At 63.1% G+C, this 57,671-nt stretch carries 46 protein-coding genes, 2 tRNA genes and 1 pseudogene (2 of these 49 only partly in view); 37 read left to right on the top strand and 12 right to left on the bottom strand.

What is annotated here, in order from left to right:
• From ACZ9GA_RS25920 to ACZ9GA_RS25890, 7 genes are all read left to right on the top strand, one after another.
• On the top strand, positions 1–209 hold the 3' portion of the coding sequence (locus tag ACZ9GA_RS25920) for a type II toxin-antitoxin system RelE/ParE family toxin (RefSeq protein ID WP_457359787.1). It extends 85 nt beyond the left edge of the window; 209 of the gene's 294 nt are visible here — the last part of the coding sequence; its start codon lies off the left edge, out of view; its stop codon occupies positions 207–209.
• Between the two features lie 112 nt (positions 210–321).
• Positions 322–930 (top strand): YqiA/YcfP family alpha/beta fold hydrolase, encoded by a 609-nt coding sequence (locus tag ACZ9GA_RS25915; protein ID WP_457359788.1) that lies wholly within the window; start codon positions 322–324, stop codon positions 928–930.
• A 39-nt stretch (positions 931–969) separates the two neighbouring features.
• Positions 970–2,874: a DNA topoisomerase IV subunit B gene (gene parE, locus ACZ9GA_RS25910; protein WP_457359790.1), complete on the top strand. Its 1,905-nt coding sequence runs from the start codon at positions 970–972 to the stop codon at positions 2,872–2,874.
• Positions 2,874–3,866, top strand: a complete 993-nt coding sequence (locus ACZ9GA_RS25905; RefSeq protein ID WP_457359792.1) for an esterase-like activity of phytase family protein — start codon at positions 2,874–2,876, stop codon at positions 3,864–3,866. Before parE ends, ACZ9GA_RS25905 begins: the two co-directional genes overlap by 1 nt.
• Positions 3,863–4,384, top strand: a complete 522-nt coding sequence (locus ACZ9GA_RS25900; RefSeq protein ID WP_457359793.1) for a retropepsin-like aspartic protease family protein — start codon at positions 3,863–3,865, stop codon at positions 4,382–4,384. Before ACZ9GA_RS25905 ends, ACZ9GA_RS25900 begins: the two co-directional genes overlap by 4 nt.
• A gap of 10 nt (positions 4,385–4,394) precedes the next feature.
• Positions 4,395–6,653, top strand: coding sequence for a DNA topoisomerase IV subunit A (gene parC, locus ACZ9GA_RS25895; protein ID WP_457359794.1), 2,259 nt, complete (start codon positions 4,395–4,397; stop codon positions 6,651–6,653).
• A 209-nt stretch (positions 6,654–6,862) separates the two neighbouring features.
• Positions 6,863–7,564, top strand: a complete 702-nt coding sequence (locus tag ACZ9GA_RS25890) for a PqiC family protein (protein ID WP_457359796.1) — start codon at positions 6,863–6,865, stop codon at positions 7,562–7,564.
• A 56-nt stretch (positions 7,565–7,620) separates the two neighbouring features.
• Here ACZ9GA_RS25890 and ACZ9GA_RS25885 read toward each other — a convergent pair whose 3' ends face one another.
• The 3 genes from ACZ9GA_RS25885 to ACZ9GA_RS25875 form a co-directional block, all read right to left on the bottom strand.
• Positions 7,621–8,508, bottom strand: coding sequence for a dihydrodipicolinate synthase family protein (locus tag ACZ9GA_RS25885; RefSeq protein ID WP_457359798.1), 888 nt, complete (start codon positions 8,506–8,508; stop codon positions 7,621–7,623).
• A gap of 35 nt (positions 8,509–8,543) precedes the next feature.
• Positions 8,544–9,326, bottom strand: coding sequence for an aldolase (locus tag ACZ9GA_RS25880; protein ID WP_457359800.1), 783 nt, complete (start codon positions 9,324–9,326; stop codon positions 8,544–8,546).
• Between the two features lie 217 nt (positions 9,327–9,543).
• Positions 9,544–11,064, bottom strand: a complete 1,521-nt coding sequence (locus ACZ9GA_RS25875) for a histidine kinase (protein WP_457359801.1) — start codon at positions 11,062–11,064, stop codon at positions 9,544–9,546.
• A 134-nt stretch (positions 11,065–11,198) separates the two neighbouring features.
• On the opposite strand from ACZ9GA_RS25875, the gene serB reads away from it, so the two are divergent.
• Entirely contained in the window at positions 11,199–12,398 is a 1,200-nt protein-coding gene (gene serB / locus ACZ9GA_RS25870) for a phosphoserine phosphatase SerB (protein WP_457359803.1), read from the top strand.
• 101 nt (positions 12,399–12,499) lie between these two features.
• Here the strand turns inward: serB and ACZ9GA_RS25865 are convergent, their stop codons facing one another.
• The 4 genes from ACZ9GA_RS25865 to ACZ9GA_RS25850 form a co-directional block, all read right to left on the bottom strand.
• Positions 12,500–14,266: a molecular chaperone gene (locus ACZ9GA_RS25865; protein WP_457359805.1), complete on the bottom strand. Its 1,767-nt coding sequence runs from the start codon at positions 14,264–14,266 to the stop codon at positions 12,500–12,502.
• Between the two features lie 214 nt (positions 14,267–14,480).
• Positions 14,481–15,350, bottom strand: coding sequence for an archaetidylserine decarboxylase (gene asd / locus ACZ9GA_RS25860; RefSeq protein WP_457359807.1), 870 nt, complete (start codon positions 15,348–15,350; stop codon positions 14,481–14,483).
• A 9-nt stretch (positions 15,351–15,359) separates the two neighbouring features.
• Positions 15,360–16,175: a rhodanese-like domain-containing protein gene (locus ACZ9GA_RS25855; RefSeq protein WP_457359809.1), complete on the bottom strand. Its 816-nt coding sequence runs from the start codon at positions 16,173–16,175 to the stop codon at positions 15,360–15,362.
• Positions 16,176–16,221: 46 nt separating this feature from the next.
• Positions 16,222–17,760, bottom strand: a complete 1,539-nt coding sequence (locus ACZ9GA_RS25850) for an HDOD domain-containing protein (protein ID WP_457359811.1) — start codon at positions 17,758–17,760, stop codon at positions 16,222–16,224.
• 130 nt (positions 17,761–17,890) lie between these two features.
• Here ACZ9GA_RS25850 and motA point away from each other — a divergent pair, with 130 nt between their 5' ends.
• Both motA and motB read left to right on the top strand, forming a co-directional pair.
• Positions 17,891–18,742, top strand: a complete 852-nt coding sequence (gene motA, locus ACZ9GA_RS25845; RefSeq protein ID WP_457359813.1) for a flagellar motor stator protein MotA — start codon at positions 17,891–17,893, stop codon at positions 18,740–18,742.
• A gap of 3 nt (positions 18,743–18,745) precedes the next feature.
• On the top strand, positions 18,746–19,789 hold the full coding sequence (motB, locus tag ACZ9GA_RS25840) for a flagellar motor protein MotB (RefSeq protein ID WP_457359815.1): 1,044 nt from the start codon (positions 18,746–18,748) through the stop codon (positions 19,787–19,789).
• 56 nt (positions 19,790–19,845) lie between these two features.
• Here motB and ACZ9GA_RS25835 read toward each other — a convergent pair whose 3' ends face one another.
• Positions 19,846–20,244, bottom strand: a complete 399-nt coding sequence (locus tag ACZ9GA_RS25835; protein WP_457359816.1) for a TIR domain-containing protein — start codon at positions 20,242–20,244, stop codon at positions 19,846–19,848.
• 822 nt (positions 20,245–21,066) lie between these two features.
• Entirely contained in the window at positions 21,067–22,098 is a 1,032-nt protein-coding gene (gene rsgA / locus ACZ9GA_RS25830) for a small ribosomal subunit biogenesis GTPase RsgA (RefSeq protein ID WP_027979721.1), read from the bottom strand.
• A 92-nt stretch (positions 22,099–22,190) separates the two neighbouring features.
• Between rsgA and orn the strand changes: the two genes are divergently transcribed.
• The 4 genes from orn to ACZ9GA_RS25810 all read left to right on the top strand — a co-directional run bounded on the left by orn (position 22,191) and on the right by ACZ9GA_RS25810 (position 25,869).
• On the top strand, positions 22,191–22,733 hold the full coding sequence (orn, locus tag ACZ9GA_RS25825) for an oligoribonuclease (protein WP_457359818.1): 543 nt from the start codon (positions 22,191–22,193) through the stop codon (positions 22,731–22,733).
• 278 nt (positions 22,734–23,011) lie between these two features.
• On the top strand, positions 23,012–23,704 hold the full coding sequence (locus tag ACZ9GA_RS25820; RefSeq protein ID WP_457359820.1) for a glutamine amidotransferase: 693 nt from the start codon (positions 23,012–23,014) through the stop codon (positions 23,702–23,704).
• Between the two features lie 190 nt (positions 23,705–23,894).
• Positions 23,895–24,848, top strand: coding sequence for a diiron oxygenase (locus ACZ9GA_RS25815; RefSeq protein ID WP_457359822.1), 954 nt, complete (start codon positions 23,895–23,897; stop codon positions 24,846–24,848).
• Positions 24,841–25,869, top strand: coding sequence for a 2Fe-2S iron-sulfur cluster-binding protein (locus ACZ9GA_RS25810; protein WP_457359824.1), 1,029 nt, complete (start codon positions 24,841–24,843; stop codon positions 25,867–25,869). The genes ACZ9GA_RS25815 and ACZ9GA_RS25810 overlap by 8 nt, the downstream gene beginning before the upstream one ends.
• Positions 25,870–25,871: 2 nt before the next feature.
• On the opposite strand, the gene queG is transcribed toward ACZ9GA_RS25810, so the two are convergent.
• The gene (queG, locus tag ACZ9GA_RS25805; RefSeq protein WP_457359825.1) at positions 25,872–26,945 is read right to left on the bottom strand and encodes a tRNA epoxyqueuosine(34) reductase QueG; all 1,074 of its coding nucleotides are present in this window, start codon (positions 26,943–26,945) and stop codon (positions 25,872–25,874) included.
• A 66-nt stretch (positions 26,946–27,011) separates the two neighbouring features.
• Here queG and ACZ9GA_RS25800 point away from each other — a divergent pair, with 66 nt between their 5' ends.
• From ACZ9GA_RS25800 to ACZ9GA_RS25750, 11 genes are all read left to right on the top strand, one after another.
• Positions 27,012–28,511, top strand: coding sequence for an NAD(P)H-hydrate dehydratase (locus tag ACZ9GA_RS25800; RefSeq protein WP_457359827.1), 1,500 nt, complete (start codon positions 27,012–27,014; stop codon positions 28,509–28,511).
• Complete coding sequence (gene tsaE, locus ACZ9GA_RS25795; RefSeq protein ID WP_027979716.1) at positions 28,499–28,969, top strand: tRNA (adenosine(37)-N6)-threonylcarbamoyltransferase complex ATPase subunit type 1 TsaE; 471 nt, start codon at positions 28,499–28,501, stop codon at positions 28,967–28,969. The genes ACZ9GA_RS25800 and tsaE overlap by 13 nt, the downstream gene beginning before the upstream one ends.
• Positions 28,970–28,988: 19 nt before the next feature.
• A complete protein-coding gene (locus ACZ9GA_RS25790) occupies positions 28,989–30,401 on the top strand; it encodes an N-acetylmuramoyl-L-alanine amidase (RefSeq protein ID WP_457359829.1) in 1,413 nt (470 codons plus the stop codon).
• Positions 30,398–32,296, top strand: coding sequence for a DNA mismatch repair endonuclease MutL (mutL, locus tag ACZ9GA_RS25785; protein WP_457359831.1), 1,899 nt, complete (start codon positions 30,398–30,400; stop codon positions 32,294–32,296). The genes ACZ9GA_RS25790 and mutL overlap by 4 nt, the downstream gene beginning before the upstream one ends.
• A gap of 5 nt (positions 32,297–32,301) precedes the next feature.
• Positions 32,302–33,273, top strand: coding sequence for a tRNA (adenosine(37)-N6)-dimethylallyltransferase MiaA (gene miaA, locus ACZ9GA_RS25780; protein ID WP_457359833.1), 972 nt, complete (start codon positions 32,302–32,304; stop codon positions 33,271–33,273).
• Positions 33,274–33,368: 95 nt separating this feature from the next.
• Positions 33,369–33,629 (top strand): RNA chaperone Hfq, encoded by a 261-nt coding sequence (hfq, locus tag ACZ9GA_RS25775; protein WP_027979712.1) that lies wholly within the window; start codon positions 33,369–33,371, stop codon positions 33,627–33,629.
• A 12-nt stretch (positions 33,630–33,641) separates the two neighbouring features.
• The gene (gene hflX / locus ACZ9GA_RS25770; protein WP_457359835.1) at positions 33,642–34,943 is read left to right on the top strand and encodes a ribosome rescue GTPase HflX; all 1,302 of its coding nucleotides are present in this window, start codon (positions 33,642–33,644) and stop codon (positions 34,941–34,943) included.
• Positions 34,944–35,040: 97 nt separating this feature from the next.
• Positions 35,041–36,216: an FtsH protease activity modulator HflK gene (gene hflK, locus ACZ9GA_RS25765; protein ID WP_457359837.1), complete on the top strand. Its 1,176-nt coding sequence runs from the start codon at positions 35,041–35,043 to the stop codon at positions 36,214–36,216.
• Positions 36,216–37,085 carry a protease modulator HflC gene (gene hflC, locus ACZ9GA_RS25760; RefSeq protein ID WP_416422159.1) on the top strand — a complete coding sequence of 290 codons (870 nt, stop codon included), beginning with the start codon at positions 36,216–36,218 and terminating at the stop codon, positions 37,083–37,085. Before hflK ends, hflC begins: the two co-directional genes overlap by 1 nt.
• Positions 37,086–37,384: 299 nt before the next feature.
• Positions 37,385–38,572 (top strand): ATP phosphoribosyltransferase regulatory subunit, encoded by a 1,188-nt coding sequence (locus ACZ9GA_RS25755; RefSeq protein WP_027979708.1) that lies wholly within the window; start codon positions 37,385–37,387, stop codon positions 38,570–38,572.
• A gap of 54 nt (positions 38,573–38,626) precedes the next feature.
• Positions 38,627–39,919, top strand: coding sequence for an adenylosuccinate synthase (locus ACZ9GA_RS25750; protein ID WP_455924679.1), 1,293 nt, complete (start codon positions 38,627–38,629; stop codon positions 39,917–39,919).
• A gap of 277 nt (positions 39,920–40,196) precedes the next feature.
• On the opposite strand, the gene ACZ9GA_RS25745 is transcribed toward ACZ9GA_RS25750, so the two are convergent.
• Both ACZ9GA_RS25745 and ACZ9GA_RS25740 read right to left on the bottom strand, forming a co-directional pair.
• A tRNA-Leu gene (locus ACZ9GA_RS25745) sits at positions 40,197–40,283 on the bottom strand.
• 185 nt (positions 40,284–40,468) lie between these two features.
• A tRNA-Leu gene (locus tag ACZ9GA_RS25740) sits at positions 40,469–40,555 on the bottom strand.
• A 215-nt stretch (positions 40,556–40,770) separates the two neighbouring features.
• Here ACZ9GA_RS25740 and rnr point away from each other — a divergent pair.
• The 12 genes and pseudogenes from rnr to ACZ9GA_RS25680 form a co-directional block, all read left to right on the top strand.
• Positions 40,771–43,413 carry a ribonuclease R gene (rnr, locus tag ACZ9GA_RS25735; protein ID WP_457359840.1) on the top strand — a complete coding sequence of 881 codons (2,643 nt, stop codon included), beginning with the start codon at positions 40,771–40,773 and terminating at the stop codon, positions 43,411–43,413.
• The gene (rlmB, locus tag ACZ9GA_RS25730; protein ID WP_027979705.1) at positions 43,410–44,156 is read left to right on the top strand and encodes a 23S rRNA (guanosine(2251)-2'-O)-methyltransferase RlmB; all 747 of its coding nucleotides are present in this window, start codon (positions 43,410–43,412) and stop codon (positions 44,154–44,156) included. The genes rnr and rlmB overlap by 4 nt, the downstream gene beginning before the upstream one ends.
• Before the next feature lie 383 nt (positions 44,157–44,539).
• Positions 44,540–44,965 (top strand): 30S ribosomal protein S6, encoded by a 426-nt coding sequence (gene rpsF, locus ACZ9GA_RS25725; RefSeq protein WP_027979704.1) that lies wholly within the window; start codon positions 44,540–44,542, stop codon positions 44,963–44,965.
• 28 nt (positions 44,966–44,993) lie between these two features.
• On the top strand, positions 44,994–45,224 hold the full coding sequence (gene rpsR / locus ACZ9GA_RS25720) for a 30S ribosomal protein S18 (protein ID WP_008368574.1): 231 nt from the start codon (positions 44,994–44,996) through the stop codon (positions 45,222–45,224).
• Between the two features lie 36 nt (positions 45,225–45,260).
• A complete protein-coding gene (locus ACZ9GA_RS25715; RefSeq protein ID WP_457359843.1) occupies positions 45,261–46,160 on the top strand; it encodes a YybS family protein in 900 nt (299 codons plus the stop codon).
• 18 nt (positions 46,161–46,178) lie between these two features.
• Positions 46,179–46,625, top strand: coding sequence for a 50S ribosomal protein L9 (rplI, locus tag ACZ9GA_RS25710; RefSeq protein WP_027979702.1), 447 nt, complete (start codon positions 46,179–46,181; stop codon positions 46,623–46,625).
• A 109-nt stretch (positions 46,626–46,734) separates the two neighbouring features.
• On the top strand, positions 46,735–48,132 hold the full coding sequence (dnaB, locus tag ACZ9GA_RS25705; protein ID WP_457359845.1) for a replicative DNA helicase: 1,398 nt from the start codon (positions 46,735–46,737) through the stop codon (positions 48,130–48,132).
• 182 nt (positions 48,133–48,314) lie between these two features.
• On the top strand, positions 48,315–50,618 hold the full coding sequence (locus ACZ9GA_RS25700; protein WP_455926353.1) for a YgiQ family radical SAM protein: 2,304 nt from the start codon (positions 48,315–48,317) through the stop codon (positions 50,616–50,618).
• Positions 50,619–50,909: 291 nt separating this feature from the next.
• Positions 50,910–51,188 (top strand): annotated as a pseudogene (locus tag ACZ9GA_RS25695) (hypothetical protein); the annotation flags it as partial.
• Positions 51,189–51,235: 47 nt separating this feature from the next.
• Positions 51,236–51,676 (top strand): hypothetical protein, encoded by a 441-nt coding sequence (locus ACZ9GA_RS25690; RefSeq protein WP_457359847.1) that lies wholly within the window; start codon positions 51,236–51,238, stop codon positions 51,674–51,676.
• 175 nt (positions 51,677–51,851) lie between these two features.
• Positions 51,852–55,130 (top strand): transglutaminase family protein, encoded by a 3,279-nt coding sequence (locus ACZ9GA_RS25685; protein ID WP_457359849.1) that lies wholly within the window; start codon positions 51,852–51,854, stop codon positions 55,128–55,130.
• Between the two features lie 65 nt (positions 55,131–55,195).
• A protein-coding gene (locus tag ACZ9GA_RS25680) for a circularly permuted type 2 ATP-grasp protein (protein ID WP_457359851.1) crosses the window boundary here: on the top strand, positions 55,196–57,671 show its 5' portion. It continues 8 nt past the right edge of the window; only the first 2,476 of its 2,484 coding nucleotides appear in the window; it begins with the start codon at positions 55,196–55,198; the stop codon falls past the right edge of the window.

Here is a 57,671-nt window from a genome sequence, read left to right as displayed (position 1 = left end):
CGGCGCGCGCCGCATTGGCCATCGACAGACAGTTTTCCCTGGTTCAGCTTACGCCAAATATGGGGCGCCCCTTCTCGTTGAGCCCTGACATGCGCGAACTGCTCATCGAGTTCGGTGATTCGGGCTATGTCGCTTTGTACCGATTTGAGCCGAAAGACGATGCAGTCTTCGTCTTGGCGTTCCGTCATCAGAAAGAGGCGGGGTATTGAGTCTGCCCAAGGTAGGGTTGTTCCGCCCGATAAATCGTTACAGAACCTCTTCCCCTGCCTAAACGTCACCAAGGCGCTGTAAACTGGCGCCTTTTGCACGGGAGGTGTCGGCGTGGCAGGTTCCATTCTTTATATCCATGGTTTGAACAGCGCGCCGGCGTCGAAGAAGGCCAGCACGCTCACCGAGGTGATGCAGCGCCTGGGGCTGGAAGGCCAGTTGCAGGTGCCTGCGCTGCATCACCACCCGCGTCAGGCCATTGGCCAGCTGGAGGCGGCGATTGCCCAGCTGGGCGCGCCCTTGCTGGTGGGAAGCTCGCTGGGCGGCTACTATGCCACTCACTTGGCCGAGCGCCACGGGCTCAAGGCCTTGCTGATCAACCCGGTGGTCAACCCGCACCGTCTGTTCGACGGATTCCTCGGCACTCAGGAAAACCTGTATACCGGTGAACAGTGGGAGCTGACCCTGGACCACGTGCAGGCCCTGGCCGAGCTGGAAGTGGCGGCCCCGCACGACCCCCAGCGCTATCAAGTGTGGCTGCAAACCGCCGATGAAACCCTTGATTACCGCCAGGCAGAGCGCTTCTACCGCGCCTGCGCCCTGCGTATCCAGGCTGGGGGCGACCACGGCTACCAAGGTTTTGCGGCCCAATTGCCCAGCCTGCTGAATTTCGCCGGCATCGAGCCCGGGCTGTACCGCGGCATCGATTTCGACCAGCTTTGAGCCTTTTTATTTTTCACGAACGACTGACGATGAGAACCCATGGCCAATCCCAGCGCTAGCTCTTATAACGCAGACGCCATCGAAGTCCTCTCGGGCCTCGACCCGGTGCGCAAACGCCCGGGCATGTACACCGACACCACGCGGCCAAACCACCTGGCCCAGGAAGTCATCGATAACAGTGTCGACGAAGCGCTGGCCGGCCACGCCAAGTCGATTCAGGTCATCCTGCACGCCGATCACTCGCTGGAAGTGACCGACGATGGCCGCGGCATGCCCGTGGACATCCACCCCGAGGAGGGCGTCAGCGGTGTGGAGCTGATCCTTACCAAGCTGCACGCGGGCGGCAAGTTCTCCAACAAGAACTACCAGTTCTCCGGTGGCCTGCACGGCGTGGGTATCTCCGTGGTCAACGCCCTGTCCAACCAGGTGCGGGTCAAGGTCAAGCGTGACGGCAACGAGTACCAGATGACCTTCGCCGATGGCTTCAAGGCCACCGACCTGGAAATCGTCGGCACCGTGGGCAAGCGCAACACCGGCACCAGCGTGTACTTCGCGCCGGACCCCAAGTATTTCGATTCGCCCAAGTTTTCCGTCAGCCGCCTCAAGCACGTGCTCAAGGCCAAGGCCGTGCTGTGCCCTGGCCTGTCGGTCACCTTTGAAGACAAAGGCACCGGCGAAAAGGTTGAGTGGCATTACGAAGACGGCCTGCGTTCGTACCTGGTAGACGCCGTCACCGAATTTGCCCGCCTGCCCGACGAGCCGTTCTGCGGCAGCCTGGCCGGCAACAAGGAAGCCGTGGACTGGGCGCTGCTGTGGTTGCCCGAAGGCGGCGACAGCGTGCAGGAAAGCTACGTCAACCTGATTCCCACGGCCCAGGGCGGTACCCACGTCAACGGCCTGCGTCAGGGCTTGCTGGATGCGATGCGCGAGTTCTGCGAATTCCGCAACCTGCTGCCGCGCGGCCTGAAGCTGGCGCCCGAAGACATCTGGGAGCGCATTGCCTTCGTCCTGTCGATGAAAATGCAGGACGCCCAGTTCTCCGGCCAGACCAAAGAGCGCCTGTCGTCCCGTGAAGCCGCCGCGTTCGTCTCCGGTGTGGTCAAGGACGCCTTCAGCCTGTGGCTCAACGCCCACCCCGAAATGGGTATGCAGTTGGCCGAACTGGCCATCAGCAACGCCGGCCGTCGCCTCAAGGCCAGCAAAAAGGTCGAGCGCAAGCGCGTCACCCAGGGCCCGGCGCTGCCTGGCAAGTTGGCGGACTGCGCGGGCCAGGACCCGATGCGCGCCGAACTGTTCCTGGTGGAAGGTGATTCCGCCGGCGGTTCCGCCAAGCAGGCCCGCGACAAGGAATTCCAGGCCATCCTGCCGCTGCGCGGCAAGATCCTCAACACCTGGGAAGTGGACGGCAGCGAAGTGCTGGCCAGCCAGGAAGTGCACAACATTGCCGTGGCCATCGGTGTCGATCCGGGCGCAGCGGACATGAGCCAGCTGCGCTACGGCAAGATCTGCATCCTCGCCGACGCCGACTCCGACGGACTGCACATTGCTACCTTGCTGTGCGCGCTGTTCGTGCAGCACTTCCGTCCACTGGTGGATGCGGGGCACGTCTACGTGGCCATGCCGCCGCTGTATCGCATCGACCTGGGCAAGGAAATCTACTACGCCCTGGACGAAGCCGAGCGCGACGGCATCCTCGACCGCCTGGTGGCCGAGAAGAAGCGCGGCAAGCCGCAGGTCACGCGATTCAAAGGCCTAGGTGAAATGAACCCGCCGCAATTGCGCGAAACCACCATGGACCCCAACACCCGCCGCCTGGTGCAGCTGACCCTGGACGACTTCGCCCAGGCGTCGGAAATCATGGACATGCTGCTGGCCAAGAAGCGTGCAGGCGACCGCAAATCGTGGCTTGAATCCAAGGGCAACCTGGCCGAGGTGCTGGCCTGATGCGGCATGCGTTGGCAGCGTTGCTGCTGACTGTTCTGCCGCTGCTGGCCAACGCCGGGCAGGTCGAGCAACTCAAGCTGGTGGCCGAACACCCCGTGGACGGCATGGTCGGCGGCAATCTGTCGGGCATCGCCGCGTGCGGCGATCGCCTGTGGACGGAATCGGACCGCGACGACGGCATCATCTACCGGCTGGATACCACCAGCACCGTGTGGAAAGCCGAGAACGTGCTGATCCAGGCACCGCCTCCGCCTGCCGACACCGGCCTGCCGATGATGCTGCGGGCCACGGCCCATGCGGCGGCGCTGATCCGCGGCGGCATCCTGGATTTCGAAGGCATCACTTGCGATGGCCAGGGTAACCGCTACCTGGTCAGCGAGGGCTTTGCCGCCGTGCTGAAGGTGCCCGTGGAAGGCAAGCCAAGCTGGTTGAACATCAACCCGGCGGTGATCCGCGAGGCCTACGCCAAGGGCATGCTGCGCCGCTTCAACGCCATCTTCGAAGGCCTGGCCATCAATGCGGCTGGCGACCACCTGTGGCTGGCCGCCGAGCGTCAGCATCGTGGGCTGCTGTCGCTGTACAGGCAGCAGGACGGCAGTTGGGATTGCCGGGGCAGTTGCATCCTGCTGAACGAAGGCGGCACTGAAATGCAGCCCGCCAAGCTCAAGGGTGCCCACCCGGTATCCCGGGATTTTGCCGACCTGTCGTTGTACAAGGGCAAGCTGTATACCCTGGAACGCAACATCTACCAGATCTGCCGCCGCGACCTGCAGACCGCCAAAGTCGAGCATTGCTGGTCGTTTGCCGATGAAGCCTTGCTGCCCAATCGTCAGTACACGCAGAACTACGGCCTGACCGAAGCGCTGATCATCGACGACGCGGGCGCCTGGGTAGGTATCGACAACAACGATGGCGCCCGAGCCGACGGCGAGGTACGCCCGATTGTCTGGCGCTTCGCCGCGCCGCAGGGCGGCTGGGACGTGGCGCCGTGAGTCAGCAGCCTGCCGGCAAGCGCGCCGGGCGGATATTCCTGATCCTGGCCTGGGCGGCGCTGCTGTTTTTGGCTACGCGCTTTTTCGGGCATTGGCAGCAGAGCCGCGAAAACCCCAACCCGGTGGTGGCCAGCGAACACGGCCAGGGCTTTATCGAGGTGCGGCTGGCCAGCAATGGCCAGGGGCACTTCGTGGCCAGCGGCAAGATCAACGGTACGCCCGTACAGTTTATGCTGGACACCGGCGCCACCGACGTGGCGCTGGGCAAGTCGCTGGCCGAGCAGTTGAAGTTGCCCTACGGCTACCCGATCACGGTCAACACCGCCAATGGCCAGGCCCAGGGCTATCGTACGCGCCTGGACCGCCTGCAACTGGGCGACATTGTCCTCAAGGACGTGCGCGCCGTGGCCATCCCCGACATGGATGGCGACCAGGTGCTGCTCGGCATGAGCGCCCTGAAACAACTCGAATTTTCCCAGCGCGGCGGCACCATGCTGCTGCGCCAGACTACACAATGATGAGGCCCGCATGAGCGACTCCCTTGATCTCAGCCTGGACGGCGTAGAACGCCGCTCGCTGGCTGACTTCACCGAACAGGCCTACCTCAACTACTCCATGTACGTGATCATGGACCGGGCCCTGCCGCACATCGGCGACGGCCTCAAGCCGGTCCAGCGTCGCATTGTCTACGCCATGAGTGAGTTGGGGCTGGATGCCGATTCCAAGCACAAGAAGTCGGCCCGTACCGTGGGTGACGTGCTGGGTAAGTTCCACCCGCACGGTGACTCGGCCTGTTACGAAGCCATGGTGCTGATGGCGCAGCCGTTCAGCTACCGCTACACCTTGGTAGACGGCCAGGGCAACTGGGGTGCGCCGGACGATCCCAAGTCGTTTGCGGCCATGCGTTATACCGAAGCGCGACTGTCGCGCTATTCCGAAGTGCTGCTCAGCGAGCTGGGGCAGGGCACGGCGGATTGGGTGCCGAACTTTGACGGTACCTTGGACGAACCCGCTGTTTTGCCGGCGCGTTTGCCGAACATTCTGCTCAATGGCACCACCGGTATCGCCGTGGGCATGGCCACCGACGTGCCGCCACACAACCTGCGCGAAGTGGCCACTGCCTGCGTGCGCCTGCTCGACGAGCCCAAGGCCACTGTCGAGCAGCTGTGCGAGCACATCCAGGGCCCGGACTACCCGACCGAGGCGGAAATCATCACGCCGCGTGCCGAACTGCTGAAAATCTACGAAACCGGCCGTGGCTCGGTGCGCATGCGTGCGGTGTACCGCATCGAGGACGGCGATATCGTCGTCACCGCGCTGCCGCACCAGGTATCGGGCGCCAAGGTGATCGAGCAGATCGCCGCGCAGATGCAGGCCAAGAAGCTGCCGATGGTGGCTGACCTGCGTGACGAGTCGGACCACGAGAACCCGTGCCGTATCGTCATCATCGCCCGTTCCAACCGGGTCGACCTCGACGAGCTGATGCAGCACCTGTTCGCCACCACCGAGCTGGAGTCGACCTACCGGGTCAACGTCAACATCATCGGCCTGGACGGTCGCCCGCAGTTGAAAAACCTGCGCGTGCTGCTGCTGGAGTGGCTGGAATTCCGCATCAACACCGTGCGCCGCCGCCTCAAGTTCCGCCTGGACAAAGTGGAGCGTCGCCTGCACCTGTTGGAAGGCTTGCTGGTGGCGTTCCTCAACCTGGATGAAGTGATCCACATCATCCGTACCGAGGAGCACCCCAAGGCTGCATTGATCGCCCGCTTCGAACTGACCGAGATCCAGGCCGAATACATCCTCGAGACCCGCCTGCGGCAGTTGGCGCGTCTGGAAGAGATGAAAATCCGCAACGAGCAGGACGAACTGGCCAAGGAACAAGCCAAGTTGCAGGCCCTGCTGGGCAGCGAAACCAAGCTGCGCAAGCTGGTACGCAGCGAGCTGATCAAGGACGCCGAAACCTACGGCGACGACCGTCGCTCGCCGATCGTGGCCCGCGCGGAAGCCAAGGCACTGTCGGAAAACGAGCTGATGCCGACCGAGCCGGTTACCGTCGTGCTGTCGGAAAAAGGCTGGGTGCGTTGCGCCAAGGGCCACGACATCGATGCCACTGGCCTTTCCTACAAGGCTGGCGATGGCTTCAAGACCGCGGCCATGGGGCGTTCCAACCAGTTCTCGGTGTTCATCGACTCCACGGGGCGCAGTTATTCGGTGGCGTCGCACACGCTGCCGTCCGCCCGCGGCCAGGGCGAACCGCTGACCGGCCGCCTGACCCCGCCGCCGGGGGCATCCTTTGAATGCGTGCTGCTGCCCGAGGATGAGGCGCTTTACGTGATTGCCTCCGACGCCGGCTATGGCTTCGTGGTCAAGGGCGAAGACCTGCAAGCCAAGAACAAGGCCGGCAAGGCACTGCTCAGCCTGCCCAACGGCGCCAAGGTGCTGGCACCGCGGCCGGTGCTGGACCGCGAGAACCATTGGCTGGCGGCCGTCACTACCGAAGGTCGCCTGCTGATTTTCAAAGTCGCCGATCTGCCGCAGCTGGGCAAAGGAAAGGGCAATAAAATCATCGGTATTCCCGGTGAGCGCGTGGCAAGCCGTGAGGAATATGTCACTGATTTGGCGGTGCTCAGTGACGGTGCGACCCTTGTATTGCAGGCCGGCAAGCGTACATTGTCGCTGAAGGGCGACGATTTGGAACATTACAAAGGTGAGCGTGGTCGGCGCGGCAACAAACTGCCTAGAGGCTTCCAGCGAGTGGATGCCTTGTTGGTGGAAAACGCGGGCTGACAAGAAAATGCTGTTTGGGAATTGCTTCCAGACAGCATGCTAGAGCGGTCGGTTTGGGTTTTTAAGCGCAGATCGACGCTTAAACGCTGGAGTCGGGGCGCATATTCGCGGATGATATGCCCCTCTTGAGGTGTCGGCGTGGCCGAGCCCCGGACGAATTCGTTGAGTATCACTGCGGCGTGCCTTGTGGCGGCCGCCTGGATGGAATGATGACTTTTCTGCGCCTTCCTGTTTTATTGCTGACCGGTGTACTGGCCCTGGCGGGCTGCGCCGTTCACCAGCCGGTCGCGCTGTATCAGCTCGACAGCGGCAACCCCGGCCAACCCAAGCAAAGCACCGGCATGTCGGTATTGCTGGGCCCGGTTTCCGTAGCCGACTACCTGCAGCGTGAAACGCTGTTGCAGCGTCAGCCTGATGGCAGCCTGAGCGCGGCGACCGACGGTCGCTGGGCGGGCAGCCTGTCTTCGGACATCGACCAACTGCTGCTGCGCCAACTGGCGTGGCGCCTGGACAGCCAGCGCGTGACTCTGGCACCGGCTACCAATACCGGTACGCCGGATGTGCAGGTGCTGCTGTCGATCACCCGCCTGGACTCCGGTGATTCGCAGCCAGCGATCCTGGACGCCCAATGGCGTCTGCTGGACCGTCGTGGCCAGGTGCGGGATAACCGCATCGTGCACCTTGAAGAGAAGCACGCAGGTGGCACGGCTGCCCAGGTCAAGGCGCAAGGCATTTTGCTGCAGCGCCTGGCCGAGCAGTTGAGCGTCGCGGTCAAGCCGCTGGCCAACCAGCCGGCCTTGGTGGAAGAGAAGAAACCCGCCGCCAAGCCAGTGGCCAAGGAAGAGCCGGACAAGCCGAAGATGCCGATCGCTTCGCCGATCCGCACTGATATGGAAGTGTTCCGCTTCTAACGAAAAAGCCCGCAGCGATGCGGGCTTTTTTGTGGGCGTCTTTGCGGCCAGCCGACTCAGCGCAACTCGCTCAGCAGATCCCACAACTGCCGTTCTGCCTGATCATCCAGCGGTTGCACTGGCAGGCGCGGGTCGCCCACCACCAGCCCGGTCAGGGCCAGGCCGCTTTTGACAGTGGCCGGCAACCCACCCTTGAGGATGAACGAGAGCAGCGGCAGTTGCTGGTCAAACAGTGCCTGGGCCTTGTCCAGCTCGCCCGAGCGCATGGCTTGATACAGCTGGCAGGTCAGCTGGGGTATCAGGTTAGGCGCTGCCGTGCACCACCCGCTGGCCCCGGCCTTGAACGCTTCGAGCGCCAGGGGGTTGCACCCGTTGTAAAACGGTACCTCGCCCTGGCTCAACTCGTGCAGCCGGTGCATGCGCTCGATCTGCCCCGTGCTTTCCTTGACCATGGTGACGTTTGGCACTGTGCGACAAATGTCCAGTATCAGTTCTACCGACATGTCGGTGCCGCTGGTGGCTGGGTTGTTGTAGAGCATGATAGGAATGTCGATGCTGTCGCCTATCGCCTGGTAATGCTGGCGGATTTCGGGCTCGCTCAGCTTCCAGTACGACACTGGCAATACCATGACGGCGTCGGCCCCGTGACCTTGCGCGTAGCGTGCGCGCCGTATAGCGCTGGCGGTGGTGAGGTCGGAGACGCTCACAATGGTAGGGACCCGTTTGGCTACGTGCTGAAGGCTGTGCTCGCACACCAGGTCCCACTCACGGTCATTGAGGTAGGCGCCCTCGCCAGTGCTGCCCAGCGGCGCGATGGCGTGTACGCCGCCCTCGATCATGCGGTCAATGGTCCGCCCCAGAGCGCCCAGGTCAAGCTGGTCGCTGGTGGCCTCGAAGGGGGTCACGGTATAGCCGATGATGCCGTGGATGGTTGCGTTGACCATGTTGAGTCCTTTCATTGGTGTTGAGTAATGCCTAATCAGCCCAGGCAGTCAGCGTGCTTGCGCAGGTGCCGCCGAACCTGGTAGTTGAACGCGGCGGCTTCCCGGCGCGCAGTGGATATCCAGTCATGGGCCTCCTGGCCGAGTTCGGGCAGGATGGGGCGGATGGTGCCCGCAGCACCGGCCAGCAGTTGCAGTTGCGCGGCACGCTCGATCAGCAGCGCGAGCATGCAGGCCTGCTCCACGGTGTTGCCGGTGCAGACATGCCCGTGATGCCCGAGCAGGATGGTGCGCTTGTCGCCCAGGGCACCTGCGATCAGTTCGCCTTCCTCGTTGCCCACCGGAATGCCCGGCCATGTCGGCAGGAAGGCACAGTCGTCGTAGAGGGGCATCAGGTCCATGTGCGAGACCTGCAGGGGTACCTCCAGCATCGACAGCGCTGTGACGTGGGTGGGGTGGGTGTGGATGATGCAGTTCACATCCGGGCGCGCGGCGTAGATCCAACTGTGGAACCGGTTGGCCGGATTGGCCATGCCCTGGCCTTCCAGCACGTCCAGGTCCTCGTTGACCAGCAGCAGATTGCCCGCCGTTATTTCGTCCAGCCCCAGCCCCAGCTGCTGGGTATGGAATGTGCCTGTCTGTTGGCCGCGGGCACTGATTTGCCCGGCAAGGCCGGCATCATGGCCATTCTCGAACAAGATCCGGCAAGTCAGTGCCAGCTTCTGGCGCGGTGTCCATGTGCTGTCGGGCAAGGCGCGGCGCATTTGCGCATGGGCGTTGGCAACCAACTGCTCCTTGGGGGCGCTCATTGAATGGGCCATTGGCAATCCTTTGACGACTGAAGCGTTGATGACGCGGTTGAATCTAAAAGACTCGACGCTTCATCTGACAGCCAAAAGGTTTTGCCTGAGGTTTCAGGCGCCATGCGCCAAGGCGAGAACGTAGCATTTGCCGGGGTTTCAGCCCGTCACCCAGCTTGGTTACTCAATGTGTAGGGGAATGAAAAGGGGCGCCTGTTGGCGCCCCTTTCCGCCGGGATCAGGCCCGGGCTTCGTGCATGCGCGCCAGTTGGCGCTCCAGCAGGGACGGGTAGGGCTCCAGCAGGCGTTCCACACAGCAGGCGCCCTCGGGGCTGGCAATGGGACGGATGCGGGCGCGCTGGCGCACCAGGCTGTCGTCGCTGATGCGACGCTCCACCAGCAGCAGGTTGCGGCTGTGCTGGGACAGGGCCAGGGCGTCCTGGGCCGGTTCGGTCAGCAGCAGGTCGATCTGGCTCATGCCGGCCAGGTCGTCGCCCAATACCAGGCCCAGTTGCAGTTGCAGGGTGATGCCGCTGTCGGCGACTTCGATCTGCAACTGATGCCCTAGGGCACGCAGCAGTTCGCCACAGCAAATGGCGTTGGTCAGGTAGTCTTCGCCGCTGCTGTCGCTGTTGAACAGCATCAGGGTGCTGCCGTCATTGAGCGTGTGCAGTTCGCTTTCGTACAGCGAGGCCGCCTGGTCCAGGCAGGCGCGATAGCGTTCCAGCAGTTCCAGCAGGCGTGCGCGGGGCAGGCGGCGCAGTTGTTCCTGACCGCCCAGCTGCACGGCCAGGACTGCGCTGTGCTGCGGCACGCGTGGCGCCACGGGCGCGGGCACGGCCGCCTTGGCGGCCACTGGCGCGGTGTCGCGCAGGTCGGCGAACGGGTCGTCGCCGTCCTCGTCTTCATCTTCTTCGGCATGAATGACGCGTTTGGGCACAGGCTTCACCGGTACCGGGGCGCTTTCGTCGAAGCTGGGATCACGCAGGTTGCGCACCTCAAAGGTGGGGCCTTCGTCTTCCTCGTCCTCGAACTCCGGTTCCTCGATCTCGGGCTCCGGCGCTGGCTCTGGGGCGTAGCGCTGGTGCAGGTCGCGGGCCAGGTCGCCGATTTCGTCCTGACGCTGGGTAGCCGGGGTGTGTTCGTCGATTTCGCGCAGCCATACCCGCAGTTGCAACAGCGGCGTGGACAGGTTGCGGCCCAGGCGCAGGCTGAGTACCAGGGTGACCAACAGCAGGATGCCGCCCAGGATGGCCATGCTTTCCAGGCTGATGGTCATCGGCTGCTGGAACTGGGTCATGTCCAGGCTGATGCGCAGGTGCCCGGCGGTGACGTCCTGGAAGGTGATCTTGGTTTCATACAATCCGCCCGCTTCCCCCAGCAGCCCGTTTTTGGGGCGGTTGCCGGCTTCGGCGAGGATGCGGTTGTCCACGCTGTAAATGGCGGCGTGGGCCACCAGCGGGTTCTTCACCAGATTGTTGAGCAGCACGTTGAGGCTGAGGATGTCGTTGGACACCAGCAGCTCGGTGGCCGAGGTTGCCGTCTGCGTCGTCAGGCTCTGCCCCAGGGCGTCGGCTTGCTGATGCATGGCCTGCTTGAATTGCAAACCCATCACGCAGGCGTAGATCACCAGCGCCAGGGCGACCAGCAATACATTGAGGCTGGCAATGCGCAATGCTATCGGGGCGCGGCGGTGACGCAGGGCCCGGAAGATCAGCAGGAAGAAATTGTCGGTTTTTACTGGCGTGGGCCGGTTCACTGAGCGCGGCTCTTTATGTCCGTGAAGTTGCTGCGCAGTATAGCGACAGGCCCCAGAGCGGCAAAGCGCTGCCTGTGCCCGATGGTCACTGAAAGTAGGTAGAATGCGATTTTTTTCCACGTACGGGGTGCCCTTTGCGCGAAATCGTCCTGATCAACATCATCGGTTCCGACCGTCCTGGCCTGCTGGCGGCCATCACTGGTGCTCTGGCCGAGGATGGCGTGCGCATTCTGGACATCGCCCAGTCGGCACTTCACGGTACGCAGTCGCTGGCGGTGATCGCCAGTGCCGATGACAGCGCTCGCCTGAAGGCCGTTCGCGAGCGTATCCAGGGGGTGGCGGGGCCCCAGGCGCGCTTCACTGCGTTGTCGGAACAGGACTACCTGCAGTGGGCCAATGGCGGCACTGACGACCGTCATGTACTGACGCTGATGAGCCGTGAGATCACTGCTGCGCAGGTGCAGTCGGTTACCGAAATCGCGGGTCGGCACGGCCTGGTCATCGAGAGCATTGACCGTCTGTCGGCTCGTCCTGGGTTGGCTGCCGCTTCGGCCGAAGCCAAGGCCTGCCTGGAACTGATTGCCCGTGGCGTGCCCGCGGATATCACCTTGCTGCGTCGCGAATTCCTGGCCGCCGGCACCTTGCTGGATGCCGACTTCGCCATCCAGCGCGATGACCTGTTCCGCCGCCACCGTCGCCTGGCCGTATTCGACATGGACTCCACGCTGATCCAGGCCGAAGTCATCGACGAACTGGCCAAGGCCCATGGCGTGGGCCATCTGGTATCGGAGATCACCGAGCGTGCCATGCGTGGCGAGCTGGACTTTCGCGCCAGCTTCAAGGAGCGCATGGCACTGCTAAAGGGCCTGGACGTGAGCGTGCTGGACGCCATCGGCGCGTCGCTGCGGCTGACCGAAGGCGCCGAGGTGCTGTTTGCCGAGCTCAAGCGCCTGGGTTACAAGACTGCAATTCTGTCGGGTGGCTTCACTTATTTTGCCAAGCAGATTCAGGCCCGGTTGGGCATCGACTATGTGTTTGCCAACGAGCTGCAGGTGGAAGATGGCAAGTGCACCGGCGTTGCCGTTGAGCCGATCGTCGACGCCCAGCGCAAGGCTGATCTGCTGGAGCAACTGGCCGAGCAGGAAGGGCTGACCCTGGAGCAGACCATCGCCGTGGGCGACGGCGCCAACGACCTGCCGATGCTGGCCAAGGCTGGCCTGGGCGTTGCGTTGCATGCCAAGCCGCTGGTGAAGCAGTCGGCGCGTTACAACATCTCTACCCTGGGGTTGGATGGCGTGCTGTATCTGCTGGGCGTGCGCGACAACCAGGCCTGATCTGTAGCCGCTGCCGCCAGGCTGCGCTGGCCGGTCTGAACCCTGGAAATCCTCAGCGAGGCACAGAACCAGCGCAGCCTGCCGCAGCGGCTACAGGCGCCTCAGAGGTCTTTCCACAACGAATCAAATTCGCTTTCCGCCTGGGCTGCCGCAGGGGCGGCCTCCAGGATCCGGAATTCGAACTGATTGAAGCTGCCCGTGGAGCTTACCTTGCGCCCAAGGTTGGCGCGGTTCTCTTCGCCATGGGTGTTGATCATCACCTTCTGCCCTTCCTGGAAGGGCAGGCGCGGGGCGATCAGCGAGGCCTGGATGTCGATGGCGCGGATTTCCGGCAGTTGCAGGCCGCGCACGTACTGGCTGCTTTCCTGATTGCTGCGCAGTAATTGCAGGCCGCACGGTTGGGCATGCGGGGCAATCAGTTCGATGCCCATCTGCGTGCCGCCACCGCGTACCTGGCGGATCCAGCGCACCACGGCCACGCTCCAGCCTTGGGACGGGGCGTCCTGAATGCCCACCAATTCACCGGCCTGCAGTTGCGCCGGCACTTCACGCAGCCATGCCAGGCAATAGCCGCCGGGGCTGTGGTTGACGATCTGCAGTTCGTGCACCGGGTATTCGCGTGCGGCGTTGGCCGGGCCGCCTTCTAGGTCTGCGGCCGGGTACTCGATTTCTTCGTAAGGCAGCAGGCCATGGCTGTCACCGGTTTTGGCTGCATCGAAGGCCAGGCTCCAGCCATCGCTGGCGCCTGCGGGCTTGCTGGCACTGAACGTCGCGCTTTGCCCGGCTTCCGGGCGCTTGAGCAGTTCGCTGAAGCTGCGCTCGCCACCCAGGTAGTAATGCAGCGTGCTCATGCCGATGCACACACTCATGGTGCCTTGGCCCGGCGTGCGATGGAACGTGCGCTCGGCCACGTCGCCCCAGGCCGCTGCCAGGTGCTGAAGCATGTCGATGGTCAGGCCCGGCGGTACCAGCAGCCCGGACCGTTGGCGCTGGTCGGCGGGCAAGTGCAGCCATTCGGTAATTGCCTTGACCAGCGCGTGCGGGTCAAGGCCAAGCATTTGCGGCAGTTGCGTGGCCGGGAACAGGCTTTTGTAGCGTGGCGGTGCGTCGGCGTCTGGCGCCACGGCGAATTGCGCCGAAGCGTCGCTGGCGCTGACCACCCGGGTCAGGGCGCTCCAGGGCTCCAGCACGTTGGCCAATTGCACGATGGCCTGCTGGCGCATCTGATTGCAGCGCGAGCTGCCCATCAGTAGCGCGGTTGCATAGGTATGCTCGATGCTTTGCTGGCGCTTCTGACTGACCAACTCATCATCGACGAATGTGCGGTGCAACTGGTACTTGAGGGCCACCTGGTACAGCTGGTGCAATTCCAGCCACAGGCCTTCAGGCACCGGGCAATACAGCAGGCTGGCGCGCACCAGCGGGCCTTTGAGGGCATGCATGGCGCGCTCGATGGCGGTGGCCAGCAGCAGGTTGCGGTCCTTGAGGCGTGAAATCACGCGCAGTACCACCTGCTTGTAGCCGACGGCCAGCAGGTTTTGCAGGGCCTGGCACAGGTTGGCGATCTTGCGGGCGCGCTCGTCCAGCACCACTGACTGGTTGAGGAAGTGCCGCTCCAGGTGACTGCAGACGAAATAGACTTCCGGGCGCAGCAGCTCCAGCAGTTGCAGGCGGTTTTCGCTAGGGGTGATCAGCTGGCTGAGTTCGATCAGGCCCTGGTACAGCTGGCGCGCGGTTTCGCCCAGGTTGGCTTTGGGCAGCGTGGCGATCCAGCGCTTGAGATCGCGAGGCGTGGCTTCGCAGAACGTCAGGTTGGCCTGCGAGGGAGTGGGGGCGCGCAAAAGAGGTGGCGGGGGTGCGGCAGACATCGAGCGATTCCCGTTGAGTCAGTCGTGCATGGGTGGCCTATTGTCACCTTTTGCAGTCAAGACTGCACGGCCTTGGCGTCGCAGGCAAGTGGCCCGTTACCCTCGCGTCATGCTGTAGCCGCTGCCGTGAGGCTGCGCTGGCCCTTGTGGTCACTGGAAATGTCCAGCGAGCCACGAGGCCAGCGCAGCCTGGCGGCAGCGGCTACCAGGTGAATCAGGCGGCGCTGTCGACGCCCTGGCCGATGCGCTGGCCCATGTTGACCGTCGACCCGGCGCCCAGTTCGTGGGCCCATTTCACCTGCTCCGGGCCAAACAGCACGACAGCCGTGGAGCCCAGCTTGAAGCGGCCCAGCTCGGCGCCTTTTTCCAGATGGATAGGCGCGCGGGCAGCTTCGTCATAGCGTACGGTCTTGAGTTCGCGCTTGGGCGGCGTCACCAGCCCGGCCCACACGGTTTCCACCGAGGCCACAATCATCGCGCCCACCAGCACTACGGCCATCGGGCCGCGCTCGGTGTCGAACAGGCACACCACGCGCTCGTTGCGGGCGAACAGCTCAGGCACGTTTTCGGCGGTGGTCTGGTTGACCGAGAACAGGCGGCCCGGCACGTAGACCATCTCGCGCAGGGTGCCGGCCAGCGGCATATGCACGCGGTGGTAGTCCTTGGGCGACAGGTAGATGGTGGCGAACTCGCCGCCCATGAACGGTGCGGCATTGGCCGGGTCGCCGCCCAGCAGTTCCAGGGCGCTGAAGCTGTGGCCCTTGGCCTGGAAGATGCGGCCGTGTTCGATCGCGCCCCACTGGCTGATGGCGCCATCGGCCGGGCTCAGGATTGCACCCGGGGTCGGGTCCAGTGGGCGTGCGCCAGGCTTCAGGGCGCGGGTGAAGAAGTCGTTGAAGTGCTCGTAAGCGGTCAGGTCTTCGACCAGGGCCTGGGACATGTCCACCTGATAGCGCTTGGCGAACCAGGCGGTAAAGGCGTTCTTGAACCAGCGCACGCGGCATTCGGCCACGCAGCCGGCCAGGCGGGACAGCAGGTGATGGGGCAGCAGGTACTGACTGAGGATAAACAAACGGGATTTCATCGAGTGTCCTTAAACTTCAACGGGCGTGTCGGGGTGGTTGCCCCATTCGCCCCAAGAACCGGCATAACCTTTGACGCGCGGGTAGCCGAGCGCCTTGGCCACCAAATAGGTGAAGCCGGAACGGTGGTGGGTCTGGCAGTGGGTAATGATTTCCTTGTCCGGGGTGATGCCCAGGTCCTCAAGGATTTTTGGCATGTCGCTGCGGATGCGCAGGTTGCGCGCCTTGTCCATGCCGGCAGTCCATTCGAAATTGATCGCGCCGGGGATGTGCCCGCCCTTGGCCGCCAGGACCTTCTCGCCGCTGTATTCAAGCGGCCCGCGGGCGTCCCAGATGGCCAGGTCGGCGGCGCCGATGCGGCTTTGCAGGTATTCACGGGTGGCCGTGGGCTCGTCGTGCAGGGTCAGGGCCACGGTGCCGACGCGGGCGGCCGGTACTTCGCCGCTCACCGGCAACTGCGCGGCTTCCCAGGCCAGCAGGCCGCCGTCCAGGTAGTGATAGCGGGTATGGCCGATGACATCCAGCAGCCAGATGAAGCGGCCGGCCCAGCCGCCGCCTTCGTCGTCATACACCACGTAGACCGCATCGGGGTTGTGGCCCAGTTCGCCGAACAGGGCTTCCAGCGCAGGCTGGGAAGGCATCAGGCCCGGCGCCGGTGGCTGGCCCAGTTGGGTGCGCTTGGGGTCGACGAAGCGGGCGCCGGGAATGTGGCCGGCGGCGTAGCGTGCCGGGCTGGTCAGGTCGACCAGGATCAGCTCTGGAGCATCGAGGCGTTGCTGTAGCTGGGCAGCTTCGATCACCAGCGGCAGGCCCGAGAAATCAGCCATGTGAGGTCTCCAGATTGAAAAGTGGGGGCCGATTGTAGCGCATGCTTCAGGCGCCGCGCTTACTGAAGGCGGCGAGGGCGCGTTCGATGCATTGCACGGTGCGGGTAAAGGCCTGCACGGTGATTTCCGAGAACGGTACGCCACCCTGGTCGGCGACGATCAGCATGACTACCCGTTCATTGCCCAGCACAGAGCGCAGCATCACGTGCTCGCCTTTGAACAGGCCGCGCAGGCTCGACGGGATCATGGCAGAGAACTGGGTATTGTTTTGCGGGGTCAGGCGCACCTGGGCCGGTTTGTCCATCAAGCGCTGCAGCACGTTGCTCTGGCTGATCAGCAGGTTCAGGTTGGCCGCTTCGGCGGGCAGGCCTGCGGTCTGGTGAACCCGCAGGGTGGTGCCTGTCTTGTCGGCCATCAGCAGTATCACCCGCTGCATGCCGCAGGCCACCAAGGCATCGCGGGCGCAGGTGGTCAAGTGCATGGCGTTGGTGAATCGGCTGGGCTCCACCAGCAGCTCGGCGCACAACTTGCGCCAGCTGGCCAGGTCCTCGGCCGTGGGCGGCGGTGCCGGCTGCAGGCCTTTGTGCACGCGGCGGGTGTCCCATGGCCACAGCAGTGCCTCGGCGGGGTGCCACAGGCCGGGCGCGGCGTAGTGTCGGGCGTTCTGTACGGCATGCTGGTGAACCTGCTGTTGCAGGTCGTCCATGGGCATTTGCAGGTACAGGCAGGTCAGGTACTGCCAACGCAGGGTATGCGGGGTGTTCCAGGCTTCCTGGGCAGACAGCGCCAGGCCGTTGGCCAGTACCACGGTGTTGGCCGGCTGGTTGAGCCAGCGGCGCAGGCCAGGGTCCTGGTCCAGCTGCTGTTGCTGGCGCAGGCGGTCTTCGTCGTCGCGGGCGATGTGCAGCACTTTGACGAATTCGCGTTGCTCGTCCAGCAGCAGGTTATAGCCATGGTGAATCCAGGCCGGCAGCCGCCATTGCAGCGCAAGGCTCTGGCACAGGTTGAGCAGGCGCACGCCGAACAGCTCAAGTTCGACCTTGGCTGCGGCCTCGCCCTTGTGCACCACCCGCAGTTCCCATTCTTCCAGCAAGCGCGGGTGGGTGATTGCCAGCGGCCACAGGGGGGACAGGAACAGCAGGCTGCCCCAGTGGATCTCCTGCCACAGGCGTGCCAACCGCGCGGCGAACAGGCCGTTGGCCTGCTGCGCAGCATGTTGGCTGATCAGCAGCAGCTGGCGCAGCCCGCGCGGAGTGTCTTCGGGCAGGGCAGTGGGCAGGCGCTCCAGCAGCTCGTCGGTGCGTGCAAGGCCCAGCCGGCCCAAGGCTATCTCCAGGCTTTCCACCGGTTCGGCCAGGCTCTGGTGAACGTGATGGTTGGCTTCGCGGATAACACTGAGTACCAATGCCGGGCTATCCTGCATCAGCTCGGCGATGTCGCGCAGCGAACTGCGGCTGTCGCGCAGGGCGGCCTGAACGCGTTCATGGCTTGCCATCGGCACCGGCAAACGTACGCTGTCGAGCAGCTTTATCCAGTCTGGAAGGGTATTGGGCGTCTTGATAGGCACGTTGGGCTCAATTGGCATGCTGGTAGGACCGAACTGGCTTTTCACCTTTTCAGGCTATAGTCTGGCGCAGAACTGCCGATAAGTAGAACAAGAGATTTAGAATCTTGCGCCCACACCCCTGACCACGACATGTAAGTGCTTCCAATCTATGGCTAAAATTATCGGCATCATCGTCGTATTCGCGAGTGTGCTCGGCGGATACGTTCTATCCCACGGTAAGATCGCAGCGTTGATTCAGCCCTTCGAAGTGCTGATCATCGGGGGTGCGGCCTTCGGTGCGTTCCTGCAGGCCAACCCGGGCTACATGACCATGAAGGTCATCAAGAAGTCCGTGGGCATGTTCAAATCGCGTTTTTCGCACGCTTTCTATATGGAAGTGCTGGGCCTGGTCTACGAGATTCTCAACAAAAGCCGTCGTGAAGGCATGATGGCGATCGAGAGCGATATCGAAGACGCCGCGGCCAGTCCGATCTTCGCCAAATACCCGATCGTGCTCAAAGACGAGCGCATGACGGCCTATATCTGTGACTACCTGCGCATCATGTCCTCGGGCAACATGGCTCCCCATGAGCTTGAAGGCCTGTTCGACATGGAACTGCAGAGCATCAAGGAAGAGCTGGAGCACACCTCCCACGCCGTGACTGGCGTGGCCGACGGTATGCCCGGTTTCGGTATCGTGGCGGCGGTATTGGGTATCGTGGTGACCATGGCCTCGCTGGGTGATGGCGACAAGGCAACCATCGGTGCCCACGTAGGTGCGGCGCTGGTAGGTACCTTCTTCGGTATTCTGGCCGCGTACGGCTTTGTTGGCCCCCTGGCCACTGCGATCGGCCACGATGCCAAGGAAGAAGTGAATGTGTACGAGGCCATCAAGGCCTCGCTGGTGGCCTCGGCCTCGGGCATGCCGCCGTCGCTGGCCGTCGAGTTTGGCCGCAAGGTGCTGTTCCCGGCACACCGCCCAAGTTTCGCCGAGCTGGAACAAGCGGTTCGCGGTCGCTGAGTCATGGAAAATAACCAGCCGATAATCATCAAGCGCGTCAAGCGCTTCGGCGGCGGCCACCACGGCGGTGCCTGGAAAATTGCCTTCGCCGACTTCGCCACGGCGATGATGGCGTTCTTCCTGGTGCTGTGGTTGCTGTCCTCGGCCACCCCGGAACAGAAACTGGCCATTTCCGGCTACTTCCAGGACCCGGTGGGCTTCACCGAAAGCGGTTCGCCCTACATCATCGACATGGGCGGCACGCCGCAGTTGGCGCCCGACAAAACCCTGAACCCGCAGATCGAGAGCTCGACGCCGCAGCCTCAGACCCCGGATACCCTGAGCGAGAAGGATGCCGAGGCGGCCGCCGAGAAAATCGACCAGGAACGCCTGAACCTGCTGTTGCAGGAACTGCAGAACAAGGTCGACCAGAACCCGCAACTGCAGAAGTTCAAGGATCAGATCCTGTTCGAGATCACTCAGGAAGGCTTGCGCATCCAGATCATGGACGCCGAGAACCGCCCGATGTTCGATACCGGCAGCGCGCGTCTGAAGCCGTATTTCGAGGACATCCTGCTGGCCATGGCCGACACCATCAAGGCGGTGCCGAACAAGATTAGTGTCAGTGGCCATACCGACGCCCAGCCGTACGCAGGCCAAGGCGATTTCGGCAACTGGGAATTGTCGGCCAACCGCGCCAACGCCGCTCGCCGGGCGCTGGAAGGTGGGGGGTATCCGGACAATCAGGTCGCTCGCGTGGTGGGTTACGCCTCCTCGTCGCTGTTTGACCGCAAGAACCCGCTGAACCCGGTCAACCGCCGCATCGACATCGTGGTGCTGACCAAGAAGGCCCAGCGCGACATCGAAGGCGAGACCACACCGGATGCGCCCCCCCCGGCGGCCCCTGGCGCGCCAGCCAAGCCTGGTGCCGCCGCACCGGCTCCAGCCGGCAAGCCGAGTGCATCGACGGCAGCGCCCATCGAGCCGATGCAACCGCACGAACTGCGGCAGAAGCTGAACATGTTCGAAGATGGCACGCTGAAAATGGACGAACAGGGCAAGCAGTAAGCCTATCGCCCTCCACAACGCCCGCCCCGACCCCCGTCGCGGCGGGCGTTGTGCTTTCAGGCGTGCAGGGTGATGGCGCCGATGATATGGCGGGTGCTCCAGCCACACTCGGCACTGGCGGCGGCACGCACCCTGGGGGAAATGCGCTCGGGACCGAAGGGTTTGATGGCGATGATGACTTTGCCCAGACGCTTGGCGGCATCGATTTCCTTGTCGATCCACTTGCCGTAGGTGGGGTACACGCCTGCCATGATCACCAACACCGAGCACGCCTGCAGTTGCTCGACAATCGCCTGTTCAAGTTCCTGGTCGGAGCGTTCGACCACCGGGTGGGGGGCGGGCAGGGCATGGCTCTGAAAGCTGAAGCTGGTGTCCAGTTCCAGCAGGTTGAGCAAGCGGTCGTAGGCATCTGAATAGCGCCAGGACTGGCTGATGAACAGGTGGTAGGTCGACATGGCTATCCCTTTCAGTCGGTTTCCGGTGACAGGGATGAAGATTGTTCAGAAGTGTTTTATGAGGCAAGGGACGACGTGCGAAAGAGACCGTTCCTACATCGAAAGGTAAAATTTCCTACAAAATCGCCCCGCAAAATCCCCCCTACAGCGGGACACCTGTAGCCGCTGCCGCAGGCTGCGCTGGCCGGTGTGCCCACTGTAGATCTCAAGCGAGGCACAGGGCCAGCGCAGCCTGGCGGCAGCGGCTACGCGGGATGCGTGGCGAGTGCTGTAGCCGCTGCCGCAGGCTGCGCTGGCCGGTGTGCCCACTGTAGATCTCAAGCGAGGCACAGGGCCAGCGCAGCCTGGCGGCAGCGGCTACGCGGGATGTGTGGTAAGTGCTGTAGCCGCTGCCGAAGGCTGCGCTGGCCGGTGTGTTCGCTGTAGATCTCAAGCGAGGCACAGGGCCAGCGCAGCCTGGCGGCAGCGGCTACGCGGGATGCGTGGCGAGTGCTGTAGCCGCTGCCGAAGGCTGCGCTGGCCGGTGTGTTCGCTGTAGATCTCAAGCGAGGCACAGGGCCAGCGCAGCCTGGCGGCAGCGGCTACGCGGGATGCGTGGCGAGTGCTGTAGCCGCTGCCGAAGGCTGCGCTGGCCGGTGTGTTCGCTGTAGATCTCAAGCGAGGCACAGGGCCAGCGCAGCCTGGCGGCAGCGGCTACGCGGGATGCGTGGCGAGTGCTGTAGCCGCTGCCGAAGGCTGCGCTGGCCGGTGTGTTCGCTGTAGATCTCGAGCGAGGCACAGGGCTAGCGCAGCCTGGCGGCAGGGGCTACGGCTTGCGGGGGCTTAGTAGGTATCTTCCGGCAAGCTGGCAATGATCGAGCGGTAGCTGTTCATGCGCTGCTGCTGCACGCGGCCTTCTTCCAGGGCCTTGAGCAGCGCGCAACCCGGCTCGCGGTCATGCTTGCAATCGCGGAAGCGGCAATGGCCGATCAGCTCGTCGAATTCGATGAAGCCCGCTTCCACGTCCGCGCGGCTGACGTGGCCCAGGCCGAACTCGCGAATACCCGGCGAGTCGATCAGTTCGCCGCCGCCAGGGAAGTGGAAGAGCCGCGCCGTGGTGGTGGTGTGCGTGCCTTGGCCGGACAGCTCCGACAGCGGCCCCACACGGGTCTGCACTTCAGGCAGCAGGCTGTTGACCAGCGATGACTTGCCCACGCCCGACTGGCCCACGAACACGCTGATGTGCCCGTCCAACTGCGCCTGCAACTGCTGCATGCCATCGCCATGGTGCGCGGACACTTCCAGCAACGGATAACCCAGTTGGCGGTACACCGCCAGCAGCGCGTTCAGCGCCGGGGCGTTGTCGTCATCGATCAGGTCGGCCTTGTTGAGCAGCAGCAACGGGCGGATGCCTGCGTGTTCAGCCGCCACCAGGTAGCGGTCGATCAGGTTGGCATGGGGCTCGGGCATGGGCGCGAAGACGATCACGATCAGGTCGACGTTGGCCGCCACCGGCTTGAGTTGACCGCGGCTGTCGGGCCGGCACAGCTCGGTGCTGCGCGGCAGTTGCGCGACGATCACGCCGATGCCCTGGTTGCCCGCGCGCCACACCACTGTGTCGCCGGTCACCAGTGCGGGCAGGTTGGCCCGCAGGTGGCAACGGAATACCTGGCCCGCCAGCTCGCCTTCCTGTGCCTCGACCTCGACCTGCACACCGAAGTGGGCAATCACCAGGCCCGTCTGCTCAGGGCCCAGGTCACCGCCTTCCAGTGTCTCCAGCGTGTGGGACTCGCGTTTGGCGGCACGAGCGGCGCGCTCGCCCTGGATTTTTTCGATGCGCCAGTTCTGGCGACGGTTGAGCTGGCGTTTGGCCATGAGTGTTCCGTGCAGGGGGTAATTAAAACGGCGACGAGTTTAGCATGCCCGGCTGAGCTAAACTGCGCAGTCAAGCCGAGGAGCCCCCCCACATGCAAAACGCCAACAACCTGATCTGGATCGACCTGGAAATGACCGGGCTGGACCCGGACAGCGATGTGATCATCGAAATGGCCACCATCGTCACCGACAGCGACCTCAACACCCTGGCCGAAGGCCCGGTCATTGCCATCCACCACAGCGACGAAGTGCTGGCGCGCATGGATGAGTGGAACACCCGCACCCACGGCAACTCGGGCCTGACCCAGCGCGTGCGTGAGAGCAAGGTCAGCATGGCCGAGGCCGAAGCCCAGACCATCGCCTTCCTGGAGCAATGGGTGCCCAAAGGCAAATCGCCGATCTGTGGCAACAGTATCTGCCAGGATCGCCGCTTCCTGTACCGCCACATGCGCGGCCTGGAAAATTACTTCCATTACCGCAACCTGGACGTGTCTACCCTCAAGGAACTGGCCGCGCGCTGGGCCCCCGAGGTCAAGGACAGCTTCAAGAAGGGCAGCACTCACCTGGCGCTGGACGACATTCGCGAGTCGATTGGCGAGCTGCAGCATTATCGCAAGCATTTCATCAAGTTCTGATGATCGCCGCGCCGGTTAACGCCTTATTGTGTTTCTGGATATGCGCTTGCGTCGGCGCCTCTTACCCAAATCAGTAGGGGCGTCGCCAAACGCTGTAGCGGCCGCCGTCCCCTGTACGCGGGGATATACCTCGGGTTCTGGTCAAGGGGCAGCGTTCATCGCTGCCCAAGTGGCCATCATCGCGAACTGCTAGTCCATCCAATCTGCAATCTCGACAGCATTTTTGCTGGCTGATAAGAGTGTGTGCTTATCCACTAACTCTTTGTATTGGTATGGAAATGAAACATGCACTGGTAATTCGCCATCTGGCATTTGAAGACCTCGGTACGTTCGCGGACCTCCTTCAGGCGCGCGGCTACAACCTTTCCACGCTGGACGCTGCGGTCGATGACCTGGCTCAAGTGGATGTCACTACGCCTGACCTGGTGGTATTCCTGGGTGGGCCAATCGGTGCATTCGATGAGCTGCAGTACCCCTTTCTTGCCCACGAACTGGCATTGGTGCGACAGAGATTGGCCAGTGGAGGCAAGCTGCTGGGCATCTGCCTGGGGGCGCAGTTGATCGCGCGGGCACTGGGTAGCGAGGTGGCGCCCATGGGCGTGAAGGAGATCGGCTTTGGGCGCCTCACGCTGACCCAGGACGGGGTTGATTCCTGTCTTGCACCCCTGGCCGCCGATATTCCTGTGCTGCATTGGCATGGGGACCAGTTCCAGGTACCGCCGCAAGCTACGCGGTTGGCGGGCACCGCCATTTGCCCGAACCAGGCGTTCAGCGTGGGCGGTTCAGTGCTGGCATTGCAGTTTCACCTTGAGGTTAATCCGCAGCGTCTCGAACCGTGGCTGGTGGGGCATGCTGCGGAGCTTGGGATGGCAGGCATCCTGCCGGCTGACTTACGCAAGCAGGCTAGTGCCATGAACGCCTTGGTGCCGGCCGCTCAGGCAGTATTGAGTCACTGGCTCGATCTGGTCTGAATTAACCGGATATATATGTGCTTGTGTATTGGTATATGCGAGCAATAAATCGGATGTTGATGCTGTAGGACTTTTCTGAAGTTTCGTTTTTGCCCTTGCGACTTTTTCGGTGATGCTTAAGCTGAATCGGTATGGTGCGCCTGGTGCTGGCCATATAAATACAATAAATAATATTTCAAGGAAGATTGCGATGAAGGATTTTGCGTCGTTGAATGAAAAAGATCCGGTCGGTGAAATGTTATCGAAGTTGTCGGCCCTGTGGGTTTCTCGTGCGGCCGTGAACAATGAGCAAACGCCCTATTCAGAGCTGGCATTCAACCCGGTCAAGGCCGATTTCAGCGAGTCGCTGCTCCCTTTCAGGGGGCATGACGCCTGGCGTGAAGCCCCTGCGGGGGTAAAAGAAAAATGCCTCTCCTATGCCTGGGTTATTTACAATCTGAAAACTATCTACATCGAATGTAACGTGGTCACTCCAGCCTGTGAAGATATTATAAAGTCTCCGCCGGTCAATTCGCCGAATCGTGAGATATTGCAGTCAGTCATGGCTGAAGCCCTGCTGGATGAGGCGCTGCACACCAAGATGTCTATCAGTGCAAGTAACTATATCTATCATCATCGTCAACTTCCGTATTTGGATTACTGCGACTTTAATCTGATCGGCTGGCGTAATGCTTTGTTATCAAGTTGCACGGCCGAGTGGCAACGTCGATTGACTCGGTTTGGCATCGCCTGTGCGAGTGAAACCCTGATCACCGATTATCTGAAGACGATGGCGGAGGACAGCAGCATTCAGACGGTGTGCCACGAGGTCACCCGCACTCACGCCATGGATGAATGGAGTCACTCCAGCGTCTTCAGTTTTGTGGCCATTGACATCGTGAGCCAACTCAGCACGTCAGAGAAAGTGTACCTGCATGAGGTCATCAAGAAGACGGTCAGCATGTTTGCGAACAATGAGATGGGCGCCTGGAAAAAAGCCTTTTCCCTAGCGGGGCTTGAAGGTGGAGAGGACATCGTTGCCGATGTCGGCGACATGGGCGAAATCAACGTGTACACCGGTTCCGTCAATAGCCTGCTCGCGCGCGTTGGTCTTGAGTCTGTGGGGTCGGGCCCTGTACTGGCTTGCGGAGGTGGCCGTGGCTGAAGGCATGATGCTTCGATGCGAGCAGGTTCGGGATGAGGCCGCAGGCATTCGCGCATTCACCCTGCGACTGCTCGACCCCTTGGGCGGTGATCGGCTGGAGCCGGGGCGCTATCTTTCACTCGACTGTCCCGATCCCGGTGGCCAGGTACGTAGCCGATGCTATTCCATCGTGGCCCGCCCCACGCTTGACACCATTGAAGTGGTGATCAAGCGCGGCGGCCACAATGGTGTTTCGGATCAGTTGTTTCAACAGGTGCAGCCGGGCTCTACATTGTCCGGCGGGGCAATCGACGGGGATATCACCGCCAGTCGCCTGCTGCATCATGGGCAGGTGGTGATGTTGGCCAATGGCATCGGCGCCACCTTGCCAATGGCCCTGATCCGCAGCATGGCCGGTTTACGCGAGCAGGGGCGGCCAACGCCCCGAGTGTCGCTGCTGCTGTGCAATCCCACCCTTGCCTCGATTCCCTTCCTGGCGGAGTTGCTGCGCCTCGACTTGGCGAACGATTGGTTCAACGTGCGATTTCACATTACTCGCGAGCCCATCGACAGATTCAACGGGCATTTCTATGCCGGGCGGCCGTGTGCGCAGGATTTACGGGCGCTGGGCATGCCTGGCGCGGTGGTGATATGCGGCGGGCACGAGTTCGCCCTGGGGCAGCAGGCCCTGGCGGCGCAGGTATATCGCGAGCCTGAAATTCTGGTGGAGGCTTTCAGCGCGCCGACCCGCAGTTTGGTCGAAGCAAGCGAAGGGCAGACGTTGCTTTGTATTGGTGATCAGGGCATCGAACTTCCCGTGGATAGAGGACGCACGCTGCTCGATGAGCTTGAGCGCCATGGCGTGCCAATGCGCAGCCAATGCCGGTCGGGGATCTGTGGAAGTTGTCGGGTCAAGGTTGTTGAGGGCAAATGCCGGCGGGAGGCAGACTTCACCTTGAGTTCAGCCGAGCGCGCGGAAGGGTTCGCTCTGGCGTGCTGCACTTACGCAGATGATGACCGGGTGGCCATACTATTGCAGTGAGGTTATCCCCCCGCCCGCTGGTCATGCTCCTTCAGTGCCCATTCGACGTGCTCGCGAACCATCGCCGAAGGGTCAGCCCGGCGAGCCTTGAGCGCTTCGATCACCGGGATGCTGGAAGGGGCGTTGCCCAGTCCAACCGCCAGGTTACGCAACCAGCGCTCATACCCGGCGCGGCGCAGGGGTGAGCCTTCGGTGCTGCTGAGGAATTTGTCCTCATCCCACAAAAACAGCTCGGCCAGACCGGCATTGTCCAGGTTATGCCGCGGCTTGAAATCGCCTTCCCCGCTGGGCCGGGCGAAGCGGTTCCACGGGCAGACGATCTGGCAATCATCACAGCCGAATACCCTGTTGCCGATCAGCGGTCGCAGCTCCTCGGGGATGGCGGTCTTCAATTCGATGGTCAGGTACGAGATGCAGCGGCGGGCGTCCAGTACGTAAGGGCCGACGAAGGCATTGGTAGGGCAAATGTCCAGGCAGGCGCTGCAACGGCCGCAGTGCTCAGTGGCGTGCGGCTCGTCCACCGGCAGCGGTAGGTCGACGAACAGTTCGCTGAGGAAAAAATAGCTGCCAGCCTTGCGGTTCAGCACCAGGGTGTTCTTGCCGATCCAGCCCAGCCCGGCCTGCTCGGCGATGGCCTTTTCCAGTACCGGGGCGCTGTCGACGAAGGCGCGGAAGCCAAACGGGCCGATGTGCTGCTGGATGCGGTCGGCCAGTTGTTGCACGCGCTTGCGGATCAACTTGTGATAGTCGCGGCCCAGCGCATAGCGTGAGATGTAGGCTTTTTCTGGCTGGGCCAGCAATTGCGCCATCTGTGTGTCGCCCGGCAGGTAGTCCATGCGCAGCGACACCACCCGCAGGGTGCCTGGCACCAATTGTTCGGGGTGCGAGCGCTTGCTGCCGTGGGCGCCCATGTACTCCATTTCGCCGTGGTAGCCCGCTGCCAGCCAGCGTTCCAGGTGTTGTTCGTGCTCGCCAAGGTCCAGGCCGGCGATGCCGACTTGCTGGAAGCCCAGTTCGCGGCCCCAGTCTTTGATGGATTGGGCCAGGGCGGGGAGATCGGCGATAACGGCGGACATGCGAAGAGGGAAACCGGAGCTGAGGTGGGTATAATTCTGCCAGACATTGCGAGCGAACGTTTAATCATGCCACTGCCAGACGACGACTTACCCGATCTGCTCTATGCCGCAGCGCAGGTGCGGGCGCTGGATGCTGCCCTGATTGCCGCCGGTACCGACGGCTTCGAACTGATGCAGCGCGCGGCCCGAGCTGCCTGGCGTGCCCTGCGCCGCCAGTGGCCGGACGCCGACCAGATGACCGTGCTGGCCGGCCACGGCAACAATGCCGGCGATGGCTACCTGATTGCCGCGCTGGCGCAGCGTGCTGGCTGGGCGGTCAGCGTACTGGCCGTCGGCGATCCTGCCCGCTTGAGCGGCGATGCCGCGGCCGCCTGGGCTGAAGCCCGGGCCAGCCAGGTGGATATACAGCCGTGGGCACCGGATGCCGGACTGCAAGGCGTGGTGGTGGATGCGTTGCTGGGCACTGGCCTCAAGGGCACTGTGCGGGCGCCTTACGAGCAGGCGATCCAGGCCATTAACGTCAGCGGCCTGCCCGTGCTGGCGGTGGATATCCCCTCGGGGCTGTGTGCTGATACCGGGCAGGTACTGGGCGCGGCGGTTCATGCCGAGCTGACGGTGACCTTCATCGGCCTCAAGTTCGGCCTGTTCAGCGGCCAGGCGGCCGATCATGTAGGCCACCTGGTATTCGACGACCTGCTGGCCAGCCCGGCCATCGTTGCCGCGCAGCCAGCCATGGCCAGGCGCCTGCATGCGGCCTCGCTGCCAAGGCCCGCCCCAAGGCCGATGACTGCGCATAAAGGCCAATATGGCCGCCTGCTGGTCATGGGTGGCGATCACGGCACCGGCGGCGCCACGTTGATGAGCGCGGAGTCGGCGTTGCGCAGCGGCGCTGGCATGGTCACGCTGGCCACCCGCCCGGAACATGTGGCCGCAGCCGTGACCCGCCTGCCCGAGGTCATGACCCTGGGTGTGCATTCCTCCAACCAGTTGCTCGACGTGCTGGACAAGGCCGACGTCGTGGTGATCGGCCCAGGCCTGGGGCAGGGCAGTTGGGGGCGCAGCCTGCTGTCGGTGGCTGCCACGGTCGCTAGAGCCCAGGTGTGGGATGCCGATGCATTGAATCAGCTGGCTGAAGGGCGCGCCGCGCTGCCGGCGGGCTCGATCATCACCCCACACCCCGGCGAGGCGGCGCGCCTGTTGGGCGTGTCGACCGCGCAAATCCAGGCCGACCGCGCCCACGCGGCGCTGGCCCTGGCGAAAAAATATTCAACCGTGTGCGTGCTCAAGGGCAGCGGCAGCCTGATCGCCGCCCCCGATGGCAGCCTGGCCTTGTGCGACCGTGGCCACCCCGCCATGGCCACGGCGGGGCTGGGTGACGTACTGGCAGGGTTGCTGGGGGCACTTCTGGCCCAGGGCATGGCCCCGTATGATGCCGCCTGTCTGGGCGTGTGGCTGCATGCGCGTGCCGGCGAGCAACAAGGTAGCAAGGGCCGCGGGCTGGCGGCCACCGATTTGATTCCAGCCATCCGTCAGGTGTTCGAGGAGCTGTCCCCTTGTCTGAAATAACGCTGTTTCTGGGCGATGAAAACGCCATGGTCGAGTTTGGCGGGCGCCTGGCGCAGGTGACCCAGGCCGTCGGGGTGATTTTCCTCGAAGGCGACCTGGGAGCCGGTAAAACCACGCTCTCCAGGGGGCTGATCCGCGGCCTTGGGCACCAGGGCGCGGTGAAAAGCCCGACCTTCACGCTGGTGGAACCTTACGAGTTGCCGAGCTTTCGCGCCTATCATTTTGATCTGTATCGCCTTGTGGACCCGGAAGAACTGGAATTTCTTGGCATTCGGGATTACTTTGAAGGTGACGCTCTCTGTCTGATCGAGTGGCCACAGCGTGGCGCAGGCTTTTTGCCAAAGCCTGACCTGACCATTACCATACGCCCCCACGCGGGCGGCCGTTCACTGACTCTGACGCCACAAGGCGCGCGTGGCGAGTCGTGGTGTGCCGTCCTGGCACAGGAATTCAAATAAATCTGGGTGGGTGGTTTGTATGCGCATTCGCGCGCTGGTCGCGTTCGTGGGGTTGCTGTTGGCGGTATTTGCCGTCGACGCGTTTGCGGCTTCGCAGGTCAAGAGTGTTCGCCTGTGGCGAGCGCCGGATAACACGCGACTGGTATTCGACCTGTCGGGCCCGGTCGAACACAGTCTATTCACCCTGCAGTCCCCCGACCGCCTGGTGATCGACATCAATGGCGCGACCCTGGCCGGGCCGTTGAACCTGCCCATTGCCAACACCCCGATCACGTCGGTGCGCTCGGCCCAGCGCACGCCTACCGATCTGCGAGTGGTCATCGACCTGAAAAAGGCCGTGACCCCGAAAAGCTTCTCCCTGGCGCCCAACCAGCAATATGGCAACCGCCTGGTGGTGGACCTGTTCGACAACGCCGCCGATGCAGCACCGCCGCCGCCGGAGCCGACCGTGGCCACTACCCCGGCGATCCCCGTTACCCCCGCGCAACCGGCGATCAAGCTGGCGCCGGTGCCCAACGGCAAGCGTGACATCATCGTCGCCATCGACGCCGGCCACGGCGGCGAGGACCCGGGTGCCTCGGGCTCCCGTGGCCAGCATGAAAAAGACATCACCCTGTCGATTGCCCGCGAATTGCAGCGCCAGATCAACGGCGAAAAAGGCTTCCGCGCCGAATTGACCCGCACCGGCGACTACTTCATCCCGCTGCGCCAGCGCACCGAGATCGCCCGCAAGAAGGGCGCCGACCTGTTTGTGTCCATCCACGCCGACGCTGCGCCTTCCTCGGCCGCCGTGGGCGCTTCGGTATTCGCCCTGTCCGAACGTGGCGCTACTTCCGAGACCGCGCGCTGGCTGGCCGACAGTGAAAACCGTTCCGACCTGATCGGTGGCGCCGGGGCCGTGAGCCTAGACGACAAGGACAAGATGCTGGCCGGCGTACTGCTGGACCTGTCCATGACCGCCTCGCTCAGCTCCAGCCTCAACGTGGGCCAGAAGGTGCTGAGCAACATTGGCCGCGTCACGCCGCTGCACAAGGCGCGTGTCGAGCAGGCCGGGTTCATGGTGCTGAAGTCGCCGGACATCCCGTCGATCCTGGTGGAAACCGGCTTTATTTCCAACGCTGGCGAGGCGGCCAAGCTGCAAAGCTCCAGCCACCAGCAGGCCCTGGCCCGCTCCATTACCAGCGGCGTGCGCCAGTTCTTCCAGCAGAACCCGCCACCGGGCACCTACATCGCCTGGCTGCGTGACAGCGGCAAGCTGGCCCAGGGGCCGACCGAGCACGTGGTGCGCCCCGGCGAAACCCTGCCGATGCTGGCGGTACGCTACAACCAGTCCGTGGCCACGTTGCGCAGTGCCAACAACCTGACCACCGATGAGCTGAAGATCGGCCAGACCCTGAACATCCCGGCCACTGTCCTGGCGGCGCAGCAATGAGTTCGTCCGCTCGCATCGAGCTGCTCAGCCCGCGCCTTGCCAACCAGATCGCCGCCGGTGAGGTAGTCGAGCGCCCGGCGTCGGTGATCAAGGAATTGCTGGAAAACAGCCTGGACTCCGGCGCCCGTCGCATCGACGTGGAAGTGGAGCAGGGCGGCGTCAAGCTGCTGCGCGTGCGCGACGACGGCGGCGGTATCGCCTCTGACGACCTGCCGCTGGCCCTCGCGCGTCACGCCACCAGCAAGATCCGCGACCTGGAAGACCTGGAGCGGGTGATGAGCCTGGGTTTCCGTGGCGAAGCCCTGGCGTCGATCAGCTCCGTGGCGCGCCTGACCCTGACCTCTCGCACCCGCGACGCCGATCAGGCCTGGCAGGTGGAAACCGAAGGCCGCGACATGGCCCCGCGCGTGCAGCCTGCGGCGCACCCGGTGGGCACGTCGGTGGAAGTGCGCGACCTGTTCTTCAACACCCCGGCGCGACGCAAGTTTCTCAAGACCGAAAAAACCGAATTCGATCACCTGCAGGAAGTGATCAAGCGCCTGGCCCTGGCGCGCTTCGATGTGGCGTTCCACCTGCGCCACAACGGCAAGACCATCCTCAGCCTGCATGAAGCCAACGATGAGATCGCCCGCGCCCGCCGCGTGGCCTCCATCTGCGGGCCGGGGTTCCTGGAGCAGGCGATGCCGATCGAGATCGAGCGCAACGGCCTGCACCTGTGGGGCTGGGTTGGCCTGCCAACGTTCTCGCGCAGCCAGGCAGACCTGCAGTATTTCTTCGTCAACGGCCGCGCGGTGCGCGACAAGCTGGTCGCCCACGCGGTGCGCCAGGCCTACCGCGACGTGCTGTTCAACGGTCGTCACCCCACCTTTGTGCTGTTTTTCGAGGTGGACCCGACCGTGGTAGACGTCAACGTGCACCCCACCAAGCACGAAGTGCGCTTCCGTGACGGGCGCATGGTGCATGACTTCCTCTATGGCACTTTGCATCGTGCACTCGCGGACGTGCGACCCGAAGACCAGCTGCCCACGGCGTCAGCTGCCGAGCCGATGGCCCGGCCTACAGGCCTGGAAGCCGGTGAGTTCGGCCCTCAGGGCGAGATGCGCCTGGCGGCCAACCTGCTTGAGCAGCCGCAACAGGAACCCGCCAGCCGCGGCTACAGCAGCAGTGCGGGCGCCGGCTACCAGTACGTGCCGCGCCCGGCGCAGCCCGCACCCACCGCCGAGACCCAGGCCGCCTACCGCGAATTCTATGCGCCGCTGCCTCAGCAAGCCGGGGCTGCCGGGCCAAACCTGCCGCAAGGCCAGGGCGACATTCCGCCGCTGGGCTACGCCCTGGCGCAGCTCAAGGGCATTTACATCCTGTCCGAGAACGCCCAGGGCCTGGTACTGGTGGACATGCACGCCGCCCACGAACGCATCATGTATGAGCGCCTGAAGGTGGCCATGGCCAGCGAAGGCCTGAGCGGCCAGCCGCTGCTGGTGCCCGAGTCCATTGCGGTCAGCCAGCGCGAGGCCGATTGCGCCGAGGAGCACGCCGTGTGGTTCCAGCGCCTGGGCTTCGAATTGCAGCGCCTGGGCCCGGAAAGCCTGGCCATCCGCCAGATCCCGGCCCTGCTCAAGCAGGCCGAGGCCAACCGCCTGGTGCACGACGTGCTGGCCGACCTGATGGAGTACGGCACCAGTGACCGTATCCAGGCCCACTTGAACGAACTGCTGGGCACCATGGCCTGCCACGGCGCCATCCGCGCCAACCGGCGCCTGGCGATCCCGGAAATGAACGGCCTGCTGCGCGACATGGAAAACACCGAGCGCAGCGGCCAATGCAACCATGGCCGACCAACCTGGACCCAGATGGGCCTGGATGATCTGGACAAACTATTCCTGCGTGGCCGTTGATTGCGATGAGTGCGTTACCCCCTGCGATATTCCTGATGGGCCCCACGGCCGCCGGCAAGACCGACCTTGCCATTGAGCTGAGCAAGGTGCTGCCTTGCGAGCTGATCAGCGTCGATTCGGCGCTGGTCTACCGCGGCATGGACATCGGCACCGCAAAGCCTTCGAAAGAGCTGCTGGCGGCCCATCCCCATCGTCTGATCGATATCCTCGACCCGGCCCAGGCCTATTCGGCCGCCGAATTCCGCGCTGATGCCCTGCAGGCGATGGCCGAGATCACCGCGCGTGGAAACATCCCGTTGCTGGTTGGCGGCACGATGTTGTATTTCAAGGCGTTACTGGAAGGCCTGGCCGACATGCCGGCCGCCGACGCTGCGGTACGTGCAGAGCTGGAAGCCATGGCCCAGGCCGGCGGGCTGCAGGCTTTGCACGATGAATTGACCCGCGTCGACCCGGTTTCGGCCGCGCGCATCCACCCCAACGACCCCCAGCGCCTGATCCGTGCACTGGAGGTTTACCGGGTAAGCGGTTCCAGCATGACTGAACATCGTGTCCGACAATCTGCGCAAAGTACCGACGCAGGCGCTCCGGGCGGCGGTCAATTGCCCTATACTGTTGCCAGCCTGGCGATTGCGCCAACGGATCGTAAGGTGCTGCACGATCGTATTGCCCTGCGTTTTCAGCAGATGCTGGAACAGGGCTTCATCGACGAGGTCAGAGCACTGCGTGCCAGAAGTGACTTGCACGCGGGCCTGCCGTCTATACGTGCAGTGGGTTATCGCCAAGTCTGGGATCATCTGGATGGCAAGCTGAGCTCGATGGAAATGCAGGAGCGCGGCATCATTGCAACACGTCAACTGGCCAAACGGCAGTTCACCTGGCTAAGAAGCTTCGGTGATCTTCACTGGTTGGACAGCCTGGCTTGTGACAATCTGCCACGCACCTTGAAATACCTTGGAACGGTCTCCATATTGAGCTGAGTCCTTGAAATTGCCGTCTATCCTTGGGGTGGGGCGGCCTAAGCCATCATTTTTTCTGATTTTCTTATCTATTGATCCTTAAAGGAGTGCGGCACATGTCAAAAGGGCATTCGCTACAAGACCCTTACTTGAATACATTGCGTAAAGAGAAGGTCGGCGTTTCGATCTATCTCGTTAACGGTATCAAGTTGCAAGGTACGATCGAATCGTTTGACCAGTTCGTGATTCTGCTGAAGAACACTGTCAGCCAGATGGTCTACAAGCACGCTGTCTCCACCGTTGTACCGGTACGTCCGATCCGTCTGCCTAGCGCAACCGAATCCGAGAGCGGCGACGTCGAGCCAGGTAACGCCTGATAGGAGTCTGCTTTGTTCTTTGAGCGCCACGGTGGTGGTGAGCGGGCAATCCTCGTTCACTTGGATGGTCAGGACCCTGAGGCGCGCGAAGATCCGCAGGAGTTTCAGGAGCTGGCCGTGTCGGCCGGCGCCGAAACTGTCGCGTTCGTCAACGTGGCGCGGCATCAGCCCACGGCCAAATACCTGATTGGCAGCGGCAAGGTCGAGGAGTTGCGCGACCGGGTCAAGGCCGAACAGGTAGATCTGGTGATCTTCAATCACACCCTCACGCCCAGCCAGGAACGTAACCTGGAGCGCGCTTTCGAGTGTCGCGTGCTGGACCGTACCGGTCTGATTCTGGATATCTTTGCCCAGCGGGCACGCACCCATGAAGGCAAGCTGCAGGTGGAACTCGCCCAGCTTGAGCACATGAGTACGCGGCTGGTTCGCGGCTGGACCCACCTTGAGCGGCAGAAGGGTGGTATCGGCATGCGCGGCCCCGGTGAAACCCAGCTGGAAACTGACCGCCGCCTGTTGCGGGTGCGGCTGCGGCAGATCAAGGCGCGCCTGGAAAAGGTTCGCAGCCAGCGTGAGCAGGCCCGTCGCGGCCGGCGTCGCGCCGATATACCTTCGGTTTCACTGGTGGGCTATACCAACGCCGGCAAATCGACCCTCTTCAATGCCGTGACCTCGTCCGAGGTGTACGCCGCCGACCAATTGTTCGCCACCCTCGACCCGACCCTGCGTCGTCTCGAGCTGGATGACCTTGGGCCGGTGATCCTTGCCGATACCGTGGGTTTCATTCGTCACCTGCCGCACAAGCTTGTCGAGGCTTTCCGGGCTACGCTCGAAGAGTCGAGCAACTCCGACCTGCTGCTGCACGTGATCGACGCCCATGAGCCGGAGCGCATGGCGCAGATCGAGCAGGTGATGGCGGTGCTGACCGAAATCGGTGCCAGCGGGCTGCCGATCCTCGAGGTCTACAACAAGCTCGACTTGCTGGAAGGGGTAGAACCGCAGATTCAGCGCGATGCCGATGGCAAGCCGCAGCGGGTCTGGGTGTCGGCGCGTGACGGGCGGGGCATGGACCTGGTGAAACAGGCCGTGGCAGAGTTGCTGGGCGAAGACCTGTTTGTCGCCACCCTGCGCCTGCCGCAACGCATGGGCCGTTTACGCGCACAGTTTTTCGAGATGGGTGTGGTACAGAGCGAGACACATGACGAGGAAGGGGCCAGCCTGTTGGCTGTGCGCGTGCCTCGTGTCGAGCTCAACCGTCTGGTCAGTCGGGCAGGGATGGAACCGCTGGAATTTATCGAGCAACACACTTTGCAATAAAAAGGCCTGCAATGCGGCGATGCCGCGAGCTCGGGCATTCTGTAGCATTGGTTGGCGCGCCGTGGGTGCGTCTTTGCTTTATCAGATGGAGAGCGCTATGGCTTGGAATGAGCCGGGTGGCAACTCGAACAATCAGGATCCTTGGGGTGGTAAGCGCCGTGGGGGCGACCGCAAGGGGCCACCGGATCTCGACGAAGCCTTCCGAAAGCTGCAGGAAAGCCTGAACGGTTTGTTCGGTGGTGGGAAAAAACGCACGGGTGATGGTGGCGGTTCGTCCAGGGGCGGTGGCTTCGGCCTGCTCGGGATCGGGCTTGTCGTGCTGGCGGCCATCTGGCTGTACAGCGCCATCTACGTGGTGGACGAGCAGGAGCAGGCCGTTGTGCTGCGCTTCGGCAAGTACTACGAAACGGTCGGTTCGGGCTTGAATATCTATTTCCCGCCCATCGACAAGAAGTACCTGGAGAACGTGACGCGTGAGCGTACGTACACCAAGCAGGGGCAGATGCTCACCGAAGACGAGAACATCGTCGAGGTGCCGCTGACCGTGCAATACCGCATCAGCAACCTGCAGGACTTCGTGCTCAACGTCGACCAGCCGGAAGTCAGCCTGCAGCACGCCACCGACAGCGCCCTGCGCCACGTGGTGGGGTCCACCACCATGGACCAGGTGCTGACCGAAGGCCGCGAGCTGATGGCCAGCGAAATCAAGAAGCGCCTGCAAAGCTTCATGGACACGTACAAGACCGGTATCACCATTACCCAGGTCAACGTGCAGAGCGCGGCCGCCCCGCGTGAAGTCCAGGAAGCCTTCGACGACGTGATCCGTGCCCGTGAAGACGAGCAGCGTTCGCGCAACCAGGCCGAGACCTACGCCAATGGCGTGGTACCGGAAGCCCGTGGTCAGGCCCAGCGCATCATCGAGGACGCCAATGGCTACCGCGATGAAGTGGTGTCGCGCGCCAAGGGTGAAGCCGACCGCTTCACCAAGCTGGTGACCGAGTACCGCAAGGCGCCGGAAGTCACCCGCCAGCGTCTGTACCTGGAAACCATGCAGGACGTCTACAGCAACACCAGCAAGGTGCTGGTGAGCAGCGAGAAAGGGGGTAACAACCTGATCTACCTGCCGCTGGACAAGATGGTCAACAGCAGCCACGGCCCCGCACCAGTGGCGTCGGGCAGCGTGACGCCGTCGGTCACCGACGCCGCCGGCGCCCGTGCGGCCGCCGATCTGCAGCAGCAACAACGTGAACTGCGTTCCAGGGAGAGTCGCTGATGGGCAATAAATCACTGATCGCCCTGATCGTTGGCGTGGTACTGGCCATCGTGGCGTGGAACAGCTTCTACATCGTGTCCCAGACCGAGCGCGCCGTACTGCTGCGCTTCGGTCGTGTGGTACAGGCCGATGTAGCCCCTGGGCTGCACGTGAAAGTGCCGTACGTGAACCAGGTGCGCAAGTTCGACGCGCGCCTGATGACCCTCGATGCCCCTACCCAGCGGTTCCTGACCCTGGAGAAGAAGGCAGTGATGGTCGACGCGTACGCCAAGTGGCGCGTGAAGGACGCCGAGCGCTTCTACACCGCCACCTCGGGTATCAAGCAGATCGCCGACGATCGTCTGTCTCGCCGCCTGGAGTCGGGCCTGCGTGACCAGTTCGGCAAGCGCACCCTGCACGAAGTCGTGTCGGGCCAGCGTGACGAGCTGATGGCGGGTATCACCGAGTCGCTGAACAAGATGGCCAACGACGAGTTGGGCATCGAAGTCATCGACGTGCGGGTCAAGGCCATCGACCTGCCCAAAGAGGTGAACAAGAGCGTCTTCGACCGCATGAGCACCGAGCGTGAGCGTGAAGCCCGCGAGCACCGCGCCAAGGGTAACGAGCTGGCTGAAGGCATCCGTGCCGACGCCGATCGTCAGCGCCGCGTGTTGCTGGCCGAGGCCTATCGCGAGTCTGAAGAAGCCCGCGGTGATGGCGACGCCCAGGCGGCTGCCATCTACGCCAAGGCCTACGGTCAGGACCAGGAGTTCTACTCCTTCTACCGCAGCCTGCAGGCCTACCGTCAAAGCTTCTCCAACAAGAGCGACGTGCTGGTGCTGGACCCAAGCAGCGACTTCTTCCGCTACATGGAAAAGTACAAGCCTTGATCTAGGCCGCACGTGAAAGGTACCCGCCGGGCGGTCAAATCGCCCGGCGGGGTGACCATTTCAGAAAACGTGTTATGATGCGGCAGCCGGGAAATTCCCGGCTTTTTTGCGTCTGCAAGATCGATTGGCCGTCTGCGCCAGTCTTTTGCAAAGTGTTTCAGACTGTTTTCCATGTAATCGAGGGCAATGGCCCAGCAGGCAGGGCGGCGTTACACACCGCTGCATGTTGCCTCGTCATTGCCTGCTTCACTCAAGGCTCGCAAGAACGCGTGCCGCCCGGATCATAGGGGAAAGGCGTAATGGCAACGGTAGACCGCTGGCTGCTGCCAGATGGCATCGAAGAAGTACTGCCGCCGGAAGCGGCGCGCATCGAAGTAGCGCGTCGCCAGGTGTTGGATCTGTTCCAGAGCTGGGGCTACGAGTTCGTCGTCACCCCGCATATCGAGTACCTGGAGTCGCTGCTGACCGGCGCGGGCCAGGACCTGGATCTGCGCACCTTCAAGGTTGTCGACCCGCAATCCGGTCGCCAGATGGGCTTCCGTGCCGACATCACCCCGCAAGTGGCGCGCATCGATGCGCATACCCTGCGTCGTGAAGGCCCGAGCCGCCTGTGCTACGCCGGCAGCGTGCTGCACGCCCAGCCGCGTGCCCTGTCGTCCTCGCGCAGCCCCATCCAGCTGGGTGCCGAGCTGTACGGCGACGCAAGCCCGAGCAGCGATGTGGAAGTGATCAGCCTGATGCTGGCTATGCTTCAACTGGCGGACGTGCCGGATGTGCACATGGACCTGGGCCACGTGGGTATCTACCGCGGCCTGGCCCGTGCCGCCGGTTTGTCCGGCAGTGTCGAGCAGCAGTTGTTCGATGCCCTGCAGCGCAAGGCCATCGACGAAGTCATCGCCTTGACCTGCGGCCTGCCGGCTGACCTGGCTGCCATGCTGCAGTCGCTGGTCGAGCTGTGCGGTGGTTCGGAAGTGTTCGCCGAGGCGCGCGTGCGCCTGGCCAAGGCGCCGGCCCCGGTCATCGCCGCCCTGGACGACCTGCAAGCCATCGCCGAGCGCCTGGCTGCACGTTTCCCCGAGCTGCCGCTGTATTTCGACCTGGGCGAGCTGCGCGGTTACCACTACCACACCGGTGTGGTGTTCGCCGTGTTCGTGCCGGGCGTTGGCCAATCGATCGCCCAGGGCGGTCGTTATGACGATATCGGCGCCGACTTCGGTCGTGCGCGTCCGGCGACGGGGTTCTCCACCGACCTCAAGACCCTGGTTACCCTGGGTCGCGCCGAAGTGGAACTGCCTAGCGGTGGCATCTGGATGCCAGACAGCACCGATGCGGCACTCTGGCAGCAGGTCTGCCAGCTGCGTCGTGAAGGCCAGCGTGTGGTCCAGGCCCTGCCTGGGCAGGCGTTGAGCGCAGCCTTTGAGGCTGATTGCGACCGCCAATTGATTCAGCAGAACGGGCTGTGGCAGGTACTGCCGCTGGCTTCTTGAGTTTTCCCGCCGGCCAATGCCGGCACCAAGTTTGCGCGAATGAGGACAAGTGTCATGGGTAAGAATGTCGTAGTCCTGGGCACCCAGTGGGGTGATGAGGGCAAAGGCAAGATCGTTGATCTGCTGACCGAACATGCAGCCGCCGTAGTGCGCTACCAGGGTGGCCACAACGCTGGCCACACCCTGGTGATCGACGGTGAAAAAACCGTCCTGCACCTGATTCCATCGGGCGTGCTGCGCGAAGGCGTGCAGTGCCTGATCGGCAACGGCGTGGTGGTAGCACCCGACGCCCTGCTGCGTGAAATCGTCAAGCTGGAAGAGAAGGGCGTACCGGTGCGTGAGCGCCTGCGCATCAGCCCATCCTGCCCGCTGATCCTGTCCTACCACGTGGCCCTGGACCAGGCGCGCGAGAAGGCCCGTGGCGAGCTGAAGATCGGCACCACCGGTCGCGGAATCGGCCCTGCGTACGAAGACAAGGTTGCACGCCGTGGTCTGCGCATCGGTGACCTGTTCCACCGCGAGCGTTTCGCCGCCAAGCTGGGCGAGTTGCTGGACTACCACAACTTCGTCCTGGTGAATTACTACAAAGAGCCGGCCATCGACTTCCAGAAGACCCTGGACGAGTGCATGGAATATGCCGAGCTGCTGAAGCCGATGATGCTCGACGTCACCGCCGAACTGCACGCCCTGCGTCGCGCCGGCAAGGACATCATGTTCGAAGGCGCCCAAGGCTCGCTGCTGGACATCGACCACGGTACCTACCCGTACGTCACCAGCTCCAACACCACTGCTGGCGGCATCGCCACCGGTTCGGGCGTTGGTCCGATGTACCTGGACTACATCCTGGGCATCACCAAGGCCTACACCACTCGCGTCGGTTCGGGTCCGTTCCCTACCGAACTGTTTGATGACGTTGGCGCCTTCCTGGCCAAGCGTGGCCACGAGTTCGGTGCCACCACCGGCCGTGCCCGTCGTTGCGGCTGGTTCGACGCCGTCATCCTGCGTCGCGCCATCGACGTCAACAGCATCTCGGGCATCTGCCTGACCAAGCTGGACGTACTGGACGGCCTGGAAACAATCAACATCTGCGTAGGCTACAAAAACGCCGACGGCGCCGTCATCGACGCACCGACCGACGCTGACAGCTACATTGGCCTGGAGCCGGTGTACGAGCAGATGCCGGGCTGGAGCGAATCGACCCTGGGCGCCAAGTCCCTGGAAGAGCTGCCAGAAGCTGCCCGTGCGTACATCAAGCGCATCGAAGAGCTGGTTGGCGCACCGATCGACATCGTGTCGACCGGCCCGGATCGCAACGAGACCATCGTGCTGCGTCATCCGTTCGCGTAAGAAGCATTGCTGTAAGCCACAAGGGGCCCTTTAAGGGCCCTTTGTCGTTTCTGGCCTGTAGCCGCTGCCGCAACGCTGCGCTGGCCTGTAGCCGCTGCCGTAAGGCTGCGCTGGCCTCTGGGGGGGCGCTGGAGATGTTTAGCGGGGCATAGGGCCAGCGCAGCCTTCGGCAGCGGCTACGCAGTAAGTGTGAACTTTAGGGGAGGGCAGAAACGCAAAAACCCGCTTTCGCGGGTTTTTGAGATGACTCAAAGATCGTTGATCTGTGAATCTGAATTGGTGCCCAGAAGAAGACTCGAACTTCCACGACCGTAAGGTCACCAGCACCTGAAGCTGGCGTGTCTACCAATTTCACCATCTGGGCAGCTACTTCGACGTTGTCCGTCGTTGTGGTGCGCACTATACGGAGGGTTCGAATACCTGTAAACCCCCGGAACAACATTTTTTCAAAAAAACTCAAAGAATCTTTTCAGACCCCCTGAAACGCAAAAACCCGCTTTCGCGGGTTCTTGTGAGAGGCTCAAGATGTTGTAATCTCAAGCCTGAAATTGGTGCCCAGAAGAAGACTCGAACTTCCACGACCGTAAGGTCACCAGCACCTGAAGCTGGCGTGTCTACCAATTTCACCATCTGGGCATCATCTTCAGCGCGTTTGCGTTGTCGATGGCGCGCACTATACGGGCGTCCTTTTGACCTGTAAACCCCTGTTATGAAAAAAGTTTAGGTTTTTTTGTCAGGCGCTGGTTTTTGTCCGAAAGTGCGGCATCGCGGGACTGTCAAACCATGAAATTTCCCGTTTCAATACGCGTATGCCAAACTAACCCTTATATAGACAAGGTGAAATTTCTCTAATGGCCGATTGGCAGTCCCTCGATCCCGAGGCCGCTCGTGAAGCGGAAAAATACGAAAACCCTATTCCCAGCCGTGAGCTGATCCTCCAGCACCTCGACGAGCGTGGCTCTCCCGCCAGCCGCGAGCAGCTGGTAGACGAGTTCGGGCTGACCACCGAGGACCAGGTCGAGGCCTTGCGCCGCCGCCTGCGCGCCATGGAGCGCGATGCGCAACTGATCTACACCCGCCGTGGCACCTACGCCCCTGTGGATAAACTGGACCTGATCGCCGGCCGCATTGCGGGCCACCGCGACGGTTTCGGTTTCCTGATTCCTGACGACGGCTCCGACGACCTGTTCATGAGCCCGGCGCAAATGCGCCTGGTGTTCGACGGCGACCGTGCCCTGGCGCGCGTTTCCGGCCTGGACCGTCGCGGTCGTCGTGAAGGCGTGATCGTCGAAGTGGTGTCCCGTGGTCACGAGACCATTGTGGGTCGTTACTTCGAAGAAGGCGGCATCGGCTTCGTGACCCCGGACAACCCCAAGGTGCAGCAGGAAGTGTTGATCACTCCGGGCCGCAACGCCGGGGCCAAGATCGGTCAGTTCGTGGAAGTCAAGATCACCCACTGGCCCACCCCGCGCTTCCAGCCACAGGGTGATGTGATCGAAGTGGTCGGCAACTACATGGCGCCGGGCATGGAAATCGACGTCGCGCTGCGCACCTACGACATTCCCCACGTATGGCCGCAAGCCGTGCTCAAGGAAGCCGGCAAGCTCAAGCCTGAAGTGGAAGAGAAGGACAAGCAGAACCGCGTCGACCTGCGCCACCTGCCGTTCGTCACCATCGACGGCGAAGACGCCCGCGACTTCGACGACGCCGTCTACTGCGAAGCCAAGAGCAAACTGCGCCTGTTCAACGGTGGCTGGAAGCTCTACGTGGCCATCGCCGACGTGTCCAGCTACGTGAAGCTGGGTTCGGCCCTGGACGAAGAAGCCCAGGTGCGCGGCAACTCGGTGTACTTCCCCGAGCGAGTGATTCCGATGCTGCCCGAGGAGTTGTCCAACGGCCTGTGCTCGCTGAACCCGCACGTTGATCGCCTGGCCATGGTTTGCGAGATGACCATCTCCAAGACCGGCGAGATGACTGACTACCAGTTCTACGAAGCCGTCATTCACTCCCACGCGCGCCTGACCTACAACAAGGTCAGCACCATGCTCGAGCATTCGCGCAGCAGCGAAGCCAAGGCCTTGCGCGGTGAGTACGGCGACGTGCTGCCGGACCTCAAGCAGCTGTACGCACTGTACAAAGTGCTGCTGGGTGCCCGTCATGCCCGTGGCGCCATCGACTTCGAAACCCAGGAAACCCGCATCGTCTTCGGTTCCGAGCGCAAGATCGCCGAAATCAAGCCGACCGTGCGGAACGACGCTCACAAGCTGATCGAAGAGTGCATGCTGGCCGCCAACGTGGCCACCGCCGAATTCCTCAAGAAGCATGAGATTCCGGCCCTGTACCGTGTGCACGATGGTCCGCCGCCAGAGCGTCTGGAAAAGCTGCGCGCCTTCCTGGGCGAGCTGGGCCTGTCGATCAACAAGGGCAAGGATGGTCCGTCGCCGAAGGACTACCGCGCGCTGCTGGAAAAAATCCAGGACCGCCCGGACTTCCACGTGATCCAGACCGTGATGCTGCGCTCCCTGAGCCAGGCGGTGTACAGCGCCGAGAACAATGGCCACTTCGGCCTGAACTACGAAGCCTACACCCACTTCACCTCGCCGATCCGTCGCTACCCGGACCTGCTGACCCACCGCGCCATCCGCAGTGTGATCCGCTCGAAGATGGACACCCCGCACGTCAAACGTGCCGGTGCCATGACCATCCCGAAAGCGCGCATCTACCCGTACGACGAGCCGGCGCTGGAACAGTTGGGCGAGCAGTGCTCGATGAGCGAGCGCCGTGCCGACGAAGCCACTCGCGACGTGGTCAACTGGCTCAAGTGCGAGTTCATGAAAGACCGCGTGGGCGAAACCTTCCCGGGTGTGATCACCGCCGTGACCGGTTTCGGCCTGTTCGTGGAACTGACCGACATCTTCGTCGAAGGCCTGGTGCACGTCACCGCGCTGCCGGGCGACTACTACCACTTCGACCCTGTGCACCACCGCCTGGCGGGCGAGCGCACGGGCCGCAGCTTCCGCCTGGGCGACACCGTGGAAGTGCAGGTCATGCGTGTGGACCTGGACGAGCGCAAGATCGACTTCGGCATGTCGGAAAAATCCGCCACCGCGCCAGTGGGTCGCAAGAATCGCCAGGCCGAAAAGCCGGAAGCGAAGAAAAGCGCCCCTGAGCGCAAGTCGGCTGACAAGAAGCCGGCGGCCAAGTCCTACGACAAGCCTGTGTACGAAAAACCGGCCCCGGCAGCACCGCTGTCGAAGCCGTCGAAGCGTCCGGCCAAGTCGTCCGAGTCGTCCAGCGCCTACCGCGCGTCGGATGCCACGGCCAACAACGCCGACGTGCGCAAAAGCCGTGAAATGAAAAAAGCGCTGCTGGCCGAGGCCAAGGGTGGCGCGGGCAAGCCGGCGCGTTCGGACAAGTCCGGCGCTGCCAAGCCCACCACGCATCGCAAGGGCCCGTCGAAAACGGGTGCTCGTAAACCGAAGGCGAAGTCATGAGTCAGTTGGAAAAAATCTACGGCGTGCACGCCGTGGAAGCCCTGTTGCGTCACCACCCCAAGCGGGTCAAGCAGATCTGGTTGGCCGAAAGCCGCAACGACCCGCGCGTTCAGCCGCTGATCGCCCTGGCCGCGGAAAACCGCGTGTCGGTGGGTCAGGCCGAGCGTCGCGAAATGGACGCCTGGGTTGATGGTGTTCACCAGGGCGTGGTTGCCGAAGTCAGCCCAAGCCAGGTGTGGGGCGAGGCGATGCTCGACGAGCTGCTGGACCGTACCGATGGCGCGCCGTTGCTGCTGGTGCTGGACGGCGTGACCGATCCGCACAACCTGGGTGCCTGCCTGCGCACCGCCGATGCGGCGGGCGTGCTGGCGGTCATCGTGCCCAAGGACAAGTCGGCCACCCTGACCCCTGCGGTGCGTAAAGTGGCGTGCGGCGCTGCCGAAGTGATCCCGCTGGTGGCCGTGACCAACCTGGCGCGCACCCTGGAAAAACTCCAGCAGCGCGGCCTGTGGGTGGTCGGCACCGCCGGCGAAGCCGAGCAGGAGTTGTACCAGCACGACATGACCGGGCCAACCATCCTGGTGATGGGCGCCGAGGGCAAGGGCATGCGCCGCTTGACCCGCGAGCACTGCGACTACCTGGTGAAGCTGCCGATGCACGGCAGCGTCAGCAGCCTGAACGTGTCGGTGGCCACGGGTGTGTGCCTGTTTGAAGCCGTTCGTCAGCGCGGCGCCAAGAAGTAAGATCGGCGTTGGCCTTTTCCCGGGCAGAGCCCGGTCCTACACCCTTCGGGCCATGGGTGTCAGGTAGGCAAAGCGATCAGCCTTTGATGGTTTGCAGTTCATCCTGCTGTGCCTCCAAAGGCTGATCGCTTTGCGTCACTGACACCCATGGCCCGAAAGGTGTAGGACCGGGCTCTGCCCGGGAACCAGGCACCGCAATTCTGTTCAAATATTCACCAATTCCCTTGCTTGTCCCCACTCCCTTCTCTACAATTGCGCCCCTTGCCTCGACGGCAGGTGCGGGCAGTTCATCGCCACCACCTTTTCCGCGAGCAAGACATACAGTGTCATTCACTCCTTGTCTGACCGCCCTGGCGGCAGGCTACAACCCGTAAGGAGCATTCATGCGTCATTACGAAATCATCTTTCTGGTCCACCCTGACCAGAGCGAGCAAGTCGGCGGCATGGTTGAGCGTTACACCAAGCTGATCGAAGAAGACGGCGGCAAAATCCACCGTCTGGAAGACTGGGGCCGTCGTCAACTGGCCTACGCAATCAACAATGTTCACAAGGCTCACTACGTGATGCTGAACGTTGAGTGCACCGGCAAGGCCCTGGCCGAGCTGGAAGACAACTTCCGCTACAACGATGCCGTGATCCGTAACCTGGTCATCCGTCGCGACGAAGCCGTAACTGGTCAGTCCGAGATGCTCAAGGCCGAAGAAAACCGCAGCGAGCGCCGTGAGCGTCGTGACCGTCCTGAGCATGCTGACAGCGCCGATGGCGATGACAGCGACAACAGCGACGCCAGCGATAACGCTGACGAGTAATCCACGGACCTTTTGAGGAGCCAATTACATGGCACGTTTCTTCCGTCGTCGTAAATTCTGCCGCTTCACCGCTGAAGACGTGAAAGAGATCGATTACAAAGATCTCAACACTCTGAAAGCCTACGTATCCGAAACCGGCAAAATTGTTCCAAGCCGTATCACCGGTACCAAAGCTCGTTATCAGCGTCAGCTGGCCGTCGCTATCAAGCGCGCCCGCTTCCTGGCCCTGCTGGCCTACACCGACAGCCACGGCCGCTGAGACCAGGTAGTCGACAAGTAGCAAGGGATTGAATGCATGCGCCCCATAGCTGATTTCATCATGCGCGGACGCATGCAGGCCACCCTGGTGGTGGCCATATCGGCAGTCATGCCGCTGTTGTTCTGGTTGGGTGCTGCCGCGGGAAGCCTGGTGCTTCTGCGGCGCGGATTTCAGGATGCCAAAAGCGTCCTCGCCCTCGGCCTGCTGCCCGCTTTGGCGTGGTGGCTGCTGGGGAGCGATCACGACCCCCGCGCACTACTGGTGCTGCTGGGCTCGGCGACCCTCGCGCAGGTGCTGCGCTCGAGTGAGTCCTGGATCCGTGTGCTGCTGGTCAGCATAGCCCTGGGGTTGGTGTATGCAGTGGTGCTGGGCGCGGTTTTCCGCCCTCACATCGAGGTGATGTCGCAAGGCCTGTCAAAGGTTCTGCCCATGGCCCTCGGTGATTTCTACCAGCAAATGCCGGTGGAAGAGCGAGCGCGCCTTGATGCACTCATGCCCCTGCTCCTGACCGGGATGATCGCGGCCATGCTGCAGATCGTCAGTTTGAGTTGCCTGATACTGGGCCGATACTGGCAAGCGATGTTGTACAACCCGGGTGGGTTCGGTCGCGAGTTTCGCACCGTGCGCATCCCGCGGGGGCTGGCGTTGATGCTGCTGGCGTGCATGGTGGTGGGGCCGAATATCGGTAACCAGCTGGCCATGCTCACGCCGCTGTGCAGCGTACCGCTGGCCTTCGCAGGCCTGGCCTTGATTCACGCCCTGGTCGCTGAAAAGCACCTGGCGCGGTTCTGGCTGGTGGGGTTGTATGTCACGCTGCTGGTGTTGATCAACCTGATCTATCCGTTGCTCGTGGTGTTGGCCATTGTCGACAGCCTGATTGATTTTCGCGGACGTTTGGCGCCCAAAGGCCCTGACAATGCGAACGGTGAAGGTTAAAAGTTAGAGGATTTCCACATGCAACTGATCCTTCTGGAAAAAGTCGCCAACCTGGGCAACCTGGGCGACAAAGTAAACGTTAAGGCTGGTTACGGCCGTAACTACCTGCTGCCTTACGGCAAAGCCACCGCCGCGACCCCAGCCAACCTGGCTGCGTTCGAAGAGCGTCGTGCTGAGCTGGAAAAAATCGCAGCAGACAAGAAAGCTTCGGCTGAAACTCGCGCTGCCCAACTGGCTGAGCTGGAAGTGACCATCACTGCCACCGCCGGTGACGAAGGCAAGCTGTTCGGTTCGATCGGCACCCACGACATCGCTGATGCACTGACCGCCTCGGGCGTTGAAGTGGCTAAAGCTGAAGTTCGTCTGCCGAACGGCACCATCCGTAACGTTGGCGAATACGACGTTGCCGTGCACCTGCACAGCGACGTAGAAGCTACCGTACGCGTTGTTGTTGTAGCTGCTTAAGGCAACACCTATCGGCTGGCACCCTTGGGTAACAGCCGGTAACATTGGGCACGATCCTGTCTACAGGTCGTGCCCTTTGTCTTTCTGTATCCCCTGATTTCAAGTGGCCATGAACGAGATATCGCAACCCGAGCAGTACGATCTGCAAACCGCCGCCCTCAAGGTGCCGCCGCATTCCATCGAGGCCGAACAGGCTGTGCTCGGTGGTTTGATGCTGGACAACAACGCCTGGGAGCGCGTGCTGGATCAGGTCTCGGATGGCGATTTCTACCGTCATGACCACCGCCTGATCTTCCGCGCCATTGCCAAGCTGGCTGACCAGAACACACCGTTCGACGTGGTCACCCTGCACGAGCAACTGGACAAGGAAGGGCAGAGCTCCCAGGTCGGTGGCCTGGGTTACCTGGGTGAACTGGCGAAAAACACGCCGTCGGTCGCCAACATCAAGGCCTATGCCCAGATCGTCCGCGAGCGCGCCACGCTGCGCCAGCTGATCAGCATCAGCACCGACATTGCCGACAGCGCCTTCAACCCCCAGGGCCGCAACGCCGCCGAGATCCTCGATGAAGCCGAACGGCAGATCTTCCAGATCGCCGAGGCGCGGCCGAAAACCGGCGGCCCGGTCAGCGTCAACGACCTGCTGACCAAGGCCATCGACCGCATCGACACGCTGTTCAACACCGACGAGGCCATCACCGGCCTGTCGACCGGCTATACCGACCTGGACGAGAAGACCAGTGGCCTGCAGCCTGCTGACTTGATCATCGTTGCCGGTCGTCCGTCCATGGGTAAGACCACCTTCGCCATGAACCTGGTGGAGAACGCGGTGTTGCGCAGCGAGAAGGTCGTGCTGGTGTACTCGCTGGAGATGCCAGGTGATTCGCTGGTCATGCGTATGCTGTCCTCGCTGGGCCGTATTGACCAGACCAAGGTGCGTTCCGGCCGCCTGGACGACGACGATTGGCCACGGCTGACGTCGGCGGTCAATCTGCTCAACGACCGCAAGCTGTTCATCGACGATACTGCCGGCATCAGCCCGTCGGAAATGCGTGCCCGTACCCGTCGCCTGGTGCGTGAGCACGGCGACATCGGCCTGATCATGATCGACTACCTGCAGCTGATGCAGATTCCCGGTTCCAGCGGTGACAACCGTACCAACGAGATCTCCGAGATCTCCCGCTCGTTGAAAGCCCTGGCCAAGGAATTCAACTGCCCGGTGGTGGCGCTGTCGCAGCTCAACCGCTCCCTGGAACAACGTCCCAACAAGCGCCCGGTGAACTCCGACTTGCGGGAATCCGGAGCGATCGAGCAGGACGCCGACGTGATCATGTTCGTCTACCGCGACGAGGTGTATCACCCGGAGACCGAGCACAAGGGCATTGCCGAGATCATCATCGGCAAGCAGCGTAACGGCCCCATCGGCTTCATCCGCCTGGCGTTCATCGGCAAATACACGCGCTTCGAGAACCTGGCCCCAGGCAGCTACAACTTCGACGACGACGAGTAACGTCACCGAAATTCAACAACGATCCCTTGTGGGACCGGGCGAAGCTCGGGAAAAGCCCTACGCGGTACGCCAAGTATTCGCGCTGCGGCCTTCCCGAGCTTCGCCCGGTCCCACAATTGGTCAAAATTTGTGCTATATTCCGCGCCCGCGTTTTTTCATCACGTAGCCATACGGTCATCGACATGCAAGCAGCCAAGCCGTTATTCGACTATCCAAAGTACTGGGCCGAGTGTTTCGGGCCAGCGCCATTCCTGCCCATGAGCAGGGAGGAGATGGATCAGCTCGGCTGGGATTCGTGCGACATCATCATCGTCACCGGTGATGCCTATGTCGACCATCCGTCGTTCGGCATGGCCATCATCGGCCGTCTGCTGGAAGCTCAGGGCTTCCGCGTGGGCATCATTGCCCAGCCCGACTGGACCAGCAAAGACGACTTCATGAAGTTGGGCGAGCCCAACCTGTTCTTCGGCGTCGCGGCCGGCAACATGGACTCGATGATCAACCGCTACACCGCGGACAAGAAAATCCGTTCGGACGACGCCTACACCCCTGGCGGCCTGGCGGGCAAGCGCCCCGACCGTGCCAGCCTGGTGTACAGCCAGCGCTGCAAGGAAGCCTACAAGCACGTGCCCATCGTGTTGGGTGGCATCGAAGCCTCGCTGCGCCGCATCGCTCACTATGACTACTGGCAGGACAAGGTCCGCCATTCGATCCTGATCGACGCCTGCGCCGACATCCTGCTGTACGGCAACGCCGAACGCGCGATCGTCGAAGTGGCTCAGCGCCTGTCCTACGGCCAGAAGATCGAAGACATCACCGACATCCGCGGCACCGCCTTCGTGCGCCGCGATACGCCGCAAGGCTGGTACGAGGTGGACTCCACCCGTATCGACCGTCCGGGCAAGATCGACAAGATCATCAACCCGTACGTTAATACCCAGGACACCCAGGCCTGCGCCATCGAGCAGGAGAAGGGCGAGCAGGAAGACCCGAACGAAGCCAAGGTCGTGCAGATTCTGGCCAGCCCGCGCATGACCCGTGACAAGACGGTCATCCGCCTGCCGTCGTTCGAGAAAGTCCGTGCCGACGCCGTGCTCTACGCCCACGCCAACCGCGTGTTGCACTTGGAAACCAACCCGGGCAACGCCCGCGCGCTGGTGCAGAAGCATGGCGAAGTGGACGTATGGTTCAACCCGCCGCCCATTCCCATGACTACCGAGGAAATGGACTACGTGTTCGGCATGCCCTACGCGCGTATTCCACACCCGGCGTACGGCAAGGAGAAGATCCCGGCCTACGACATGATCCGCTTCTCGGTGAATATCATGCGTGGCTGCTTCGGCGGCTGCACCTTCTGCTCCATCACCGAGCACGAAGGCCGCATCATCCAGAACCGCTCGGAAGAGTCGATCATCCGCGAGATCGAAGAGATCCGCGACAAGGTGCCCGGCTTCACCGGCGTGATCTCGGACATGGGTGGCCCAACCGCCAACATGTACCGCATCGCCTGCAAAAGCCCGGAAATCGAATCGGCGTGCCGCAAGCCGTCGTGCGTGTTCCCGGGCATCTGCCCGAACCTGAACACCGACCATTCGGCGCTGATCCAGCTGTACCGCAGCGCCCGTGCCTTGCCGGGTGTGAAGAAGATCCTGATCGCCTCGGGTCTGCGTTACGACTTGGCGGTGGAGTCGCCGGAGTACGTCAAGGAGCTGGTCACCCACCACGTGGGCGGCTACCTGAAGATTGCCCCGGAGCACACCGAAGAAGGCCCGCTGAACCAGATGATGAAGCCGGGTATCGGCTCGTACGACAAGTTCAAGCGCATGTTCGAGAAGTACTCCAAGGAAGCAGGCAAAGAGCAGTACCTGATCCCGTACTTCATCGCCGCGCACCCGGGCACCACCGACGAAGACATGATGAACCTGGCCCTGTGGCTCAAGGGCAACGGTTTCCGCGCCGACCAGGTGCAGGCGTTCTACCCGTCGCCCATGGCGTCGGCGACCGCCATGTACCACTCGGGCAAGAACCCACTGCGCAAGGTCACTTACAAGAGCGACCCGGTCACCATCGTCAAGAGCGAGGCCCAGCGCCGCCTGCACAAGGCCTTCCTGCGCTACCACGACCCGAAAGGCTGGCCGATGCTGCGTGAAGCGCTGGAACGCATGGGCCGCGCCGACCTGATCGGCCCGGGCAAGCACCAGCTGATCCCGCTGCACCAGCCGGCGACCGACACTTACCAGAGTGCCCGTCGCAAGAACTCGACGCCGGCCGGCAGCCACAAGGTGGCCAAGGAAACCCGCATCCTGACCCAGCACACCGGCCTGCCGCCGCGTGGCAGCGACGGCTCCAAGCCGTGGGACAAGCGTGAACAGGCCAAGGCCGCCGCCGAAGCCCGCGCCAAGGAAGCCGCCAAGGCCCGCCACGACGCGGCCAAGGGCGGCAAGGGCAAGAAGAAACCTTCTCGCCAGCCGGTTCTGCCACGCTGATGTGAAGCCGGGTGTAACCGAAACCTTCGGTTACACCCGGTTTGCCGTTTCCCCTTGCACCCCACGGCCGGCCTGCGCAATATTTCATTAAGCCCCACGCCCGTAGCAGCGGCCGCCAGGTCGCGTCACTAGCACCGCGTAGCAACAGGTACACCACTCCCTGTGGGAGCGGGTTCTACCCGCGAAGAAGGGCACGCGGACTTCCTGATAAGCCGCGGTGTGCTTTTCGCGGGTAGAACCCGCTCCCACATAGACAGTTGCTGCTGCATATCGCATTTCCTCCCCCTCCCACTGAACAAGGAACCGTCCAGTGAGCACCGCTCTCAATCCGTCCTTTACCACCCCCTCCCAACACTCGCCCGCCAGCGCGTCGAAAGCCGCATCAACCTGTCACGCCTGTTCGCCGCCATCGATGCCGATCCCGGTATCGTCGGGGCGGGTGTGATGTATATCGATGGGGATTTCAACGTCATTACCCTGCGCGAGTTTCGGCCGATCTGCAGTCGGACGGTCAAGCGGCTCATTTTTCGTGAAACGCAGAGGCATACGACGCCGCAGCAATTCGTGGAACACTCCAATGAAGTCAATTGGAGCCGGGTTATACGAGGAATTGGCGGATGACTAAGGTGCTCACGCCGCGGGAGCGTATCGCCCGGTACATGCCCGTATTCATGGGCGTTGTGTTCATGGGGTGCTTGTCATTGGGCGCGGTTGTGTCCCTGGCGGGCGATGCTTTCTTTTCCGGTGTCCTGTTACACAAACGGGCTATCTATTCCTGGCTTGGTTGCATGGTGCTCGGATCCTTTGTGGTCCAGACGAATGTTTTCATTCTGTTTGGCCGACGCAAATGGGCCGCTGTAATGGCTGCTTACTTTGTCATTTGCCTAATCCTGGTGTTGTTCAGCTTTGCGCCTGACGAATCCAAGGTGCTGATAAGTATTTCAGTACTCTGGCCTCTCTTGGGCTTATTACTGCTCAACAGTCGTCGTCACCGCGAAATGCGTGACTATCATGTGTGGCTTCGTGGCCAGCGTATGCAAAAAACTGCGCGACGCTAGCAAGTGCTGCCGTTCCCCGCACGCGCCCTTTCTGTGCGACGCTGCGCACACACATCAGGCATGGCACGATCTTGGTGCTGTGCTTGAATGAGCAGGCGCTCTAGTGCTTGGCTTTGCCCACGTGGCATAAACCTTGCGCGGTGCGCTTACCGTTAAGGCTCGCAGGAGGCACGCCGTGTCGATTCATGTCGCATTGCACCATGTCACGCATTACCGCTACGACCGTGCGGTTGAACTTGGCCCGCAGATCGTCCGCCTTCGCCCCGCGCCCCATAGCCGCACGCGCGTGCTGTCCTATGCGCTGAAGGTGTTGCCCGAGCAGCACTTCATCAACTGGCAGCAGGACCCCCAAGGCAATTACCTGGCGCGCCTGGTGTTCCCGGAGAAAACCGACGAATTTCGCGTCGAGGTGGACCTGGTCGCCGAAATGGCGGTGTTCAACCCCTTCGACTTTTTCCTTGAGCCGTACGCGGAAAAGATTCCTTTCGCCTATGCCAAGGACGAACAGCACGAGCTGGCGCCTTACCTCGAGAAGTTGCCGCTGTCGCCCAAGTTCGAGGCTTACCTCAAAGGCATCGACCGCACGCCGATACCGGCCGTGGACTTCCTGGTGGCGCTCAACCAGCGCCTGAGCCAGGACATTGGCTACCTCATCCGCATGGAGCCGGGGGTGCAGACGCCCGAGCAAACGCTGGAAAACGCTTCGGGTTCGTGCCGCGACTCGGCCTGGTTGCTGGTGCAACTGATGCGCCACCTGGGGCTGGCCGCGCGCTTTGTGTCCGGTTACCTGATTCAACTGGCGGCGGACGTGAAAGCCCTGGATGGCCCGTCCGGCACCGAAGTGGACTTCACCGACCTGCACGCCTGGTGCGAGGTGTACCTGCCGGGTGCCGGCTGGATCGGCCTGGACGCCACCTCCGGGCTGTTCGCCGGTGAAGGGCATATCCCATTGGCCTGTAGTCCCGATCCGTCCTCGGCGGCACCCATCAGCGGCTTGGTAGAGCCGTGCGAGTGCGAGTTCAGCCATGAAATGTCGGTAGAGCGCATTTGGGAAGCGCCGCGGGTTACCCGGCCCTACACCGAAGAGCAGTGGCAGGCCATCTCGGCCTTGGGCCGGCAGATCGACGCCGACCTGGTGGAAGGCGACGTGCGCTTGACCATGGGCGGCGAGCCGACCTTCGTCTCCATCGACGACCCCGACGGAGCCGAGTGGAACACCGCCGCCCTGGGCGAGGACAAGCGCAAGCTGTCCGCCGAGCTCTACCAGCGCATGCGCGCCCGCTACGCCCCCAAGGGCCTGGTGCACTTCGGCCAGGGCAAGTGGTACCCCGGCGAGCAACTGCCGCGCTGGTCGTTGAACGCTTACTGGCGCGTGGACGGCGAACCGATCTGGCACAACGACGCGCTGATTGCCGATGAGACCCGTGATGACGGCGCCACCGGCGAGTTGGCCGGGCGCTTCCTGGCCAGTGTGGCCGAACGCCTGAAGCTGCCGACGCGCTTCGTGTTCCCCGCCTACGAGGACAATTTCTACTACCTGTGGCGCGAAGGCGCGCTGCCGGTCAACGTCACCGCCGAGGACTCGCGCCTGGGTGAGGAAATGGAACGCAAACGCCTGCGCAAGGTGTTCAGCCAGGGCCTGGACAAGGTCGTCGGCCAGGTGCTGCCGCTGGCGCGCACCGCTGCCGGTGATCAGTGGCAGAGTGGCCGCTGGTACCTGCGCGACAACCATTGCCGCCTGGTGCCGGGCGACTCGCCACTGGGCTATCGCCTGCCCTTGGGCTCGCAGCCCTGGGTAACGGCCGCCGAATACCCGTTCGTGCACCCCCGCGACCCCAATCAGGACCTGGGCGCGCTGCCCACGCCTGTGCAGTTGCAAGCCACCACCACCGCCCAGGTCGAAGAGCAGGAGCGCACGCCCAAACTCGACGAGTCGGCCAGCTGGCTGACCCGCACCGCCCTGTGCGCCGAAGCCCGGGACGGGCGCCTGTACCTGTTCATGCCGCCGTTGTCCGAAGTCGAGGCCTACCTGGAACTGGTGGCCGTGATCGAAGCCACCGCCGAAGAGCTCAAGTGCCCGGTGCTGCTGGAGGGCTACGAGCCGCCCTACGACCCGCGTCTGGCCAACTTCCGCATCACCCCCGACCCAGGCGTGATCGAGGTCAACGTGCAGCCCTCGGCCAGCTGGGATGAGCTGGTGGAGCGCACCGAATTCCTCTACGAACAGGCCCGCGAAACCCGCCTGAGCACCGAGAAGTTCATGATCGACGGCCGCCACACCGGCACCGGCGGCGGCAACCACTTCGTGCTGGGCGGCGCCACGCCGGCGGACTCGCCGTTCCTGCGCCGTCCCGACCTGCTGCGCAGCCTGATCAGCTATTGGCACAATCACCCGTCGCTGTCGTACCTGTTCAGCGGCTTGTTCATTGGCCCGACGTCCCAGGCACCACGGGTGGACGAGGCGCGCAATGACTCGCTGTACGAGCTGGAAATCGCTTTCCAGCAGATGCCAGCGCCCGGCGAGCAGTGCCCGCCGTGGCTGGTGGACCGCCTGTTGCGCAACCTGCTGATCGACGTGACCGGCAACACCCACCGCGCCGAGTTCTGCATCGACAAGCTGTATTCGCCTGACGGCGCCACCGGCCGCCTGGGCCTGCTGGAGCTGCGTGGTTTCGAGATGCCACCCCATGCGCGCATGAGCCTGGTGCAGCAACTGCTGCTGCGCGCCCTGGTCGCGCGCTTCTGGCGCGAACCCTATGCACCGCCCAAGCTGGCGCGCTGGGGCACTGAGTTGCACGATCGCTTCATGCTCGCGCACTTCATCGAGCAGGATTTCGCCGATGTCATCGCCGAGCTCAACGGCGCCGGCTACGGCCTGCGCGCCGAGTGGTTCGCCGCGCACCTGGAATTCCGTTTCCCCAAGATCGGCGACTACGCCGTGGCAGGCATCGAACTGGAGTTGCGTCAGGCCCTGGAGCCTTGGCACGTGCTGGGCGAGGAGGGCGGTGCCGGTGGTACGGTGCGCTACGTCGACTCGTCGCTGGAGCGCGTGCAGGTCAAGCTCAACGGCCTGTCGCCGCAACGCTACGTGCTGACCTGCAACGGCCGCACCGTGCCGTTGCACAGCACCGGCAAGGTCGGCGAGTACGTGGCCGGCGTGCGTTTCCGCGCCTGGCAGCCGTTCAACTGCCTGCAACCGACTATCCCGGTGCACGCGCCGCTGACCTTCGACATCCACGACACCTGGATGCAGCGCTCGCTGGGCGGCTGCCAGTACCACGTGGCGCATCCGGGCGGGCGCAACTACGAAACCTTGCCGGTCAATGCCAACGAAGCCGAAAGCCGGCGCCTGTCGCGCTTCTTCCGCCTGGGCCATAGCACCGGGGCGCAGCCTGTGCCTACACTCACGAACAATGACGAGCTGCCGATGACACTGGATATGCGTCGCACCTGAAAGGGCGGCCGGGCAACCGGCCTACCCGCATTTTCTGATGTATTACTGCCTGCGCCGAGCGTTCCATGCCAGACCTGCTTGACCGATACCCGCTGACCGCGGGAAGTTTTGACGAGATGCTCAAGGCCGATGGCTCGGTGCGCCCGCACTGGCGCAAGCTGTTTGACCAGTTGCAGCGCAGCAGCCCGGCGCAACTGGCTCAGCGGCAGGCGTTGCTGAGTCGGCAGATCCAGGAAAACGGCGTGACCTACAACGTCTACGCCGACCCCAAGGGCGCCGATCGCCCGTGGGAGCTGGACCTGTTGCCCCACGTCATTCCGGCTGCTGAATGGCAGCACCTGCGCGCCGGCATTGCCCAGCGCGCCAAGCTGCTCAACGCCGTGCTGGCCGATATCTACGGCCCGCAGGAGCTGATTCGGCAAGGCTTGCTGCCTGCCGAGCTGGTCTACGGCCACAACAATTTCCTCTGGCCGTGCCAGGGCCTGAAGCCGCCGGGCGATATCTTCCTGCACCTGTGCGCGGTGGACTTGGCGCGTACGCCCGACGGCCAATGGTGGGTCACTGCAGACCGTACCCAGGCGCCATCGGGCGCCGGCTACGCCTTGGAAAACCGCATGAGCGTGTCGCGGGCTTTCCCCGAGCTGTACCGCGACCTGAAAGTGGAGCACCTGGCCGGCTATTTCCGCACCCTGCAGGACACCCTGCGGCGCCTGGCCCCCGATGGCCACGAAGCGCCACTGATCGTGCTGCTGACCCCCGGGCGCTTCAACGAAAGCTACTTCGAACACCTGTACCTGGCACGCCAACTGGGCTATCCGCTGGTGGAAGGTAGCGACCTGACGGTACGCGACGCCACCGTCTACCTCAAGACCTTGAGCGGTCTGCGCCGGGTGCACGCGATCATGCGTCGCCTGGACGACGACTTCTGCGACCCGCTGGAGCTGCGCACCGACTCGGCCCTGGGTGTGCCCGGCCTGCTGGAAGCGGTGCGCCAGGGCCGCATACTGGTGGCCAACGCCCTGGGCAGCGGCGTGCTGGAGTCGCCCGGCCTGCTGGGCTTCCTGCCCACCATCAACGAGCACCTGTTTGGCGAAAAACTGATCCTGCCGTCCATCGCCACCTGGTGGTGTGGCGAGCCGCCGGTGATGGCCCAGGCGCTGGAAAAGCTGCCCAACCTGCTGATCAAGCCGGCGTTCCCGTCGCAAAGCTTCACCCCGGTATTTGGCCGCGACCTCGACGCCAAGCAGCGCAAGGCGATGGCCGAGCGCATCCAGGCGCGGCCGTATGCCTACGTAGCCCAGGAACTGGCGCAACTGAGCCAGGCGCCGGTTTGGCAGGACAGCGGCCAGCTGGCGCCCCGCGCCATCGGCATGCGCGTGTATGCCGTGGCCGGCTACGACGGATACCGGGTGCTGCCCGGCGCCCTGACCCGCGTGGCCGCCGAGGCCGACGCCGAAGTGGTGTCGATGCAGCGCGGTGGCGCCAGCAAGGACACCTGGGTGCTGGGCGAGCGCGTGCCCATCGGCGAGCAGTGGAAGGCCCAGCGCACCATCGGCGTCCATGACGTGGTGCGCGTCGACCCCTACTTGCCGTCGCGGGTGGTGGAAAACCTGTTCTGGTTCGGCCGCTACTGCGAGCGCTGCGATGACAGCGCGCGTTTGCTGCGCATCATCCTTGGCCGCTATATCGATGGCGACGACCCGCTGGCGCTGGAGGCCGCAGTGGAGCTGGCCGAACGCCTGTCGCTGCTGCCCGAAGAAGGCGATCTGGAAGAACGCCTGCTGGCGGCGCTGCTGGGCGAAGAGTGGCCGTTCAGCCTGCGCGCCAACCTGCAACGCCTGCAGTGGGCCGCCTCCCAGGTGCGCGGCAAGCTCTCGCGGGAAAACTGGCAGGCGCTGGTGGAGCTGCAACGCGAAGCCCAGAGCCTGGATGTGGAAGAGCCGGACTTCGGCGAGTTGCTGGATTTCCTCAACCGCCTGGTCATGTCCCTGGCGGCCTTGTCCGGCTTCGCCCTGGACGACATGACCCGTGACGAAGGCTGGCGTTTCCTGATGCTGGGCCGGCGCATCGAGCGTCTGCAGTTCCTCAGCACCAGCCTGGCCGCCTTCCTGCGCGGTGTGGCGGTGTCCGATCAGGCCGGGCTAGAGTGGCTGCTGGAGCTGGGCAACAGCAGCATCACCTACCGCTCGCGCTACCTGGCCGTGCCGCAACTGATCCCGGTGCTGGACCTGTTGCTGCTCGACGAACAGAACCCCCATGCCGTGCTGTTCCAGCTCAAGCTGGTGAACCGCTCGCTGCGCCGCCTCAACGAAGAGTTCGGCGCACCCCGCGAACGTGGCCTGGCGATGCTGATCGAACGGCTGTCGGCCTTCGACCTGGGCAGCCTTGAGCACTCCCTGTTCGGCGCGCCCAGCGTGCAGGCGGTGCTCGACGGCCTGGCCGATCTGCTGCAAACCATCAACGAGGCCAGCGGCCAGGTCTCAGACCGCCTGGCCCTGCGCCATTTCGCCCACGTCGATGACGTCAGCCAACGGACGATAT

It is taken from the genome of Pseudomonas sp. TE3644, assembly GCF_056278815.1.
Note: the sequence above shows the minus strand (reverse complement) of the source record. Positions and strands in the feature narration are given on the sequence as shown.

Coding starts and splice junctions, on each gene's coding strand:
- parE (WP_457359790.1), top strand. CDS start 970: ATGGCCAATCCCAGCGCTAGCTCTTATAACGCAGACGCCATCGAAGTC.
- ACZ9GA_RS25905 (WP_457359792.1), top strand. CDS start 2,874: ATGCGGCATGCGTTGGCAGCGTTGCTGCTGACTGTTCTGCCGCTGCTG.
- parC (WP_457359794.1), top strand. CDS start 4,395: ATGAGCGACTCCCTTGATCTCAGCCTGGACGGCGTAGAACGCCGCTCG.
- ACZ9GA_RS25890 (WP_457359796.1), top strand. CDS start 6,863: ATGACTTTTCTGCGCCTTCCTGTTTTATTGCTGACCGGTGTACTGGCC.
- ACZ9GA_RS25885 (WP_457359798.1), bottom strand. CDS start 8,508: ATGGTCAACGCAACCATCCACGGCATCATCGGCTATACCGTGACCCCC.
- ACZ9GA_RS25880 (WP_457359800.1), bottom strand. CDS start 9,326: ATGGCCCATTCAATGAGCGCCCCCAAGGAGCAGTTGGTTGCCAACGCC.
- ACZ9GA_RS25865 (WP_457359805.1), bottom strand. CDS start 14,266: ATGTCTGCCGCACCCCCGCCACCTCTTTTGCGCGCCCCCACTCCCTCG.
- asd (WP_457359807.1), bottom strand. CDS start 15,350: ATGAAATCCCGTTTGTTTATCCTCAGTCAGTACCTGCTGCCCCATCAC.
- ACZ9GA_RS25855 (WP_457359809.1), bottom strand. CDS start 16,175: ATGGCTGATTTCTCGGGCCTGCCGCTGGTGATCGAAGCTGCCCAGCTA.
- ACZ9GA_RS25850 (WP_457359811.1), bottom strand. CDS start 17,760: ATGCCAATTGAGCCCAACGTGCCTATCAAGACGCCCAATACCCTTCCA.
- motA (WP_457359813.1), top strand. CDS start 17,891: ATGGCTAAAATTATCGGCATCATCGTCGTATTCGCGAGTGTGCTCGGC.
- motB (WP_457359815.1), top strand. CDS start 18,746: ATGGAAAATAACCAGCCGATAATCATCAAGCGCGTCAAGCGCTTCGGC.
- ACZ9GA_RS25835 (WP_457359816.1), bottom strand. CDS start 20,244: ATGTCGACCTACCACCTGTTCATCAGCCAGTCCTGGCGCTATTCAGAT.
- rsgA (WP_027979721.1), bottom strand. CDS start 22,098: ATGGCCAAACGCCAGCTCAACCGTCGCCAGAACTGGCGCATCGAAAAA.
- orn (WP_457359818.1), top strand. CDS start 22,191: ATGCAAAACGCCAACAACCTGATCTGGATCGACCTGGAAATGACCGGG.
- ACZ9GA_RS25820 (WP_457359820.1), top strand. CDS start 23,012: ATGAAACATGCACTGGTAATTCGCCATCTGGCATTTGAAGACCTCGGT.
- ACZ9GA_RS25815 (WP_457359822.1), top strand. CDS start 23,895: ATGAAGGATTTTGCGTCGTTGAATGAAAAAGATCCGGTCGGTGAAATG.
- queG (WP_457359825.1), bottom strand. CDS start 26,945: ATGTCCGCCGTTATCGCCGATCTCCCCGCCCTGGCCCAATCCATCAAA.
- ACZ9GA_RS25800 (WP_457359827.1), top strand. CDS start 27,012: ATGCCACTGCCAGACGACGACTTACCCGATCTGCTCTATGCCGCAGCG.
- ACZ9GA_RS25790 (WP_457359829.1), top strand. CDS start 28,989: ATGCGCATTCGCGCGCTGGTCGCGTTCGTGGGGTTGCTGTTGGCGGTA.
- mutL (WP_457359831.1), top strand. CDS start 30,398: ATGAGTTCGTCCGCTCGCATCGAGCTGCTCAGCCCGCGCCTTGCCAAC.
- miaA (WP_457359833.1), top strand. CDS start 32,302: ATGAGTGCGTTACCCCCTGCGATATTCCTGATGGGCCCCACGGCCGCC.
- hfq (WP_027979712.1), top strand. CDS start 33,369: ATGTCAAAAGGGCATTCGCTACAAGACCCTTACTTGAATACATTGCGT.
- hflK (WP_457359837.1), top strand. CDS start 35,041: ATGGCTTGGAATGAGCCGGGTGGCAACTCGAACAATCAGGATCCTTGG.
- hflC (WP_416422159.1), top strand. CDS start 36,216: ATGGGCAATAAATCACTGATCGCCCTGATCGTTGGCGTGGTACTGGCC.
- ACZ9GA_RS25755 (WP_027979708.1), top strand. CDS start 37,385: ATGGCAACGGTAGACCGCTGGCTGCTGCCAGATGGCATCGAAGAAGTA.
- ACZ9GA_RS25750 (WP_455924679.1), top strand. CDS start 38,627: ATGGGTAAGAATGTCGTAGTCCTGGGCACCCAGTGGGGTGATGAGGGC.
- rnr (WP_457359840.1), top strand. CDS start 40,771: ATGGCCGATTGGCAGTCCCTCGATCCCGAGGCCGCTCGTGAAGCGGAA.
- rlmB (WP_027979705.1), top strand. CDS start 43,410: ATGAGTCAGTTGGAAAAAATCTACGGCGTGCACGCCGTGGAAGCCCTG.
- rpsF (WP_027979704.1), top strand. CDS start 44,540: ATGCGTCATTACGAAATCATCTTTCTGGTCCACCCTGACCAGAGCGAG.
- rpsR (WP_008368574.1), top strand. CDS start 44,994: ATGGCACGTTTCTTCCGTCGTCGTAAATTCTGCCGCTTCACCGCTGAA.
- ACZ9GA_RS25715 (WP_457359843.1), top strand. CDS start 45,261: ATGCGCCCCATAGCTGATTTCATCATGCGCGGACGCATGCAGGCCACC.
- rplI (WP_027979702.1), top strand. CDS start 46,179: ATGCAACTGATCCTTCTGGAAAAAGTCGCCAACCTGGGCAACCTGGGC.
- dnaB (WP_457359845.1), top strand. CDS start 46,735: ATGAACGAGATATCGCAACCCGAGCAGTACGATCTGCAAACCGCCGCC.
- ACZ9GA_RS25700 (WP_455926353.1), top strand. CDS start 48,315: ATGCAAGCAGCCAAGCCGTTATTCGACTATCCAAAGTACTGGGCCGAG.
- ACZ9GA_RS25690 (WP_457359847.1), top strand. CDS start 51,236: ATGACTAAGGTGCTCACGCCGCGGGAGCGTATCGCCCGGTACATGCCC.